Below are 57,671 nucleotides of genomic sequence, written 5' to 3'. Positions count from 1 at the left end.
CGCTGCAATGCCACCGCGGTAATGTTCTGCCGAAGACCACTGCCATCGGTGTCCGTGGCCACACCAAGCGCCTTTCGGGCATGTGCCGGCAGGTTTTCCCATAAAGCCTGGAAAAAATCTGCGCGGGGGCTGGCGGGCGACGTCGACACGACCGTTCCCTGCGCATCCACATCGCCGGGCCACCCGGGCAAGTGCGTCAAGGCATCGAGTACCAACCCGTCAGCGTCGTCGCCGCTGAACGAATCCAGATACAGCGCCTCGTACGCGCGGTTCAACCGCTGAACCGGCTGAAAGCGCCGTGCCTCTTCGGCGAGTCGCAACGGCACCTTGGCCGAGTCAAGTTGCGCCCATTCATTGATATCGGCATACCGTACCAACTCATCGGCGATGCTGGCTGACAATGGTGCAAAAGCCTTGCAAATGATTTCTCCGCGGACGCTTTCGCAGACATCAACGCGTCGATACAGCCGACTCATCAGCGCCGGCCGCTGGCCCGACGCAAGTGCACTAATACAGGCCAAAAGCGAGGTAACCTGCTCTGATGCTTTTCCCGCGGTCGAGCCCAGCAAATTCGACCGCTCATCCGCCTTGAGACCCGCCAGCAGTGACGTGTGAAACTCTCCCTGGTGCAGCGTATCCTTGCTGATTTCCAGGCGTCTGGATGCACTCTCAGCGCCATAACGCGCCACCTCTTGCGCCCCGACGTCGTTCACAATCACCGCCAGATCCGCAGGCCAGCGCGACGCCGTGGTCAGCAGGTACAACTGCAGATCAGCATCGGCTGAAGAAACCAGCGATGGCGTGCCGATCTGCTCCAGAAACTGCGAAACCTGCGCATCGGCGCGAAAGCGTCTGACGGTGTCGGCCAGCAATGCCATCGTCTCGCCACGCTGCACGAACGAATGGCGTAGCTGTGTTTCATCAATGCCGGTGCAGGCGATGACTTGCAGGACACGGGCATCGGGCAGCCCTTCTTCGCGATAACCGAGGCGGCGCAGGAGCGTGAGCGGGCTCCAGCCCTGCGCCAGTTCCGAATCGTGGCGCCATGCCCCTGCTCCATTGGTTTCGAGTAATGGGTGGTAGCGCGCAGATGGCGGCGTGCCATGCACCTCCCACAGCCCGGTGCCGGCGACCGGACGTACTACATAGGCATCCGCGCCCAGCGGCAGAAAACGCTCATCCCCCTGCCGGATCAAGCCCTGACTGTCCGGCGAAAGCCCCGCAAGAACCGGCTCCCATTGGCGATAGGCGGCCATGTCCGCACACCACAGCCGATGGCCGTCGCCTTCAATAGGCAGGCGTCGCAAACCCTGAACGAACGTTGATGAACGCAGGGTTTTGTAAACCTTGCCTGCGGCCACTCCACCGGCTGCGAATGCCGTCATGAGGATCAGGTTTTCCAGGGTATCGAACAGGCAATCCGTCGCGTGTTCCTGATCGCCATAAGCCCAGCTCTCCACACCTTCGTAGACCTCGCTGAGCAATTGCAGGCCGGCCACAGCAAACATCATTTCGCCAAGGACAGGGACAAAAGAGGCAAAGAACGCCAGCGTGTTCAAGCCGATGGACTTATAGGTATCCAGCCGCCCCAGGCGGGTCTTTTCATCTTCATCACCGGTCGGTACCACCAGCAACCGCGCTTCCGCGCGGAATCTTTTCGAGTGATGCCGAAACAGCGCCAGAAAGAGATCGTGCTTTGCATCGCCTTCCAGGGCGACGGCCGTCACCGGCAAGTAGAACGTGGCGAATGGAAACTGCGCGGTATTGGCGTTCAGCAGTCTTACATTCAGCCCCGTGATGAACGTCGAGCGCTCGCCAAGGAGGATGAAACGCATGAAAAAACTGCGCCATTTCACATCTCGCAAGCGCATGCTCAACTGGCGTTCGAACATCGGGAACGAGGCGTATTCTTTCAGCGGATGATCCGGGTCACCCGGTATGTAGACCACACAGCGCTCGTCATCATCGTCGGCACGTACGCCGACCGGCCCGATCAACATCGGTCCGCTCAACGTTACCCCGAGCATTTCGAGATTGTGATACCCCAACGTGTTAGTGCCCAGACTGATCGTGGACGCCGAATCCTTGACCGATTCGAGCATCGCGTAAACATCTGCACTGATATGTCCGCGAAGCAATGCGATATGCCGATCAACATCGAATTGATCCTTTGAACACGCCACTGCAGCGGTCTGCAAACTACCGATCTGAGTTTCACTGCCAAACAACGCTTCTACATGTTTCTGGTATTGCGCACCCAGATCGAGATCTCGACACAGTTTGGCGAACTGATGAGGTTCGAGTGGCAGTATCTGACTGCGCTGCCCTTTAACGCGAGGCGGAACATACAGAAACGAGTCATCGCTATAGTTGCCGGACTTTGTTTCTGACAGTTCGAAATTCTCGCAGGCTGCCGTCAACACGTCGCGCTTGATCGGCAGTACAAGTTTTTTGCGCAATCCCAACAGGCTGGACGTCGAGCGCACATGCTGGAAGAGCGCGCCCGCGACGTCAAACGGCTCTCCCAGTTTCTGTGACATCGCTTTAGCCAACAGGGGCGCACAGAAAGCTTGCGGAGAACTCAACGCCTGGGCCTGCTCACGCGCGAGGTGCCGGGACTTGTAGCTGGTTTTAAGGCTGGTGTAGAGGGCGTCGCGTACGGCATTCGACGATTCAAGCAACCAAGCGGGAATTTGTTCTTTGAACAACTCAAAAAAGACGCCTTGTTGGGCTGGCGTCATGTCAGGCGTTTTCAGTTTTGCATTTTCAACATCCATGTTTAACAACCTTAATCTGACTTGAGCACTCAGAATAAAGTTGAAATAAAACTCGATACAGCGCGATTAGTTGATGAACTCAAACAGAATTCATCAACAATCAAGAAGTTGAAAATACATATGTAGTGCACAGTTTTTCTGAAACACGCTCGCATGACGGTTGTCATGCGAGCGTCGGAGTATTTACCAGAAACGCTGTTGGGTCAGCCGACTCCACCAGCTCAGCAGCACGCGGTCGACCGAACCGCTGGCCGCCATGCCGATACGCTCCTGCAAGCTTTTGCGTTCGGCGTAGTGCAGGTGATAGACCTCAGCCTTTTTCGCCCGGTCTGCGAGGTATTCATCGCTGGTCTTGAGCTCATCGACCAGTTGTTTGTCCAGCGCCGCGACGCCGAGCCAGACTTCACCGGTGGCCACATCGTCAATCGCCAGTTGCGGGCGATAGCGCGCCACGAAGTTCTTGAACAGTTGATGGGTGATGTCCAGGTCTTCCTGAAACTTCTCGCGGCCCTTCTCGGTGTTTTCGCCAAACACGGTCAAGGTGCGCTTGTACTCGCCGGCGGTGAGGACCTCAAAATCGATGTCGTGCTTCTTGAGCAAGCGGTTGACGTTGGGCAGCTGCGCAACCACGCCGATCGAGCCGAGAATCGCGAACGGCGCACTGATGATCTTCTCGCCGATGCACGCCATCATGTAGCCGCCGCTGGCCGCAACCTTGTCGATGCACACGGTCAGCGGTACGCCGGCCTCGCGGATACGCGCCAGTTGCGAGGAAGCCAGACCATAGCTGTGAACCATGCCGCCACCGCTCTCCAAACGCAGGACCACTTCGTCTTTGGGGGTAGCGAGGGTCAGCAATGCGGTGATTTCGTGGCGCAGGCTTTCGGTCGCCGAAGCCTTGATGTCGCCGTCGAAATCCAGCACGAATACGCGCGATTTGGCTTCAGGCGGTTTCTTCTGCTTTTTCGCGCTTTTCTCGGACTTGGCCTCGCCTTTGCGCAAAGCCTTGAGCTGATCCTTGTCGAGCAGCGTCTGCTCCAGGCGCTCACGCAGGCCCTTGTAGAAATCATTGAGTTTGCTGACCTGCAACTGACCGGCCGATTTGCGCCGGCCCTTGCTGCGCAATGCGGCAAAACTGGCAAGCACCACCAGAATGGCGACTACCAGGGTGACGGTCTTGGCCAGAAAACTGGCGTATTCGGTGAAAAACTCCACAGAGACTCCTTAAACGATGCGCGGAGGCGGGACACGCGCGGGATGGCTCAAGCATACCCATGCGCCGGCTTGTCGACCAGCCGTGAAAACTCTGGCAACACCCCTGTAACGGGCATTTCAAACAAGCGTATGTTTTTTCATTGACAGCTACCCGTCATCCTCATAACCTCGCCACAACCTTCAACGTACCGGGATGACGCGGACGTGGGCAGCATCTACTTGATTCGACATGGCCAGGCCTCCTTTGGTGCAGACGACTATGACGTCCTCTCGCCGACCGGTGTGCGTCAGGCAGAAATCCTCGGTCAGCACCTTGCTGAACTGGGCATCAGCTTCGATCGCTGCCTCGCCGGTAACCTGCGTCGTCAGCAGCACACGGCCACCAGCGCACTGGCGCAATACGCCGCCAAAGGGCTGCCGGTGCCGACCCTGGAAACCGATTCGGCATTCAACGAATTCGATGCCGACGCGGTGATTCGAGCGCTGCTCCCGGACATGCTGGCGGACGAGCCTGAAGCCCTCGACATCTTGCGCAATGCCGCGCAGAACCGTGGCGAATTCCAACGGATTTTCGCCCTGATCATCGAGCGCTGGCTGGCCGGCACTTACGACACACCGGGGCTGGAAAGCTGGTTGAGTTTCGTCGAACGGGTTCAGGCCGGGCTGCACCGGATCCTGGAACAGGCTGGCGCCAAACAGAAAATCGCCGTGTTCACCTCCGGCGGCACCATCACCGCCCTGCTCCACCTCATTACGCAAATGCCCGCCAGACAGGCCTTTGAATTGAACTGGCAAATCGTCAACACCTCGCTCAACCATCTGAAGTTCCGCGGTCGCGAGGTGGCTTTGGCCTCCTTCAACAGTCATGCGCACCTGCAACTGTTGAAGGCTCCGGAACTCATCACTTTCCGCTGAGTCCGGTTAACTTGTGAACCTTGCTGTAATCAACCCCAATAAGGATCGAACCATGACCTCCGTAGCCGATGCCGTAAAAGCAATGCAAGCCAAGTTCAACCCAGCCGCTGCTGCCGGCCTGGATCTGGTCTTCGGTTTCAACATCACTGACGAAGACAAGCAGTACTCGCTGATCGTCAAGGACGGCACCTGCGATATCCAGGAAGGCGAGAACCCGGACGCCAACTGCACGCTGGTACTGGATAGCGAAACCCTCAAAGGTATCGTCAGCGGCGAAACCGACGGCATGCAGGCTTTCATGGGCGGCAAGCTGCGCGTTGAAGGCGACATGATGCTGTCGATGAAACTGTCCGAGCTGTTCCCGTCGTAATAGCGCGTTCAGTGACCCAAGAATCCCGCCTTCATGGCGGGATTTTTCATTCGAACGCTGAAATTTACTGCGCATGCCCGCTTTCACATTCAGTTGCCGTGCGCTCGGCCGCAATGGCCGGCAGCGTGTTGATGGCCAGCAGCCCGGCCAGACTCAAAGGTGATTTGACGGATGAAGATTGAATCATGAACAGCATCCCTGCGTATCAGGCCAATGCCATCTCCTTCAACAACCGGGTATCCAGGCCAAACCTTTCCTGGGAGACCATCTGGAACTGCCCCTCCGCCAGTTCACAACTCACCAGCAGATTCCACGAATGCCGGGTTGCCGCCGAGGGGATCAACACAAACGGATGCTTGGCCAAAAGAGCATCGGCAAACAACTGCTGATTGGGTGAAGGCCGTGCGGGGCTCAACCAGTATGGATTGGGCACCTCTTCCGGCTGCACAATTCTGACCTTGGCATCGCTGATGACTTCAAAGCACGTCAGTACATACGGCTCACTGTCGAGCGCATCAAAACTGTTATTGGCTGCCACCTCCAGAATGGCCGAAGACGGGTCGACAGAGGCGTAGACGACTCGCCGGCCAGGCGCATTCCATCGACCTCCATTCAGTTCTGAACCTATCCCGCTGTCCCACGTAGTCCCATAAACCTCGGGGTCCAGCCGCCAGGCATACCAGTGCTCGTCCCAAGGCAAGGGATTCATGGGTAAACCCCGGACATGATCTGCCACAGGTATTGTTCCACCATCTGGAAACCCAGTGGATGTCGGATAAATTCCAACGGCACGTGGCCGCTCAGATAAGGGCTGGGTTTCTGCATCCAGGCCTCCGCCCGCGATTGCCCTGCGAATGCCCGAGTGGCCATCTCGAGCACCAGCGCATATTGGTAGGCGACGACACTCTGTTGCGGGTCAAGCCGTACCGGTTTGCCTTCCTTCATGAGCCGGCGCACGGTTCTTACAGACTTGCCGGTGATGCGTTTGACCATGTCTTCGCGCAGATACAACTCGCAAGTTGAAAGCATGTTGACGACATCGCTCAGCTCAAAGCCCTCGTCAGTCAGGCGGATGATCAGCAGGGCATCGTCACCGATGTTCTGACCGTTCACGAGCAGATCGACAGGCTTGCCCGCGACCTTCTTCAGCCCCGTCAGCCGGGGCGCTTTTGGTGTGGGCATCGCGATATCCTCCATGGGGCATCTGGCGCGATCGTCGATCCAGAAGTTGCGCAGGGAATAAACAGAGGTTTCATGCTCGATGTGTGGGGTACGCATAACTGATCCTTGATCTGGGAGCCTGAGCGTTCAAGCCGCTCAGCGACTTCAATGTCAGGATCGATGCTATAGATCGCGCTTCCGACGACCAACCTGAAAAGGTCGTCGGAAATATCCCTCGCTTGCGGCAAAACCCTGCATTTTCCGTAGGACGTAAACGCAAGACATTCGGCTATCAGCCACCGAAGTGAGCACTCACATCCAGCCACCACTCCCGCCCCGTCCGGCTCTGATCAGGCGCGACTGTGCAATAGCCCCGCCGACATTTTCAGAAATAAAAAACCATCAAATGCAAACCTTTGAACATAAAGCGCTTCGTCGCCGCAGAAACAATGGCTGACAGAACGTTGACCTTGATCACTGGCGCGTGGCTCGTCACTGATTAATCTCGCGGCTCCATCGAAGGCCAGGGACGGCTCAGCGAGAGCCCACGGCCGAATCCACTCAAGGAAGAGCAATCATGCGAGCACTCAACATCATTCTGCTGTCGTCGGCATTCAACGGCCTGACCCAACGCGCCTGGCTGGAACTGCGCGAGGCCGGGCACTCGCCCAGCGTCGTGCTGTTTACCAATGAACAGGCCGTGTGCGAACAGATCGAACACAGCGGCGCGGATCTGGTGATCTGCCCGTTCCTCAAGGACCGCGTTCCGCAGGCGCTGTGGAGCAACACCGAGCGGCCGGTGGTGATCATCCATCCAGGTATCGTCGGTGATCGCGGCGCCAGTGCCCTCGACTGGGCGATTACCAACGAGCTGCCGAATTGGGGCGTCACCGCGTTGCAAGCGGTCGAGGAAATGGACGCCGGCCCGGTGTGGGCCACCTGCGAATTCAACCTGCCGTCGGGCCTGCGCAAATCCGAGCTGTACAACGGCCGGGTCAGTGACGCGGCGATTCGTTGCATACGCGAAGTGGTCGAGAAATTCGTCGAAGGCTTCGAGCCGGTAGCTCTGGACTATGCCGATGCCAAGGTGCGCGGGCGCTTGCAGCCGAACATGAAGCAGGCCGACCGCAGTTTCAGCTGGCACGATTGCGCGCGCTTTATCAAACGCTGCATCGATGCCGCCGACGGCCAGCCCGGGGTGTTGGCGAGCCTGGCCGGCGGTCAGTATTACGTGTACGACGCGCACCTGGATTCGCGCAGCGGCATGCCCGGCGAAATTCTTGCGGTGCATGACGATGCGGTGCTGGTCGCAGCCGGAGATCAAAGCCTGTGGATCGGTGCACTGCGGCGCAAACCGCAACCCGGCGAGGAGACCTTCAAGCAACCGGCGCGACACCTGTTGGCCGGGCAATTGGCCGATGTACCGGTGCTGGACTGGTCGATCGCCACGCAGCCGTTCAGTGACGAAGCCTATCAACCGATTCGCTACCGCGAATCCGGCATCGTCGGTGAGCTGACCTTCGAGTTCTACAACGGCGCCATGAGCACCGAGCAGTGCCAGCGCATGGTCACCGCGCTGCGCTGGGCGAAATCCCGTGATACCCGGGTGTTGTTGATCAAGGGCGGACGCGGCAGTTTTTCCAACGGCGTGCATTTGAATGTGATCCAGGCCGCGCAGGATCCCGGTGCCGAAGCCTGGGCCAATATTCAGGCGATCGACGATGTCTGCGCAGAACTGCTGACGGCCCGGCAACTGGTGGTCAGTGGCGTCACCGGCAATGCCGGCGCCGGTGGGGTGATGCTTGCGCTGGCGGCCGACATTGTCTTTGCCCGCGCCGATATCGTGCTCAATCCGCATTACAAGAGCATGGGGTTGTACGGCTCCGAATACTGGACCTACAGCCTGCCCCGCGCCGTCGGCCCGGCAATGGCCGAGCAATTGACCCAAGCCTGTCTGCCGGTGAGCGCGGTGCAGGCGTGGCAACTGGGCATGGTTCAGGAAATCGGCCCGCGCTGCCCGGACGAATTTGCCCTGTGGTTGCTGCAAAGGGCCAACGGCGTGGTGAGCGATCCGACCTATGCGGCGGTGCGCGAGCGCAAGGCGCGGGTGGATCAGGTGTTGATCCAGCAATGCCGCGAAACCGAACTTCAGGAGATGCAGGAAGACATGCTCTACAACCGTAATCAGTTTGCCGAGAAGTGCCGCAATTTTGTTTACAAGCGCAAGGTCTGTGGCACGCCGGCGCGGTTGATTGAAGAGTGGGCGCGGGTGCGTTTGACCGAGTTGGCCAGTTGATTTTGCGGTGACTGCTTTCCCCTCACCCTGGCCCTCTCCCAAGGGAGAGGGCCAGGGTGAGGTGTCTGGCGCCCTGCATCGACCTGAAAAATCGGGTCGATTATGGATTCAACGTTGATCGTTCAAGTCGGTGCATTACTTCAATATCCCCCAATCGGTCCCCTCTCCCTCTGGGAGAGGGTTAGGGTGAGGGGCTTTTGCCTTTACAATGCCCGACACCTCAAACACCGGCCCACCCATGGACATCGATCTCGCTCGCACCTTTCTGGAAATCGTCCGTCACGGCAGCCTCGCCGCGGCCGCGCAAAAGCTGTTTGTCACACAAACGGCGATCACCGCCCGGGTGCAGAAACTCGAAAGCCAGCTGGGCAGCACGCTGTTTGTGCGCAACCGCGCCGGGGCGAAACTGACGCCCAATGGCGAGGCTTTTGTGGTCTACGCCAATCAACTGGTGCAGACCTGGGAGGCCGCACGCCGCGACCTGCCACTGCCCGAGGGCTATCACAACGTGCTGCACATCGGTGGCGAAGTCAGCCTGTGCAACCCGTTGATGTTGAGTTGGGCGGCGGAACTGCGCGAGAAAATTCCCGGGCATGCTCTGCGCATGGAAATCCGCGACGGCGAAAACCTGCTGCGCCAGCTCGAACTCGGCGTGCTCGACGCCGCGCTGGTCTATCAACCGGAATACTGGCCGGGATTGCAGGTCGAGCAGGTGCTGGAAGAAAAACTGATTCTGGTGCGCGCCCCCGATCGTCCCGATCCCTACGTCTACATTGACTGGGGCCCGGACTTCCGCCGCCAGCATGACGCCGCCCTGCCGGAAAAAGCCAAAGCGGCGCTGAGTTTCAACCTCGGCCCACTGGCCCTGCAGTACATTCTCGAACACGGCGGCAGCGGCTATTTCCGCACCCGAGTCGTGCGCACTTACCTGGAAAGCGGCGCCCTGGAAGCGGTGACCAAAGCCCCGGAATTCGGCTATCCGACTTACCTCGTCTACTCACGCGATCGCGATTCGGCGACGCTGCAACAAGCCTTCCACCTGCTGCGCGAAGTGATCCGCACCGACGACGACTGGTCGCAACGCTGGAACCCGCTGAGCTGAAGCGGCGGCTTTACAGCCGATCATGGCGCATGTGACATCAAGGTCCGGCCTGCACAAACGGCCGGATCGACTAATCTGCCGGGTATAACAACAATACCCGCAGGTGACGCAGTGAGGCAGACCACCGAGATATTTCGCAGCCGCTACCGTGCGGCCATTCATCCGCTGTACAACCCGTGGTTGCACGGTGCTTTCGTGCTGCTGTTCGGCGTGCTGGCCATCGGCGGGTTCTGGAGCAGCGTGCAGCAAGTCAGTCTGGTGGAATGGCTGACGGTGCCGTTGACCCTGCTGTTGTTCAATTTCGGTGTGTACATGGTCCATCGCCATCTCGGCCACCACAAAAAGACCTTGGCGAAAATGTTCTACGCACGCCATGCCGGCGATCATCACAGTTTCTTCACCCCCGGCCACATGACATATGACAGCGCCCGCGACTGGCGAGTGATTCTGTTCCCCGCGTGGCTGATCGTGCTGCACACACTGCTGATCACCCTGCCGTTGTGGTGGCTGCTCGCGCAGATCAACGCCAACGTCGCCGGGCTGTTTGGCGGCTGCATGGTCCTCGGTTATCTGACTTACGAAATATTCCACGCCTGCGAACACCTGCCGCCGCACAACCCGCTGACCCGACTGCCGTGGATCCGCCAGATGCGCCGGTTGCACGAACTGCATCACCGTCGCGAACGCATGCAGGAACGTAATTTCAACATCGTTTTGCCGCTGATGGACTACCTGTTCGGCACCCTGTACTGGGAGCCGGAAACCACCCCTTTGAGCAATTCGACAATGCCCATGACCCGCCTGCAGCACCCGATCGATATCGCTGGTGAACCCATCGCCGTGCTGGCCTACGCCGCCAGTGTCAGTCGCTGGCCGGAGTGGCACCCGTCGTCGCTGAAAATCGACGGTGCGCAAGGCCCGTTGCATGCCGGCGCGCGCTTTGAAGAGGACATTCATGCCGGCGGGCGCGCAGGCCATTTGAGTTGGGAAGTCACCGAGTACCTGCCCGGCCGGCGCTGGTGTGCGCGGGCGCAGGGCGATCATGGTTTGTCGCTGCTGCTGACCTATGAATGCAGCGCCGCAGGCACCGGCACGCGGTTTGTGCGCACGCTGGATTATCGCTTCGACGGACTGGGCATGCGCATCGCCAACCGCTTGCTGCTGAAACGGCGCATCGAGCGCGAATCCGCTGCGTCGATGCTCGCACTGCGCGACATGGCCGCCCGCTACCTGGCCTCGGCGAGGGCCAGCGCGTGAAGCTGAGACATCTGCTGTTGCTGCTGGTCCTTATCGTCATCGGCTTTTTATTATTGATGCCCACCAACGTCGAACCCGTGGCCTGGACGCCACCGCCAGCGCCATCGCTGGAAGAAGGTCTCTACGCCGCGAACCAGAAACTCAAAGGCGCAGCGCAGGTCGGGCCGAGCGACATCGAAGGGCCGGAAGCCTTGCTGTTGGAAAGTGACTTTTTGATCACCGGGCTGCACGACGGTCGACTGATCCGCAGCAGCCTCGACGGCCAGCAGCGCAAAGTACTCGCCGACACCGGTGGCCGCCCGCTGGGCCTGGCCCGACATCCGAACGGCATGCTGGTGATCGCTGACGGGGTCAAGGGCTTGCTGTCCCTTGATGCGCAAGGTCAGTTGGTTCCCTTGACCACGGCGGCCAATGGTCTGGCGTTCGGCTTCACCGATGACGTGGCCATCGACAAGTCCGGGCATTACGCCTACTTCAGCGACGCTTCCAGCCGCTGGGGTTATGGCCATGACGGCGAGGCGATCATCGAGCACGGCGGCGACGGACGTCTGCTGCGCTATGACTTCCAGAGCGGTAAAACGAGTGTCCTGCTCGATAAGCTGGAGTTCGCCAACGGTGTGACCCTCGGCCCGGACGACGCCTATGTGCTGGTCAATGAAACCGGCGCCTACCGCATCAGTCGTTATTGGCTGACCGGGCCGAAAGCCGGCACTCACGACCTGTTCATCGACAATTTGCCGGGGCTGCCGGACAACCTCGCGTTCAATGGCAGCAATCGCTTTTGGGTAGCGTTGTATGCCCCGCGCAATGCACTACTCGACGGTACCGCCGGGCATCCGTTCGTGCGCAAGATGATCGTGCGGGCGTTGACGGTGCTGCCGAAACCGGTGGAGAAGCGCGGGTTTGTCCTGGGGCTGGATCTGCAGGGCAAGGTGATTGCCAATTTGCAGGACGCGAGCACTGGCAATTACTCGCCGATTACTACGGTGCGCGAGTATGGGCCGTGGTTGTATTTTGGCTCGTTGAAGGCGACGCATATGGCGCGGATGCCGTTGGATGCGGCGCTGAAGTGAATCTGCTGGATCTGTATCGAGCCTACTGACGCCATCGCTGGCAAGCCAGCTCCCACAGGTATCGCGTTGGACATGAAATTTGTGCACGACGAGTGACCCTTTGGGAGCTGGCTTGCCAGCGATGGCGGTCTGTCAGTTGCTGGATTTATCGAACTTGTCCGGATCTTCGTCTTCGGGAAGATCCTCGTCCGGCTCTTCAGGATTGACCGTGGTATGCGCCGGACTGTTCGGTTCGGGATGGGTGGGAACCGGGTCGAAAGCGCCCTGCTCTTCACTGGGGAATTTGGGATCGTTCATGTGGCACCTCGCAAAGAGTCGCTGATGGAGGACTCTGTACATTCGAGGTGCCGGTCGTGGCTGTCGTTCCCGCCAATCCGCAACCGCAGATCGGCGGATCATCGGAGAATCAGGACGGTGCCTGTAAATGGCTGACGATTTCGTCTTTGACCTTCAGACGCTTCTCTTTGAGCTTTTTCAATGCGTCGTCAGTGGGGGCATCTGAAGTGGCCGTTTCGGCTTTGACCACCTCTGCGTCGGCTTGGGAGTATTTGTTGATCAATGAATCCAGTCGTGGATCCTGGGTGCGTTTTTGCTGGATCTCTTCCTTCGTGCAACTCAAGTCCTGAAACAGGTCATGGGGAACCGGCATGGAACACCTCCGTCAGTTGATCGGCAGGGCCAGCACGACCGATTGCGCTGACCCGTTATCAGAATGGCCTCGGTTGCACGGTTCTGTCGACCACCTGTCAGACCAGCGGTGTCCGTTCGTCGCCCTGTCGCAAATGCGATCAAACCTTTGCTCGCCATGTTGCCTCCATTGCTTAACACCAACAAAAACTGCGTGGAGATACACGATGGACGGATTCAACCTGCGTCATCTGGTTCTGGCTGTCGCTTTGAGCAGCGGCATGGGCAGCGCTTTCGCTGCGACTGACAACGACTTCGTCGATAACGCTGCGGCTGGCGGGATTGCCGAGATCGAAACCAGTCGTCTGGCCCTGGAGAAAAGCCAATCGGCTGACATCAAGGCGTTCGCCAACATGATGATCACCGATCACGGCAAGGCCAATGACGAACTGGCGACGATTGCCAAGGCCAATGACATCGAAGTCCCGGATGAAACGACCCTGGTCAAACAGGCCAAAGAAAAAATCCTCGATATGCGCGATGAATCCTTCGACGCCGCTTACGCCAACAATGAGGTGAAGGCGCACGAAGAGACCATTGAGCTGTTCAAGAAACAGGCCAATACCGTGACCGATGACAAGGTCAAAGGCGCCCCCGAGTTGAAGGCGTTTGCGCAGAAAATGTTGCCGGCGCTGGAGAAACATCTGGCAGCGGCGAAAGAGCTGCAGGCCAAGCATCCGAGCAAGTAAAAAGCTTTACCCTCACCCCAGCCCTCTCCCGGAGGGAGAGGGAGCCGACCGAGGTGGATGTTTGAGTTACGCCGACCTGAAACTCCGGCTTCGAACTCAGGTTCTGGAGGGAAACTCCGGTTTTGAACTCAGGTTCTGCAGTGCAACTCCGGCTTCGAACTCGGGCTCTGGATTGCAACTCTTCGAACTCAGGTTCTGGAGTGAAACTAAGGTTTTGAATAGCCCCCGATCGGCTCCCTTTCCCCCTCGCCCCCTTGGGGGGAGAGGGCTGGGGTGAGGGGGATCGATCTCAGCCACACCACCAGACTCAAGCGAAAAAACAGGCCGCATCCATAAGATGCGGCCTTGTCATATCAACCGAAAATCAACCGCCATCCGTATCAATATCCGCATCCGTATCCTCGCCCGGCTTAGCCCGGTCCGGTTTTGGCTCAAAGCCCGGACTGAACTCGTTGTCGTTATCCGTATTCTGATTTTTTTGGTCCACGGCCGGGTCGGCGCTCTGGGCCTGCTCTTTATCGCCCTGCTGTTGTGTCGGCGCCGGTTGCCCCGGCACCTGCGGGTCGATCGCCGGATCATTGCGATTGATCGGTTCGCCAGATTGACTCTGTTCCTTCGTTTGCTCGTTCATGGCCACCTCGTTGGTCAAACACCCCCGACACACATCCGCCGGGGTGTTAACGATTCGAAGCCTGGCCCGCGCCAACGTTCAAAACTTCGCCGCCGCGCTTGAGGGTGCCAGTCGGAACACCGCAATTACCGACTCAACGCCCGAGCCAGAAACGGCGCGGTCTTGCTTTTCTTGCTCGCCGCAACCTTCTGCGGCGTGCCAGCCGCTACGATTCTGCCGCCCTGATCGCCCGCCCCCGGCCCGATGTCGATCACCCAGTCACTCTGCGCCACCACGCGCATTTCGTGCTCGACGACAATCACCGTATGCCCCGCCGTCACCAGCGTATCCAGTTGCTCCAGCAGCCGATCGACATCGCGCGGATGCAGCCCGGTGGTCGGTTCATCCAGCACATACAAGGTCGCGCCGCGCTGGTTGCGCTGCAACTCGGTGGCCAGTTTGATCCGCTGCGCTTCGCCGCCGGACAGCTCCGTGGCCGGTTGCCCGAGGCGCAGATAACCGAGGCCGATATCGCGCAGCACTTCCAGTGAACGGCGAATCCCCGGTTGCTCGGCAAACACGGTCACCGCTTCCTCGACGGTCAATTGCAGCACTTGGGCAATGCTCAGACCTTCCCAGAGAATGGCCAGGGTCTGCGGGTTGTACCGCGCACCATGGCAAGTCGGGCACGGCGCATAGACGCTGGGCATGAACAACAACTCGACGCTGACAAAGCCTTCGCCTTCGCACGTGGCGCAACGACCCTTGGCGACGTTGAAGGAAAACTGCCCGGCGTCGAAACCTGCGGCCCGTGCCGCGTCGGTGGCGGCGTAGAGCTTGCGCACGTTGTCGAACAACCCGGTGTAAGTCGCCAGATTGGAGCGTGGCGTGCGGCCGATGGGTTTCTGGTCGACCTGCACCAGTCGCTTGATCGACTCCAGCCCGGACGTGACCTGGCCGCTGCTGACCTGCGGCGCGTCATCTTCGAGGCTGAGTTCTTCCGGCTCGCTGTCCACCGGCGGACGCCCCAATTGCGCGCCGACCAGTTCCAGCAAGGCCTGACTGACCAGACTTGATTTGCCCGAGCCGGAAACGCCGGTCACCGAGGTGAAGCAGCCCAACGGAAATTCGGCGCTGAGGTTATTGAGGTTGTTGCGGGTGATGCCATCGAGTTTCAGCCACGCCGTCGGTTTGCGCGCCGTGCGTGTCTGGCGCTGCGCTTGGGCAAACAGATAGGCGCGAGTCTGCGACGCTGCGATCTCGGCCAGCCCGGCGGGTGGGCCGCTGTACAACACCTGACCACCCTGCTCGCCCGCCGCCGGGCCGACGTCGATCAGCCAGTCAGCGCGGCGCATGGTTTCCACGTCGTGTTCGACCACAAACAGCGTGTTGCCGTCAGCCTTCAAGCGCTGCAACGCCTCGAACAACGCCTCGCCATCGGCCGGATGCAAACCGGCGGAGGGTTCGTCGAGCACGTAGATCACCCCGAACAATTGCGACCCCAGTTGCGTCGCCAGGCGCAAGCGCTGCAGCTCACCGGACGACAGCGTCGGCGTGCTGCGCTCCAGCGCCAGATATCCGAGACCCAGATCGGTCAGGGTGCTGACCCGCTCCAGCAGATCCTCGGCAATGCGCTGCGCCGCCAGGCGTTTTTCCAGTGACAGGTTGGGCGTGTGCCGCACATCCGGCGCGCTGGCGTGGCCACTGGCGCCATGAGCGACGCGCTGCTGACGGGCCTCGCGGGTTTGCGCATGGCTCAAGGTCTCGCCGGTTTCTTCTGCGTGTTCGAGGTAGCTGGCCGCTGCCACCGGCCGCAGTACCTCGGCCACTTGCAGCAACGGCATCTGCGACAGCTCGCCGATGTCATACCCGGCAAATGTCACCGACAACGCTTCACGCTTCAGGCGTTTGCCATCGCACAGCGGACAAGGACTGCCGAGCATGAACTGCGAAACGCGTTTTTTCATCAGCGCACTTTGCGAATGGGTAAACGTGTGCAGGATGTAGCGCCTGGCGCCGGTGAAGGTGCCCTGATAACTCGGCTCCATCTTGCGCTTGAGCGCAACGCGGGTTTCCTCCGGGGTCAGCCCGGCGTACACCGGCACGGTCGGGGTTTCTTCGGTGAAGAGAATCCAGTCGCGCTGTTTTTTCGGCAGTTTTTTCCACGGGATGTCGACGTCGATGCCCATGGTCACAAGGATGTCGCGCAGGTTCTGCCCCTGCCACGCCAGCGGCCAGGACGCCACCGCGCGCTGGCGGATGGTCAGGTTCGGGTCCGGCACCATCAGCGCCTCGGTGACTTCATACACCCGCCCCAAGCCATGGCACTCCGGGCATGCGCCTTGCGGGGTGTTCGGCGAAAAGTCCTCGGCATACAACATCGGTTGCCCCGGCGGATAACTGCCGGCGCGGGAATAAAGCATGCGGATCAGGCTCGACAGCGTGGTCACGCTGCCCACCGACGAGCGCGTACTCGGCGTGCCGCGTTGCTGTTGCAGGGCCACGGCCGGCGGCAGGCCTTCGATGGAGTCGACATCCGGCACGCCGACCTGATCGATCAGCCGTCGCGCATACGGCGCCACCGATTCGAAGTAGCGGCGCTGGGCCTCGGCATACAAGGTCGAGAACGCCAGTGACGACTTGCCCGAGCCGGACACCCCGGTGAACACCACCAGCGCATCGCGGGGGATGTCGACATCGACGTTCTTCAGGTTGTGCTCACGGGCGCCGCGTACCCGGACCATGCCGGCGGGCGCTTTGGAATTACGCTTGGAAGTCATCGACCTGCCTTGGTAAAGGAATGTTCAGCGCTCAGTTGCCAAGCACCACCCGAATCATCTGCAACATGGCTTCCGGGCTGTACGGTTTGCCTAGCAAGTGGGTGTCGGGACTCAACTGGTGATTGCGCGAGATGATGTCGCGGGTGTGCCCGGAGGTGAACAGCACCGCCACCGGCGGCGTCTGCACCTTGGCCCAGGCGAACAGGTCGGAGCTTTTGATCAGCCCCGGCATGACCACATCGGTGAAGATCAGGTCCACCTCGACACCTTCAAGGAGCATTTGCATGGCCGCATCGCCATGGCCGGCGGTCAACACGCGATAGCCCTCTTCGCGCAACAACTCGACCGCCGAGGCGCGCACGGCCTCGTTGTCTTCGACCACCAGAATCGTCTCATGGCCGCCGCTCTGCTGCCGTTGCAGATTGGGTGATTCCTCAAGAATCGGCCGCAGGCTGCGCGGGAAATACAATTGCACTCGCGTACCGTCGCCCAGGGCGCTGGTGATCTCGACATGTCCGCCGCTCTGCTTGACGAAGCCGAACACCATGCTCAGGCCCAGCCCGGTGCCCTGACCATCGGCCTTGGTGGTGAAGAACGGCTCAAACACCTGCTCGAGAATCTCTTGTGGAATGCCGGCACCGGTGTCACTGACGGCGACGCGGACAAACTCGCCGGGGACGATGCCTTTACCGGCACAGAACTCGCGGTCGAGTCGCACGTTGGCAGCGCTGAGCGTAATGGTGCCCTCGCCCTTCATCGCATCACGGGCGTTGATCGCCAGGTTGAGAATGGCATTTTCCAACTGGTTGCGATCGACGTTGATGTGCCACGCTTGTTGCGGCAACTGCACGTCGATCTGAATGGTTTCACCCAGTGCTCGCTGCAGTAATTCGCCGACGCCTTCAAAGATCTGCCGCGGGTTGCATACCGCTGGCGACAACGGCTGACGTCGGGCAAACGCGAGCAGTTGCGAGGACAACTTGGCCCCGCGTTCGACCGCCGCCAGCGAAGCGCTGACCCGGCGTTGCACGTTGGCGTTGTTCGGTTCGTGACGCGCAAGCAGATGCAGATTGCCGGCGATCACTTGCAGCAGATTATTGAAGTCGTGAGCGACGCCGCCGGTGAGGCCACCAATCGCTTCGAGCTTCTGTGACTGGCGCAACTGTTCTTCAGCCGCCAGCCGTGCCTCGACCTCTTCGCCCACGCGCTGTTCGAGGTTGCGGGTGAACTTGAGCAGGGATTCTTCGGCAATCTTGCGTTCATGGATGTCAATCAAGACGCCGGGAAAGCGCAACGGCGCACCCTGTTCGTCGAACTCGCAGGCGCCACTGGCCAACACCCACGAATAACTGCCATCAATGCGCCGCACGCGATATTCGGCGTTATACGGTTCGCCGGTCTGCACCGAGTGGACGACCCGTTCCTGCACCCAGGCAGCATCGTCGGGGTGGATGCGCGAGTCGGCGATGTCTTGAGGCAAGTCGCTCAGGTCCTGATCCGGCGGATAGGAGAACGTGCGGGCGAATCGCTCGTCTGCCGACAACGTATTGTTTTTCACGTCCCAGACAAACGAGCCAAGCAAGGCCCCGGCATTCAGCGCCAGACGCACCCGTTCGTTGTCGGCGCGGTAAGCGCTTTCGGCTTCCTGGCGCCGGCGTTCGGAGTGCACGAATTCGGTGGTTTCCACCACCATCGCCATGACTCCGGCCGGTTGCCCTTCATCATTGGGCACCGGGCTGTAATACAAATCCATCCAGACGTCTTCGGGGACGCCATCGCGCAATAACACCAGTTCTTTATTGCGAAACGACAAGGTGCCACCCGCCAGGCAGGTATCGACCACGTGCCGGTTGAAATCGGCGACCTCCGGCCAGCCCAGCTCCACGGGCGATCCGAGCAGATACGGGTGGCGACCACCGGCAAACTTCGAATAGGCGTCGTTGTAGATCATGTACCCGGCGTAACCCCAGAGCATGACCATCGGCAGCGGCGATGCCAGCATCAGTTGCACCGCGCTGCACAGACTGGGCGGCCAGCTGTTGAGCGGACCGAGTTCGGTGTGGCTCCAGTCGAACGCGCTGATGCGTCCGGCCATTTCGCCTTTCCAGCCCTCACAACCATGGCTATCGGATAAAAACTGCATCGACTGACTCAGTGTCCTGTGGTGATTGCCCGATAAATCGCAACGCCATAACGACGCAACGCTCGTCTGTTTCGAGCGTCATCAGTCGTATTGGTTTCATATGAGGTATAGCCGATTTCATCCCTGCCCGGCGCCTAGACCCCGATCAGGTGCTTGAGTGGATGGTAGCCGGTTTTCATTTTGGCGGCAGCGTCGAGAATGGCCTTCTCGATGCCGTTGAGATGCGTGCAGGTCAGCTCGATGGCGGCGCTCTGATTGCCGGCCTCGATGTACTCGATCAGGCGCAGGTGTTCGTTGTCGCGGCAGACTTCATGGCTGTCGTCATCCAGCGCCGCAGCGTACAGCGAAGCGCGGGAGATCAGTTTCTGGAACCAGTCGAGCAGCACCGGATTATTGAGGCTGCGCGCCAGTTTGAGGTGGAACTCGCCGAGCAGATGGATCAGCCGTTCGTGATCGCCCGCCGCGTGGGCTTCGTCTTCCAGCAGCAGGTGTTCGCGCAAATCCTGCATCGCCGCGCTGTCCTTGCGCCGGCACAGTTCGGTAACGATGCCGATCTCGATCAGCCGGCGAGTTTCAAACAGCGAGCGCAGCTCTGCATTGCTCGGCAGCGACACCGATGCCCCTTTATTCGGCTCGGTGGTGACCAGCCCATCGGCCTCCAACTGCTTCAATGCCGCGCGTACCGACGTGCGACTGACATTGAATAACTCGGCCAGCGAGGCCTCGCCCAGTTTCATCCCCGGACGCAACGAACGCTTGCTGATCGCCTCGTAAACCCCTTGGTAGACGCGGTCGACCGTGGTTTCCGGTTTCTTTTCGGTCATTTGGGCACTCCTTTAACGTCGAGCAACTGAGTGTCACGCAGGATATAGCCTTCGGCTTCGAGATGCAGGGTCTTGATTGAGGTTGATTGCGGATCACCCATCGGGGCAGCGTCGCTCTACCCATCTGCTCGTTGCAAGCAGGGATACAGCGCCAAGGGGGCCTGCACTGGATCGCTCCCACGCTCTGCGTGGGAACGATCATTAGCGGGTTCAGTCTGTGCCGTACTTCGGCGAACGCGGGCCGTACAGCAGGCCTGCCGGATGCCCGGCCGAGAGCAGGCGATTGCTCGCCACACCGGCAATCGGGTAGCCGGCATCGGTGGCGCTGTTGATGACCTGCTTCACCGCCGCCGTGATCAGCATGCCGATCAGACCGCCACCGTTGTTGTTGCCGCCCTCTTCACTCGACGCCCGTGCCGAACCGGTCCACAGCGTGGTGCCGCTTTTCAGGTCGACCAGTTTCGCCGTCGCGGTCACCGCAGTCTCGCTGCTGATCACCATGTAACGCGTGCCGTACTCGGTCACGGTGATGTACAGCGCGGCGTCCGCACCGAAGATCTCCTTCAGTTTGTTCGGCGGTGCCTGATGGATGTCGTCCGGCGTGGTCATGCCGTTCTGGCGAAATGTCTCGTCAACCAGCGCAATCGGCAGCACGTAGTAACCGGCCTCGGCCAGCGGGAACGTTACCTGCGACAACAGGCTGTACGACGCCTTCACATCCGGCGAAGTGTTCAGCGGCGGCAGCACCAGAATGGTCTTCGGCCGCGCCTGTTTATAGGCCGAGTAGTCCACAGTTTTGGGTGCGACGCAGCCACCCAGCACGGTCAGAGCCAGACCGGCCGCGAGCAGTTTCAAGGTGCGCGCGATCATTTCGCGTCTCCGGTCTTGGCGTTTTTAAGCAGAAAATCCATGTACGTGCCGGACTCGGGGAACAGGGTTTTCTCGGTGTTGAACTGCTGCACCATCTGATCGTCCTTGCCCATGCTCAGGTAGAGCAAGCCAAGGTGCGCGTGATAGCCCGGCGGTACGGATTTGCCAGTGGAGCGGATTTTCTGCAGGTCACGTTCCAGCGCTTCGGCCTGGGCTTCTTTCGGCTCTTCGCCTTTGAAGTATTCGTAGACCTGGGGCTCGTAGCCTTCCCACTGGTACAGGGTTTGCGGGCCTGGGGCACAACCGGCCAGCAAGGCACTGGCGGCCAGCGTCAGCGCCATCAACGAGCGCGACAAATTCAGAGTCATGGGTGTTGCTCCTTGCAATGGGCGTCGATCAGTTGCCCGGTTTCCAGGCACCGGCATTCATGCCATCAACCAGACGATTGATCGCCTCGCGCATGGCCAGATCCAGTACTTTGCCGTTGAGGGTCGAGTCGTAGGCAGCGGTGCCGCCGAAGCCGATGATTTCGCGGTTGGACAAGGCGTATTCGCCGGCGCCCTGAGTCGAATACACCACTTCCGAGGTGCTGATGTTGACGATGTTCAGGTTGACCTTGGCGTAGGCCACCTGGGTCTTGCCACGGCCAAGAATGCCGAACAACTGATGATCGCCGGTCTCTTTGCGACCGAACTCGGTGACATCGCCGGTGACCACGTAATCAGCACCTTTCAGACGCTGGGCCTGGCCCTTGATCGCCGCTTCCTGCTGGATTTCGCCCATGTTGTCGCGATCCAGCACGCTGAAGCGGTTGGTCTGCTGCAAGTGGGTGATGAGGATGGTCTTGGCCTGACCGCCGAGACGGTCGACGCCGTCGGAGAAGATCCCGCGCATGTAGCTGGAGCGGTTGTCGAACTTGCCCACGGCCATCGGCACACGAACGCCGGTCCAGACTTGTGTGGCGCTTTCAACCTTGGCCACCGGCAGCGCGCGGGAGCTTTCGGTGGCGCAACCGGCGAGTGTGCCGGCAATCGTGCCAAGCACAGCAATCGCAACGCCTGAGACCAGCATCCGGGAGATCATTCTCACTGAGTATTCCTTTTGAAAAACGGGGGTGTCCCGGCACGGCAAAACGCCCGGGAGCTGAAAAGGGGCGGCATTATGACAAAGTGCCATCATTGAGCACAGGCTTTTTTTGACGCCAATGAATTGGCTTGGATTGGCCTTGCACAAATCCACTGTGGGAGCGAGCCTGCTCGCGAAAGCGGTATGTCAGACGAATCATCTCTGACTGATAGATTGCTTTCGCGAGCAGGCTCGCTCCCACAGGGGTTTTGTGTTCGGCCTGAGATCAGTGGAAATCGCGGCTCTGCACGCGGATGCCGTTGAGCAGCGGGCTGAGGTCGCTCAGGCGGCCGGCGATCAGGTGGCGCACTTCGCCTTCGCGCTCCCAGCGGCCGTCGACTTTCAGCAGTTGCGAGCCCACCAGCACTTGCCGCTGACGCTCGGCCAGATCCCGCCAGACCACCACGTTGACGTTGCCGAACTCGTCTTCCAGGGTGACGAAGGTCACGCCACTGGCGGTGCCCGGTCGTTGCCGTCCCGTCACCAGCCCGGCGACGCTCACCGGTCGGCCGTGTTCGACCTCAAGCAACTCCTGCGAACTGCGGCAGCGCCGGGCCTTGAGTTCAGCGCGCAACAGCGCCAGCGGATGCGGCCCCAATGTGGTGCCGACGGTGCTGTAATCGGCATGCAGATCCTCGCCAACACTGGGTTTGGGCAGCAGCACTTCCGGCTCTTCCTGACTCGGCAACCCGGCAAACAGGCCCAGCTGTTTCTGCACCCCGGCCACTTCCCAGCGCGCCCGATGCCGGTGTCCGGCCAAACCGCGCAACGCCCCGGAATCGGCCAGCAACGCCTGCGCCCGACTGTCGAGCGCCGCCCGCTCGCCCAGATCGGCGACATCGGCAAACGCCCCGCACGCCCGCGCCGCTTCGATGCGCCGGGCATCGTCCTCGCGAAAGCCCTTGATCATCCGCAGGCCCATGCGTATCGCCGGTTGCGCCGTCGTGGTGGTTTCCAGGCTGCAATCCCAGTCACTGGCGCGCACGTCGACCGGGCGGATCTGCAACTGATGCCGGCGCGCGTCCTGGAGAATCTGGTCCGGGCTGTAGAAGCCCATCGGCCAGCTATTGATCAACGCACAGGCGAACGCTGCCGGTTCGTGGCATTTGAGCCAGCAACTGGCGTAAGTCAGCAAGGCAAAACTGGCGGCGTGCGACTCGGGAAAACCGTAGCTGCCGAAGCCTTTGATCTGCTCGAAAATCTGCGCGGCAAACTCCGGCGTATAGCCGTTTTTCTTCATGCCGGCGGCCAGGCGCTCCTTGTGCGGCTCCAGTCCGCCGTGGCGTTTCCACGCGGCCATCGAGCGACGCAGCTGATCGGCCTCGCCAGGGCTGTAATCGGCGGCGACGATGGCGATCTGCATCACCTGCTCCTGAAACAGCGGCACACCGAGGGTTCTTTCCAGGACAACCTTGAGTTCTGGCGACGGGTAGGTTTCCTCTTCCTCTTTGTTTCGGCGGCGCAGATACGGATGGACCATCCCGCCCTGAATCGGCCCCGGGCGGACGATGGCCACCTCAATCACCAAGTCGTAGAACTTCGCCGGTTTCAGGCGCGGCAGCATCGACATCTGCGCCCGCGACTCGATCTGGAACACGCCGATGGTGTCGGCGCGGCTGATCATGTCGTAGGTCGGTTTGTCTTCGGCCGGAATCGTCGCCAGGCTCAGGTCCAGATTGCGATGGCGACGCAGCAGGTCGAAACAGCGACGGATGGCACTGAGCATGCCGAGGGCGAGGATATCCACCTTGAGCAGGCCGACCGCATCGAGGTCATCCTTGTCCCACTGAATGATCGTGCGCTCGGCCATGGCGGCGTTCTCCACCGGCACCAGCGTGTCCAGCGGCTGCTCGGAAATCACGAAACCGCCGGGGTGCTGCGACAGGTGCCGGGGGAAACCGATCAACTGCCCGGTCAGGCTCAGCACCCGGCGCAGCACCGGGCTGTCCGGGTCGAAACCGCCTTCGAGCAAACGCGCGACCGGCGGCGTTTCATCGCTCCAGTGACCGCAGCAATCGGCCAGTGCATTGATCTGATCCGGCGGCAGGCCCAAGGCCTTGGCCACGTCGCGCACCGCGCCGGCAGCGTGGTAGGTGCTGACCACCGCCGTCAGCGCCGCACGACCACGGCCATAACGGCGAAACACATATTGCAGGACTTCTTCGCGGCGTTCGTGCTCGAAATCGACGTCGATGTCCGGCGGTTCATTGCGTTCCCTGGACATGAAGCGTTCGAACAGCAGCGTGGTGCGATCCGGGTCGATTTCGGTGATGCCCAAGGCAAAACACACCGCCGAGTTGGCCGCCGAGCCACGGCCCTGGCACAGAATCTTCTGCTCGCGGGCGAAGCGCACCACGTCATGCACGGTGAGGAAGTAGCTTTCATAACCGAGTTCGGCGATCAGCTGCAGTTCATCGTCGATCTGCTTGAGCACTTTGGCTTGCGGCCCTTTTGGCCAGCGCCAGGCGATGCCTTGCTCAGCCAGATGGCGCAACCAGGAACTGGCGCTGTGCCCCTCAGGCACCAATTCTTTGGGGTATTGATAACGCAACTCGCCCAGATCGAAGGTGCAGCGCCGGGCCAGGCTCACAGACTCATCCAGCAAGGCCTGCGGATACAACTCGCGCAACACCTCGACACTGCGCAAATGCCGCTCACCATTGGGGTGCAAGCGTAATCCCGCCTCGGCCACCGGTACGTGATGACGGATCGCGGTCATGGTGTCCTGCAAGGCACGCCGGCCACGGGCGTGCATGTGCACATCGCCGCTGGCTACCGGCGGAATCTGCAACTCGGCGGCCAGACTCAACAACGCCGCCAGCCGCTGCTGATCGTCCTGGCCACGATGCAATTGCACCGCCAGCCACAATCGTTCGGCGAAGATCTGCTGCAGCCAACGGCCCTCTTCCACCTGATCAAGCGAGTCCGGCACCCACAACACCAGTAACCCCGGCAATGGCTCGGCGAAGTCCTCGCGCAGCACTTGATACTGGCCCTTCTGCGTGCGCCGTCGGGCGCGGGTGATCAGGCCACACAGCGCCTGATAGCCCGCCAGGTTCTCCACCAGCAGCACCAGTTTCGGGCCGTTTTCGATGCGTACTTCGCTGCCGATGACCAGCGGCAACTCCACCGATTTCGCCGCTTGCCAGGCCCGAACGATCCCGGCCAGCGTGCATTCATCGGTAATCGCCAGTGCCTGATAGCCGTGCTTTTTCGCCCGTTGAAACAGTTCCAGCGCACTGGACGCACCGCGCTGAAAACTGAAGTTCGACAGGCAGTGCAGTTCGGCATAACCGTCGTTCATGCAAACCAGCCCTGCAGCCACAGCGGACCGCCCTCACCCACCGCCCGATAAGCCCAGCCTTGCTGACCGGCGCGGTTCTGGATCAGGTAATAATCGCGGCGCACATCGTCACCGTCCCACCAGCCGGACTCGATGCGTTCCGGGCCCATGAGAATCCGCGCCGAACCTTCTGCCACGCTTTGCGGCTCGCCAAGCAACCAGCCTGGACGGTGCACATTCGGCAAGCCTGCGCAGCGTTGTTTGTCGACGCCGTGCTGCCACGCGCACTCCGGGCGATGATCGGCCTGAAAGCGCAGCCCCTGCACCGCGTCATCGCCCAAGCGCGCGCGCAGGCGTTCGCGCAACTGCTCCCACGGCAAGGTCTGCTGCGGACGGTCGTCGAACAGTTCCTGAAACTGCGGCACGAAGCTCGGCAGGTCCTCGGCGCGCAGCCGAAAGCCGCGCACCGGCGCCTCGACCTGCACTTGTTCCAAGCGGCCACGGGCCAGTTCGAAGAGCATCGCCGGATCACGTTCGGCGCTGAGCAGCCCGACCTTGATGATGCTGTCCGGCAGCCCGGCATGTTCCAGATGCAAGTCGAAACGCTGCACGCCGCTGTCGCGCCCGCAGAGGAATGCCGACAGATCGCCGGTCAAACGCCGTAGCGGGAACAGCAGCGCCTGATGGGATTGCACGTCGAAATTCAGTTCAATGCGCACGTCGAAACGATCCGGCGGCAAGTAAAACTCAAGCGCCAATGGCCGCGCACCGAACAGGGTATCGAGGTGTTTGAGCATCTGCGCCTCGAAACGTCGGGCCAGCGCCTGACGCGGCAGGCTTTGCACCTGACTGAGGTTGCGCAGGCCCATGCGTGATAATGCCGTGGCCACCGCTGGCTCCAGACCGACACGGTCGACCGGCAACTGACCGAGGTGATGCTGCAAGGCCTCGCCGTCCGGCACCACCAAGCCATCGTAAGCATTGGCCAGCACCCGCGCCGCCACCGGATTGGGGGCGGCAACGATGCGATGACGGAAGCCCAGATCGGTCAGTTCCTGACGCAGTCGTGCTTCGAACTGCGCCCACGAACCGAACAGGCCAAGGCTGGATTCGATTTCGAACACCACGGTGCGCGGGTAATGCACGCTGACCTGCGCGCTGAAACGGTAGGCCCACGCGGCAAGAAACTGCTGCCAGTGTTCGACCTCGGCGACCTCGTAATCAGCCGTGGCAAAGCCTTTGCTCATGGCTTGCGCAGCGGTCATCGACTGGCCGGGACGCAAACCGAGTTTGCGCGCCGCCGGGTTGACCGCTTGCAGCACCCGGCGCTGGGCCGGGCCGTTGAGCAGCACCAAAGGCTCATCGGGATCGGGACGCTGACGCAGCACGGCGTCGAGGGCCAATTGCGGAAACAGAATACACACCCAGCGCATGGCGACCTCAGTGCCCCACGGTAAAGGCAATCGGCGCCGCACGCGCCAAGCCGCCACGGCACTTGAGGACGCGCAACTGTGCAGGTTTGGCGTCGATGGCAATACGCAGCGCCGCCGGTGACGGGTTGATCGCTTCGCTCAACGGCCGCCAGGCAAACGCCAGGGTCTGACCGGTTTCCGCCGCCACCTGCAAACGGCGCAACGCACGATCATCAGCCTTGTGCGGCCAACACAGCACTGCGCCGCAACTGCCCGAACGCAAGCACTGTTCCGCCGCCCACAAGGCATCGCGTTCGCTGGCCTGGATCACCGACAACTGGCGCAGATCGACCCCGGCGTTTGCCCACGCCTGCGGATACGGCACGAATGGCGGCGCCACCAGCACGATGCGCTCGCCCGCCGCCGACAACCGCGCCAGCGTCGGCCAGACCAATTGCAGTTCGCCGACACCGGGGCCGGCCAGGAGGATTTCGCTCAACGCCGCTTCCGGCCAGCCACCGCTGGGCAGTGCCGCGTCCAGCGCGGCGTGACCGGTCGGTTGTGGACTGGCGGCCGGTGGCGCAGGCCGGCCCTTCCAGACCTGGCCGCCATTGAACAGCGTGTCCAACGCAACGACGGCGCCCATCAGCCTTGCCTCACCAGACCGCAGAACACCCCTTCGATGGCCAGGTCCTGATCGTCGCGCACGACAATCGGCTGGTACGCCGGGTTGCGCGGCAACAGCCGCACTTCATCGCCCAGCCGTTCGAAGCGTTTGATGGTGACTTCGCCGTCGAGCCGCGCCACGACGATCTGGCCGTTGAGCGCCTCGGGATTGCGCCGCACGCCGACCAGATCGCCGTCGAGAATGCCGTCCTCGATCATCGAATCGCCCTGCACCCGCAGCATGTAATCGGGCGTGCGGGAGAACAGCGCCGGGTCGAGCAGCAAGCGGCTATGGATGTCGGCATCGGCGCCAATCGGCGCACCGGCAGCGACGCGGCCGAGCACGGGAATGTCGAGCAGTTCCGGACGCGCCGGTTGCCCGAGCAGGCGAATGCCCCGGGCCTGATGCGGATTGACCTCGATAAACCCGGCTTCGGTGAGCGCGAGCACGTGCTTGCGCGCCACGCTGCGCGAGGCAAAACCAAAAGCCTCGCTGATTTCAGCGAGGCTTGGGGGCTGACCGTGTTCGGCGATTCGATCGCGGATAAACGTCAGGATGGCGGTACGGCGGGGAGTCAGGTTCGTCATGGAGTACATTTGTACTCCTGTAGGATTTTCCTGACAAGCGCCGCCAGTCGGCCTGGGCCGACGCAGGAGCTGCCGAAGGCTGCGATCTTTTGATTTTGTTTTTTAGATCAAACGATCGCAGCCTTCGGCAGCTCCTACAGGAATGGCGTGCAGACTTGTTACAGGATGTTTACGATTTTTTTACCAATGTTCTTCTACAGTTACCCGCGCAACCGCGTGGTTTTCCATTTATGTAGAGGAATGTTTGACATGGCTTTGGGCAACGGACTGCGTTTACCGTCCATCACTTCTACTCGACTGGTGCTGCTGTTTTCCCTGGCGTTGGTGGCGTTGTACAACCTGGCGACCTGGAAGGCGCTGGGCACGCTGATCACCTTGCAAGGCGCGCACAAACTGGCGTTTTTCGCCTCGTTCGGGCTGTTTTTGTGGGCGGCGATCACCCTGCTGCTGACTCTGGTGTCGTTCCGCTGGACGCTGAAACCGGCCCTCACCGTGGTCGCGCTGCTCTCGGCGTGCGCTGCGTATTTCATGAACGAATACGGCATCACCATCGACACGGTGATGATCCAGAACGTCTTCGAAACCAACCCCGCCGAAGCCACCGCGCTGTTCAACGATAAGCTACTGGCTTACGTGCTGCTGCTCGGTGTGTTGCCGGCGGCGTTGATCTGGCGTTGGCCGGTGAGTTATCGGCCGTTCTTTCGCGGTTTGCTCAACAAAGTGCTGGTGATCATCGCCTGCGTGCTGGTAATTGCCGCTTCAGTGGGCGCGTTCTATTCGACCTACGCGCCGATCTTTCGCGAAGAAGACAAGCTCACTCACTTCATCAACCCGACCAACTACATCTACGCGATCAGCAAGTACACCCAGCAACGCCTGGGCATCAAAAAGCAATTCGTGGTCCAGGCCATCGGCGAAGACGCGGTGATGAGCGCCAACGTTGCCAGCCGCGAAAAGAAATCGCTGATGGTGTTTGTGGTCGGTGAAACCGCCCGCGCCGATCACTTTTCGCTGAACGGTTATGAGCGCGAGACCAATCCGGAACTGAGCAGACTCGACATCCTCAATTTCACCCAAGTGCATTCCTGCGGCACATCGACAGCGGTCTCGGTGCCGTGCATGTTCTCGAAGTTCCGGCGTGAGGATTACAGCGACAAGAAAGGCAAAACCTACGAAGGCCTGCTCGACATCCTCCAGCGTGCCGGCGTGCAAGTGCTGTGGCTGGACAACAACAGCGACTGCAAAGGCACCTGCCTGCGCGTGCCCCATCGCGATATTTCCAGGCATCAGCCGGGGCCGTTCTGCGACGGCAACAACTGCCTCGACGAAGCGCTGTTGCAAGACCTGCAAAGCTACATCGACAGCCTCAAGGGCCACGCGATCATTGTCCTGCACGCCGACGGCAGTCACGGCCCGGAATACTACGAACGCTATCCAAAAGACATGGAGCGCTTCAAACCGATCTGCCACACCAATCAGTTGGGCAGTTGCAGCCGCGATGAACTGGTGAACGTGTACGACAACACGATTCTCTACACCGATCATTTCCTCGCCAAGGTCATCGAACTGCTCAAGCGCAATCAGGACTCACTGGACACCTCGATGGTGTATGTCTCCGACCACGGCGAATCGTTGGGCGAGAACGGTTTGTACCTGCACGCGGCGCCGTATGCGCTGGCACCTGAAGCGCAGACCCATGTGCCAATGGTGATGTGGTTCGGCAATGGCACGCTGGCCAGCGAAGGGATTGATCGAGGGTGTCTACAGGGCAAGACCGGGCAGGCAGATCTGAGCCATGACAACCTGTTCCACTCGGTGCTGGGGTTGTTTGAGGTGAAGACGTCGCTGTATCAACCGGGGCTGGATATTTTTCATGGCTGCCGGCCGGCGATGACGGCTGCGCAATAACCCGCAGACACTGCAAAACCCTGTGGGAACGGTGTACGCATGGAGGATCAGTGGCGTTTGAGGATTTGATCCATGACCCAGTCAGTCTTGAGCGCTTGCTCGGCGACGGCGGGATGTTGTGAATCACCACGAATATGCGCATTCATGCCCTGCACGTGATGCCACTGAATGTGCTCGTGATGGGGGATTTCCAGGCTGAGGTGCTCATCGGCATGCAACTGCACGGGATGCTCATCGAATACGGAAAAACTGATCCGTCCGAGGCTGCCAATGATCTCGACCCGATCCTCACGCCGATCCGCGACAAAACTCCAGCAGCCCATGCCCAGCGCCCCGGAGGCAAACCGCCAACTGGCGCTGACCGCATCTTCCGCTGCATATAAACCGGCCTGACGCGCAGTGAATCCGGCGACCTCGACAATGTCACCGAGCAAATACTGGAACAGGTCAAAGCCATGACTGGCCAGATCGGCAAAATAACCGCCACCGGCCACCGCCGGATCGGTGCGCCAATTGTCGCGACCGTCCAGATCCGCCGACGAAGGCGCTTTGGTCAGCGTCCAGCTCAAGTGCCGCACCTCGCCAATGCGCCCCTCCTCCAACCATTGCCGCACCTGTGCAAAACGCGGCAACGAACGGCGGTAGTAGGAAACGAACAAGTGCACACCAGCCTCGGCGAAGGCCTGCTGCATCTCGCGGCTTTGCCCGGCATTCAGTGCCATGGGTTTTTCCACGCAGCAATGCTTGCCGGCGGCGGCGACTTTCAGGCTGTAGGCGTGATGGCTGTCGGGTGGCGTGGCGATGTACACCGCGTCCACTTCGGGATCGTTGATCAGCGCATCGACGTCGGTGTAGACCCGCTCGATGCCGTGGCGGGCGGCGTAGTCGGTCACGGCTTCGAGGCGTCGGCCCATCACCGCCACCAGCGCCGAACCGGGTGCCTTGTAGAAGGCCGGGCCGCTCTTGCGCTCGGCGACGCTGCCACAACCGATCATGCCCCAGCGCACCACGTTCATGCTCAGTCCTCAGCCGATGCGCAAGGCGCGCAGATCGAGGTGGCCGTCCTTCAGCGGCGGGCACCAGTAGTAGCCGCCAGTGATTGGGCGGCTGATGCGATAGAGGCCATCGGGGATGCCGTCTTCCAGACCGCTCATGCGCCGCAGTTGCGCTTCGAAGGCATCCAGCGAGAAACCGAAGGCGAGGAACATCAAACCGGCGCGATCACCTTCGATCCACGGCATCGAGCGCCGCACGACGAACGCTTCCGGCGCAAAACTTTCCTGCGCGGTGCGTTTGACGTGGGCGGAGACCGGCGCATCGTCGATCTCTTCGTTGTCGCTGAGGCGACGGCCCATGATGTTGTCTTTGTCCTCGGCGGACAGTTTGTGGAAACCCTTGAGGTCGTGCTGCCACTGCTGGATCGCGGCGAAGCTGCCACCGACCATGCCGTCAGCGCCTGCACTTTGCAGGGCGGCGGCGATGGCGGCTTCGTCGTGCGGGTTTTCGGTGCCGTCTTCGTAGCCGGTCAGGTCGTGCCCGTCCTTGTGGCGGAAGGCTTCCTGCATCTCGACCAGACGCAGGGCCGGGGCCAGTGCGGCTTCGAGGGCGTGGCAACGGTTGAGCAGTTCACCACGGTCGACGCCGTGCAACCAGACCCACAGCGCGTGCTGGGTCGACGGGTTCTCGACGCCAACGCCGGTCAGTGCCGGGAAGCTGCGCAGGCCGTCAATCTGCACGTTGAGAGCCTTGACCAGGGATTCACCAAAACCGACGACTGCCGACTTGCCGTCCACCTGATTCAGCAGGTTGTCGAGCGCCTGCGGCAGGGCTTCAACCGACTCAAGGGCGAAAAACAGGTGACGTGCTTGCGCAGGAACGGGGGTGGCGAGAATGCCCGGCTGGTAGTAACTCATGTGAACTCCTTGGGAAAGTGCGCGGGAGTTTACCTGTGGCCGGAGGATTTGTGTGGGTTTGGATGGAAGTCAAAAGCCCCTCACCCTAGCCCTCTCCCGGAGGGAGAGGGAACTGATTGGGGGATGCTGTGGAGATACGCCGACTTGAAAGTGCTGTACCGAATCCATAATCGACAACATGACGAAAGACACTTCGGTCGGCCCCAATCTCTCAAGTCCATAATCGACGCGTCGATGTAACTCGCAAGACACCTCCGTCGGCTCCCTCTCCCTCCGGGAGAGGGCTGGGGTGAGGGTTAGCGTCATTGCGCCAGGCGCTAGGGCTCATTCCCGTCCAGCGCTTGAACGCCCGGCGAAAACTGCGTACATCGCTGTAGCCCACTTCCTCGGTAATCCGCTCGATCGGCATATCGGGATTCGCCAGCAAACTCATAGTCCGCGCCTGGCGAACCTGCTCCAGCAACGCCTCAAACGTCAGTGCATGCTCAGTCAAACGCCGACGCAAGGTGCGACTGCTCATGTTCAAATCCCCGGCAATTTTTTCAATGTGACTGCCGCTGCTCAGATCCCGGGCAATCGCCCGCTCCACAGCCTGAATCAGATCAAGTTTCTGATGCACCTGCGCCGCTTCCAGCTCCAGTAATGCAACGGCCTGACGCAGTGCCAGCGAATGATGATTGGGCAGGTTCACGTCCAGCCACTGTGCATCGATCAACATGCGATTGTGCAGGCAGCCGAAGCACACGTCCGGCCCCAGTAGGCGCTGGTATTCACTCAGGTAATCCGGTGCGGCATGCACAAATTCCACAGCGATCGCCTTGAACTCAGCCCCCACCAGCGCGCGGCCATACACCAGCAAACTGGCGAAAAACTCTTCGACCGCAAACACCTGCACGTCGGCAAACGGTAGGCGGCATTCGGCGTCGAGATGCACCTTCCCGCCGACCACATCGACGCTGGACACGACGATGCCGCCCGAGGTGTGCTGGTGCCGAATGCCCAGGGCGAAGGCATCGCGCAAGGTCTTGCACAGCGATAACACATGCCCGAGCAGGCCCAGCGTGCCAAGTACATTCTGCGCCCCGACCCACAGCCCCAAACCCTGATTGGGCAGCACTTTGAGTGCGCGCTGAATCATCGCCACGGCCTGACGATAGGAAATCCGCTGCGCCGGATCCTGCAGGTCTTCAAGGGTGAAGCCCAGCCCACGGCACAGGCTCTGGGGATCGATGCCCTTGTTCTGCACAACTTCGGCGAGGGTTTGCAGGAGGAACGGCGAGACCAGCGCCAGTTCGAAGGTCGGGTCTTGGACTTTTACGTTCATGGGGGCTGACATTCCGGATCACGCTTGATTGTTATTTTTGTAACCGGTTGTGTCGATGGAAGTTAGCACAAGGTTTACGGGCTGTCCGCAGATGCCCCCCTCGGTGTCCGCCAATACCCTGCCCCAACGTACGCCAAACGCTTATTTCTAGCGTACCGGCGCCCCATGCGACCGGTGCCAGTCCCGATCACAATAATAATGAGGACAGCTATGAGCCCGAACCGCGCGACATCCTTCTTGCCCCGCGCTCTTTTCATCGCCGGTTGCGCGCTGACATTGCCCGCCCTGGCCACCGAAGCCGGCGTCGACAACATTGGCACCGGCACCGACGGCTTCTTCATGCTGCCGCTGGAAGTCGACAGCCTTCCGCAGAACATGGTCGCGTTCAACCTCTACTACAACCATTACAAGGCGCGAAAGCTCAACATCAGCTCGTTCGGCGGCAAGGTGCCGAATGTCGAAATCGAGTCCACCGCGGTGATTCCGCGCATCGATTATCTAAGCCCGGTGCGGCTATTCGGCGGGCGTCTGGCCGGTTACATCGCCCAGCCGTGGCTGAAGCAGGAAGTTTCGGTGTTCGGCTTGAGCGACACCCGCGAAGGCATGGGCGATACCACCTTCGCGCCGATCATTCTGTGGGACATGGGCAAAAACCTGACCCTCGGCGCCGCCGTGGAAATCACCGTGCCCACCGGCGAATACAGCGTCGATCGACTGGCCAACACCAGCAACAATTTCTACACCTACAAGCCACTCTTCTCCTTCACCTGGCTGCCGACTGAACGCACCGAAGTCTCGATGAAGACCACTTACAGCTTCAACGAGAAGAACAAGGACACCGACTACAAGTCCGGGCAGATCTTCCACTTCGATTACTCGGCCAGCTACAAGATCACCGACGACCTGATGCTCGGCGTCAACGGCTACTTCCTCAAGCAAACCACCGACGACAAACAGTTTGGCCACACCGTGCAGTTCGCCGGGCAGGACGTCGATGACGGCGTGCGTGGCAAGGTCTTCGCGATTGGTCCGGCGCTGCACTTCACCTTCCTCAAGTACGCCAGTGCCGAGATTCGCTGGGCCAGGGAATTTGACGTGGAGAACCGGCCCGAAGGCGAAATGCTCTGGGCAAAAATCAGCATTCCTTACGCTTTTTGAAACCCATCCCAATCCAATGTGGGAGCGAGCCTGCTCGCTCCCACAGGGATTTCAGCGCGTTGGTGAATGATTGCTAAAAAAAAGGGCGACCAACCGGTCGCCCAAACGTACTACACGAGAGTCTTTTACAACGTCAGTTGCCCACGCTCCTCCTCGGTCAACTGCTGTTTCGCCTGTTCATCCAGCGCTCCGGCGCCCAGCACCTGCACCGGGCTGTTCGGGTTGTAACCCGGGGCCGGTGCACGGCTGGCGCCATCGCGGGACGGCGCAAGCTGTTCGTTGCCGAAACTCAACACCTGCACGGTGAACACCGAAGCCTGATTCTGTCGCGCCGCCGCCTGCTGCTGACGTGCAACATCCTCCGCCGCTTGCGTGGCCGACGATGCGGCCGAACTGGCCGAAGTAATCGCCCCGGTATTCACCGCCGACACCACCGGCACACCCGTCGCCTTGCCCTGCACCGAAATGTTCGCGGCGTTGACCACCGTCAGCGCGGCGATGTTGACGTTGCCCGACACACGAATCCCCGCCTCACCGGCATCGATGGTGCCCAGCGGCGCGATCAGGTCGATGTCGCCCGGTGCCACTTCGGCGATCGGGTTGAGCGTGGCGATACCGGCGCCGGTGCTCGGCACCGACGGCGACAAGGTCACGTTGCCCCAGGTGTCGTAGACGCGTTTCGGCGGGGTGTAGACCACAGTGGTTTTCGAGCCACGACCAGCGTTGATGTCGCCCTCGGCCGACCAGCCGAGAATCGAGCCGCCAAACGTAGTCATGATCCGGCTCTGGCCGAGCAAGATACTGCCCTGCGAATAGAGCTGAATGTTGCCCGAACCCTGAGTGATGATCCCCGCTGTCGACGGTGGCGCCGCGCCTTCGATGCCGAACACCTGACCGCCGCCCGGCGTAAGCATCTGGATGTCGCCGCCGAACAAGGTCTTGACCCCTGCCCCGCCGTACAGCGTGATGTCGCCGTCGTAACGGATCGGATTACCGGCCACATCAGTGATCGGGAACAACGCAGCGATGGCGTTGCGACCACGCAGATAACTGCCTTGGCGCGGACCGTCGACATCGTTGTATTCCAGGCCGCCGGCACGCAGTTCGGCGAAATACACCTGGCGGGCGAAGATCGCCTGCTCGGCACTCGGCAATGCGGCGTAAAACGCTTGCGCCTGTTCCGCGTTGCCGCTGAAGCCGTAGCCGAGGGTTAGCCAGCTCTGCAACTCGTCGAGGTAAGTCTTCACCACTTTGCCCGGTTGCGCGCTCAACGAGGTATCCGGATTGGCCAGATTTTGCGGATTGAGATAGCGAGCGACGAATCGTGAATAATCCGCGCCTTGTGCCCCCACCCCCGCCTGCAGCACCAGACTGGCGCCCGGGCGGTTATCCCCCGCGACCAACGAGCCCAGACTGGTGATACCGGCGCGGTCTTCCATCAGGATGTTGCGCCCGGCATTGATGTCCAGAGTGCCAGGGCCGGCGATATCGAAGCTGCTGTAGAGAATGTCGCGGCCGGCCGACACCCGTGATAGATCTCGCGGGTCGTTGTGAACGAACAGGTTGCCGGTCGAGGTGATGATGTCCCGACCGACGCCCATTTCGTCGGGCTGCACGGCTGTCGGTCGGCCCAGGTTGGTCCCGGATGCCACGATGTCGCGGCCGGCAATCATCCAGACAGGGCCGGCGGCTTCGTACCAGGTACGTTTGGACGTGGCGAAACTCAACGTCTCGCCACTGCGTATCCCTACCAGATCACCGGTCAAGGCATAGAACCGTGCCGGCCCCTGCACATCATTCAAACCGGAATAGCTGTCGGGGCCAAAGGCGAACAACGGATAACGCGAATTACCGTCCGGTTTGACGCCGTCACTGCCGTAGTTGCTATTGAGTGGCGTGTTGGGGTTATTGCTGGAAAAGGCGAGGAATGACGGCCTGAACGGCGTGGCGATGGCGAGCGGGCTGGCACCCGACTGATTGATCGCGTAGCCGCCGGCATAGATAGAGTCGCCAGCCAACAGTTCGAGTTGTCCGGATGTCGAAGGGGCCAGTAACAGTGAATAAGCAGTTGTTCGCGACAAGTCGCGCTCGCTGTACGCCGCCGATGGCCCGGCATAAATCGACCCCTGAGCAGCCACAGCCCGAAGTATCGACGGGTACACAAAACGTCCATCGGTGGGCGACGAATTGGCGCCGCTCACAGGGACAAGATTCGCATCGGCCTCGGCCAATTGAGTGCTCGGAGTGAGATTGCCCCCGGCGGAAAACAGATCGATGGCGGTGTGATCGGTCCATAGCGAGAAGCCGCTCAGGATGCCGCCAGTACGGATATTGCCGTTGTCATCAAGCAGGGGCGTGGCATTGAACAGGCCCACGCGACCGGGATCGCCCGCGCCGCCCAGCACCAGGTCACCACGGGTGCTGAGACTCATGCCCGAGTCGCCGGGAATCAGCACCAGACCACCGGAGGCGTTGCTGGTCGTCGAGGTGAACGGATCCAGCGGTCGGGTTTCGCGGACATCATGCAACCGGGAAAAGGCACCGTATTGCAGGTTGATGCCACCCAGTGCTCCTCCCGTCAATTGCGCCGCACCACGCAAATTGATCAGTGCGCCTTGCAGGTCATGTCTGGGCTGTCCGGTCCCGTTGTCTGCGGCCCGCGCTTGCAGCGATGGGTTGAGGGCGCCGCCGATGCGAATGTCCATATCGCCGCCGCCAGTCATCTGCACACTGCCATCGCTGGCGACCCGACCGGTGCTGCCCACGGCAACGATTAGCCCTTGGCTGCGCGGATAATTGCCAGCATCGCCCAACGGTCTGAGCATGCCGGCGTCGCCACCGGCACGCAGACTGATGTTACCGCCGCCCAGGGTGCCGAATCCGGTGAAGCCCATCAGGTACGGTTCGGTATTACCGTCAGGTGTCATCAACTGCGTCGCATAACTGCCGAAGTTGATCCACCAGGCCGTGGGCACATCCGGATTTCCCGTGCCTTGGCGCCACAGCCAGTTGCCCACTGCCACACTGGCCATCTGCTCGCGGAACCCGCCCGCTGTCGATTGGGCTTTCGTCCCGACCGAATCACCGGAGACCGAGCCACCGGCACTGATTGTCAGGTTCCCCCCCATCTGCGGATACCAGGCCTGATAAAGACTGTCGGCGCCACCACTGACCCACTTTTCATAATCAGCACCGGCGCTGCCCAACACCGAATTATTGTCCGAGAGATGCCCGCGTTTCTGGTTGTACAACGGGTCGACATTCGATGACTGTGTACCGGCGGTGTAGACGCCGAAAGGCGAGTCCATGCTCAGGTTGCCGGCAGCCATCAGATCGAGGTCGCCAGTACCGGTGCGCAGGACGCTGAACATCTGCGTATGGGCTTTGGCGGTGGTGCCGGGATTATTGGCGATACAGAGCTCCGGATAGAGCTCGCAAAGGACTTGATACTCCTCGGTGACCGGTTCGTAGTCAGGTCCCTGACCGTTCCCCGGTGCCCAGACCCAGCGTGCCATCGGTACACAGAGTCCCGGAACCTGGTCACATACCCCAAGTTGGTCATCGGGCACCGGATAATACGCCGGAAGGTCATAGGGATTATCCGCAGCCCAAACAAGTTGACCGGCGCTCTGTGTGATCGTCACACCGTAATGAGCGTCAGCCAGTCGCAAGTTGCCATCCGCTGTCACCGGTTTCACGGCACGGCTGTCGGCCGCCAGAAGATCGGCCCCGGCGACCGCGCGCATCGACCACGACGCACTATCCGACGGCAGCATGCTCGCCACAGCCCAGTTTTTACCTTGCTGCGTGCCGTTGAGCGGACGCAGTTCAATCACCGTCGTGCCTTCGGCGAGCTTCACATCGGTCATCGACGGAATCAGCGAACCGCGCAGCAAGGCCAGCTCGCCCTTTAACTTCACGCCGGAGAAGGTCGTCAGATCTGCATCGTAAACGCTTGGCAACGGCACGCCCTTGGGCCAGTTCATCGCTTGCAGGGCGGTGGCCTTGTTCAAGCGAATACCGGCACCCAGACGTGTTTCGGCAGGCAGCGTCACACTGTCGCTGAGCAGCGTGCCGGCGGCGTACAACAGGCTACCGTTCTGGTCGTGAATCGCCCCCGACAGCACGGTGCCCGCACTGAAGGTGTACGCCTCCCCCAGCACCGCCTGAGTCGGCAACAACGTGCCGCTGGCCAATACCGCCCCCTGGAGGGTCACGTCGTAATTGAGTGTGGCGCCTATCGGGAACTGCGTACCTTCGGCCAGCGACACACCGGTGCCCGGCACGATCAGGTCGCCACCGAACGGCTGCACACCGGCGATCAGTTTCCAGCCAGCGTCATCCTGGGTTTCTGGCGGCGGCGCGAAGCCGTCGTTGATGCTGCCGTAAATGTCGAGGTTGCCGCCGGCGCGGATCACCAGACTGCCAGCCTCCCCTGACCCGTAGATCGACGGATTAAGGCGCGTGTGTGGATTCAGGCTGGCGTAACGGTAACCGGACAAGTCCAGATCGCCCTCCACCACCAGGTCGCCATCAGCCGTCTTGCTGGCGATTTCCACCCCTGGGCGCAGATGGAAAGCGTCGGCGTAAGTGGCGTTGTTCAGCCCGGCAAGTTTGCGTTGCAGCAGATCGCTGTTGCCCAGCGCGGCGTTGATAAAGATGTTGCTGTCAGCGTGAATGCGCTCGAGCATGGCTTGATCGATGACTTGATACGGTCGGCCACTGACCGCCTGATCGACGCCATCGCGGGCATCGGTGTAGCGGCGTGTACCGTTGAGGCCAATGGAACGAGCACCCTGAATGGTCAACGCACCGCTGGCGTCGATGGCGATGTCATTGCTGCCCAGACGCGGCGCGTTGAGTTCAAGCGTGCCGCGCAGCATTCCATCGTTTTGTCCTGCAAGGAAACCGGGCAGCGAATCGGTGCCGTGACGCAGGTCGATCCGCGCGCCGGACGCCAGCGTGAGTACACCCTCACCGGAATTGAGTTCCACCGTGGCGCGGTTCGGCGCGTCGATGATCTTGCCGTAGCTGTCGACGCGCAGGACTCGACCATGAGCGTCGAGCACGCTGTTGCCAGCCAGCGCCAGACCGTTTTTCGCCGAAAGACGAATGTTGCCGACGCGCTCGCCACTGGCGTCGACCAAACCGGTCACTGTCAGGCTGCCGCTGTCCACCGAGACATAGATGTCACTGGCCTTGAGGCCATCGCCGATCACAAGATTGCCTTGCTTGAGCTGCAAGCTGCGGCTGCCGAACACTTGTCCGGCGTTCAGGCGCTGATTGAGCGCGGCAAATTGTTCCGAGGCATCACCGCCCAGGCGCTGAGCACGGATGTCCACGCCGCCGGCCTTGTACGGCACCAGCGTGCCGCCGGCATCGTAATAACCGCTGCTGCCGCCAAGGATTTCACCCTGCAAATCGACTGTCCCGGCCGCCTCGGCCAACGCAATGGCGCTGAGGTTACCGGCCTGATTGTTCTTCGCCGACAGATCAATCCGCGAGCCCGCCGCTTGACGGATATTGCCGTTGGCGCTGTACAGCGACACATCGCCGCCCCAGCTGTATTTGTTTACATCGTTGAACGGCAGCGTGCGCCCGGCCATGTCCAGCACGGCCGCACTGCCCAGGGTCAAATCGCCTTCGGACTTCACCGTCAGTTTGCCGCTGGCCAAGGCGATACGGCTGTCGAGCACGATGTTGCGCGCCTCAAGATTGAGTTCTGCACCCAACGCCTCCGCGACCCCGGAAGCGCCACCACCGCTGAGCGTCAGGTTATTGCCGGCCTTGAGCACATTCACCGACGCCGCTTCACCGGTGAGCAACGGCGTACGCAGATTCAGGTTACCGCCGCTGTAGCTGTAGCCCTTGAGCGGGTCGTACGCGCCCTGTTCCTGATACACCGCCAGGCTGCCTTTGTGGTTGGCGGTGATGCGCTCGCTGGCGGTGAGATCGACATTGGCAAAACCCAGCGCCAGACGATTGTTCTGATCCAGCCCGCTCGCTTGCGGCATCGGGCCGTAACCCAGTTCGATGCGCTGTGCCTGGATGTCCAGCGTACCGCTGCCCGTGCCGGCGCCACCGGTGATCACGCTGGCGGGGCTTTGTGTGGCGCCGTTCCAGATCAGGTTGGCGGTGCGGATGCTCGCCACATCGTTGGCATCGCCCAAGCCATAAATGGCCGGGGTGACGAGCACCAGATTCTGCAGCCTGCTTCGGCCGGTCTGCGGATCGAGGGTGTCGAGGCTCACGCTGCCGTAAAAATTGAAGGCGTCGCGGGTGGTCAGGCTCAGGGTTTCCAGCGCTGGGGCGCCATATTGGGTGTCGCCGCGCAGCAATCGGTCGAGCACGTTCTGGTTAAGGCTCAAACCAGCCGGTACACGACTGCCGGCCTGCGCCAGCGCGGCGGCGCTGCCAGCGTTGACCGAACCCACCGCCAGCGCCAGATGGCGTGTGCCGAAACGCACCGCTTCACCCAGTTCGAACTGATTGTCCGTCGCCGCCGTGATGCTACCGCTCGAATACAGCAGCGCCGGATCGTTGCAGGCTGACGTGACACATACACCAATCCGGATGCTGCCAGCGCCGCTGATGCCACTGGCCGCTGCCGGCGCCAGCACATTGGTCCAGCCGTTGGACACCACCAACAGGCTTGAGGCTTCCGGCTGGTAGAGGTAGCCGGACGTTGAATCGGAGGCCATATTGCCACGCCCCAGGGTGTTGATCCCGGCACCCGCTTCAAGCGTGATGCCACCGGTGGTCGAGGTGGTGCGCAACACGACTTCCGGCGCTGACAGGATGGCCCCTTCGCGCAGCGTGATGTTGTCGGAGGTTCCCACGAACTTGATGATGTTGCCGGTCGTGCTGTAAATCACCTCCGGCAGCGCGCCGAGCGTCAGGCGTCCGGCATTGAGGTTATTCAGCGTGTCGGCGTACACCGATACGCCACTGAAACCCTGCGTCGGCGCATGCACCGTACCGAGCACTTCGAACTCAGCGCCGGCATAACCACCGCGTACCGCCGCCGTGCCGATCAGGCCGCCTTCGGCGGCATCAAACAGCGCTCGCCCGGCGAACTGCAACGCGGTGTCTTGCTTGCCACCCGTGCTCAGGCGCAGATCGAGAACCTTGCCGTCCATTGGCGCCAACGCACGGGGCACGCCGCGCCGGGCGGCATCGCTGCGGATGAACTGGGTGAAGGTCGTTTCGTTGTACTGCGAGTAACGGCGCAACACGTCCGCCGACGTCAGGATCACCTGACTGGCCAGGCTGTCGCGCAGACCGGTGTTGGCAATCGACATCTGCCCGCTGCGGGTCCACGAACCATTGCGCAGCTGCAAAGCTGCCGTCGTCGCGCCCGGCGTCGCCTGGCCGTTGACCTCGACCCGGAACGCTCCCGGCAACAAGGCAAAGGTCGACGGCAGCAGCGTGTAAGTACCCGCCGCCAGCCCCGGCACGCCGGCACCGATTGTGACTTGCTGGCCGATGCGCGGATCGACCGCGCCGGCTTCGGCCAGCATCGGCGCGTAGCTGCCCTGATTGCCCGGGACGATGGCGTAGACCGGGTTGCTCGCCAGCCCCGGCAGACTGAAGGAGCCATCAGTGGCATTGCGCACCAGCGGGTTGAAGCGCGCATCAGTAGAGCCGCCGCGCCCGGAGATGAACCCGGCGCCGCGAAGATCGCCACCGCCGGACAGATCGATCAGCGCACCGTCCTGCACCTCGATGTATTGCCCACCGATTGCCACACCGTTTTTTTCGCCCGTGATGCCGTTCAACACCACCGATTTACCGTTGTAGAGATAGTCGATGCCGTCCGTGGTGCCACCGTATGGCATGACCAGCCCGGCGCCACTGACCGACGTGGTGCTGCCTGACAGCAGTCGCACCTCATGACTGGTGGTCAGCAAATCGTCGCCCAGAACAATCTTGCCCAGCGGGGCTCGCAACACACCGCCCTGCTCGATGTACGCAGCGGAAAAACCCAGATTGCCAAAGACCGAGTACGGCACCGCAGCGGGCGCCGCGCCGTGGCCGCTGATCCGCAGCGTATGGTCGGACACCGCAACGGCGCCCTGATAGCCAACGCGCACTTCAGCCTGGACATCACTGGCGGGATAGATTTGTGCAGCGCCCAGGTTCAAGTCACCCGGCGTCCACAGCCGGGTTTTCTCGGCGCCATCATTGGGCGCGAGGAAACGCAGATCGCCGCTGCTATCGAGGTTCACCAGACCAAATGCCCGTCGGCTATACGCAACCGCCGGCGCGCTGAGTTGCAGGATCGAACCCTGCGTACCGAACGACAGACCATTGCCCACGTCCAGCAGGTTCGCCGATGCATTGAAGGTCGCGTCTGACAGTTCAGTCGTCGGATTAAGGGTCATTCGCGGCCGTATCAGGCCGAAACCAGCGTGGTAAGTGCCCACGCCGGACAAGCGCAGGTACGGCGCGCTCAAATCGACGCGACTCGTGCTCTCGGAGGTTTGCGCCAGAGACAACGCCCCGGCGTACATCGTCAGGCTCTGGTTCATGTGCAGATTGACGTCGCCGTCAAACGACAGCAAACCGTTGCTCAACAGGCTCAGGTTATCGAAACCGCCCGCCATCAAGCTGTCTGCACTCAAGCGCGTCTGACCATAACGCAGGCCATCGGCGCCCTCGCCCGGCCGCAGATCCTGCGCGAGCGACTGGTCGCCCGCCCCCTGGCCAATGATCATCTCTCTCGGTGCGCGTACTGCATTGCTTGCCGAGTCAGCATACAGCGGCGTTTCCAGGGCGATGTCCAGACGACCGCCAGCTGCGCCGACACCGCCCGCCGCTGCACGCAAGTGGCCATCAAGGAACAGACCGTTGTAAGCACTCAGGCTGATGCGCCCGCCATCCGTCGCAACGCGGGTCAGGCCCTGGCCGGCGATATCGAGCATGGCTTCGGCGCCAGAGGCGTCCAGCCGGGCGCCCTGACGCACGATCACGTAGGCATCGGCGGCCGTCGCAGTGGCCAGTTTCGAATCGATTTCGCCGCCGATGATGATGCTGCCACCCTTGCCGACCTGACCGTAAGTTCGGCCCAACGCATCGATTGCCGTGTTGGCGCGCCCGGCGACATCGAGGACAGCCTGCTCACCGATCCAGATCGACCGGTCATGGGCGTTCGGATCGGCCACGATAATGGCGCTCGCCGGTTTGTTCGAACCGAACTGCTGCTGACGGATATCAATCGTGCCGCCCCAGGCATTGAGTTCACCTGCAACGGTGATCTGCCCGGCACCGCGCAGTTTGATGCTCTGCCCCGGATCGACGCTGATGCGCGAACCGCGACCCAGCGTCAACGTGCTGTTAGCGGCATCGATCAAACCGATCAGACTGGCCCCGCCCTGCAACGTCAGGCTGGCGCCAGCGCGCTGGGTCAGCAAGCCCTTGCTCGGGTTTTCCTGGAACAGCGACGGCGTCCACAACTCCAACGCCGTTTGCGGGTCGACACCACTGACCTGATTCGGCGCGGCATCAGCGAAACGGTACACCGGCATGTTCACATCAATCGCCGCACCTTCGGCAACGTCCAGACCGCTCAAGCCGATGAGGTTGTAAGCGGAAAAGCCCTTGTTGAACAGATCGCCAGACAGTTGCAGGGTGTTGTCTGCCAGCACCTTGTCGGTCTGACCGACGAGTATTTTGTTGGCCTGCACCGTCAGCGTGCCGCCGCCCGTGACACCGTAGCCACGCACATCGCCCGCAAGGTTCAGGTGGGTTTTACCGGGCGCCGAAATCGCACTGGATTCCAGCGTCAAGTCACCGCCCTTGCCGCCACGGGTCTTGCCGTTGGCCAGTACAGCGCCGCCGGAAGAAACATCGAGCAGGCTGCCCGCGCCAATGTCGATATCGCCACTGCTGCGGATCGACAGCAGACCGCCATTCAAATACGCGAGGCTGGCGCCATCGTCCGGGTTGGTGCGCAGGTTGCTCCACACGCCACGGGTATCGAGTCGGACACCGTCGGCCACTCTTACCTGCGTCGCCTTATCGACCTTCGCCGTGAGCCGAGTGTCGGCAGTGTCGCTGCTGAGGAACTGATTGAGCACGTTGCCCAGGCGCAGGCTACCGCCGCGCGCGGTCAGGTCGGCACCGATCTGCACGTCCGGGGAATACAAGGTGATGTCGCCACCGCTATCGACCGTCAGCGCACCGTCAACAACAACCTGATCTCTGGCCGCGACCTTGAGTGCACCGAGCCGAAAGCCATTGAGTTGATCGTTATCGAGAAACAACGTGCCCTTGCGCGCATCGGACACCGCACCGCTCAGGTCCAGATCACTGCCAGCGACTGGCCGCACGCCGCCAATCTGCACTTGGTCGAGCGTCGGATTGAGCGAGTACAACAAGCCACTCGCGGCGGCGACATAGGTCGGGTCATAACTGCCGACGATCAACTGCGCGCGGCGCGCCAGTGCGGTCTGACTCTGTTCATAGCCATCAAGCACCGGTTTCGCTGCCTGATTCTGCCGTTCGCCCTGATACACCTCGCCGATCATCTGCCCGTCGAGTACCGCATTGGCCGTGGCGATCACCAGTTGCCCGGCGTCGCGGCCGACGGTGTAACCCGACTCGAAGCGTGAACGCGGCGCGATCAGCGGATTGTAGAAATAGCTCGTCTGGCCCCAGCGTTCGCTGTTGTCCTCATAGCCTTTGTACAGCCCGGTGTAGAGCAGATCCCCCGGCGCACGGGACACTTCATACAACTTGCCGTCGGCGCCGCGCAGCCAGCTCTGGCGGATCTCGCCGCTCTGCACATCCAGCGTGCCGCCGGACAGATTGATCAACGACCCTTTTTCCGTGACCACGTCGTTGCCGGCAAAACTCACCGTGCCGCCCTGGGCCATCCACTCGCCAACGCTGTGGGCCTGCGTGCCGAGGTAACCGCCGACTTCGAGCAAACCGCCCGCCGTGTACCAGCGATCGGTGGCATAACCGTTGGTGCCTGCCGGCACGTAAACCAGCTCGCGCACATCGACCCAGATGTCATTGCTGTTGAGCGCGCCTTTCTCTCGGTTGACCGAGGCATCGCGCTGCTCGTTACCTTGCACGTTGATCTTGATGCTGTTGTTTTCCATCGCCACTTTGACGCCGAGGGCACCGGAAACGTCGATCATCGCGCCGTCACGCACCAGGCTGCGGCGTTGTGCACTGACCGCGACCTGGCCGCCAGTGGCCAGGGTGATCGAGCCGCTCTGGAACTCGACGGTGCCGCCGCTCTGCAGCTCGATGCGTGACTGGTCGCCACGGATCCGGTTGTTCGCGCTGACATTGGTCAGGCTCGCGTCGCGCTGGCTGTCGAGGGCGCTGAGATCACTGCTGTCGAGCATGATGGCCGTGGCGCTGCCCTGCCCCAGCGTGACGCTGCCGGTGCTGTCGGTGCTGGGGTTGGTCAGGTGAATCGTGCCGCGCGTAGCCACGGAAGTGCTGGCGAGCAACACACCGTTCTGCAGCACTTCATGGCCGGTCAGGGTGATGTCGCCGGTGGTGGACTGAATGAGACCATTGTTAGTGACTTTGCCCGCCACAGCGCCGACCTTGAAGCCCGGCGTGACCTCGTTGCCGAACGTCGTCGAAAAGGCATTACCCTCGGTGCCCGAACCTTTGCGGATGTAGAACCGGTCACCGGCGGCCAATACCGTTTGGCCCTTGGCGGTGTTGATGCTGCCGTCGTTCTGGACTTCGTTGCCGAGCAGCAACGCATAGCCGCCGGCATCGGTAGACGACGCCGGCTGGTGGGTTGCGATGGCAGCACCACGTTCCACCAATACCTTGCCGGCGGCATCGGTGAACGTTGGCTGCGTGCCGGTGCTGTCGAAATACAGGCCACGATCGCGGAACTGGATGTCGGTGATGTTGGCCGCCGCTGCCACCAGGTTGCGCACGTTGACCTGACTGCTGCCGCTGAAGACGATGCCGTTGCGGTTGATCAGCATCACCGTGCCGTCGCCCTTGATCTGGCCCTGAATCTGGCTGGCCCGCGCGCTCGGGTCATTGACCCGGTTGAGCACCGCCCAGTTCGACTGCTGGGCGAATTCAACCGAGGTGTTGCGCCCGACGTTGAAGGTTTCCCAGTTGAGGATCGCCTTGTCGGCGGTCTGCTCGATCTTCACCGTGGTCTTGCCGTCGGCCTGGGTCTGTTGCGGGCCTTTGGCGTTCTGCCAGCCCTGGGCGAGGCTGTTATCGACTTTCAAACCGCCCTCGCCCAGACCATCCGGCACAAACTGCACCGTGCCCAGCGCCGCTGCACGTCCGGCCGCCTGCGCCGCTTGTTGCGCGGCAATCGCCGCGACGGTGTTGTTCAAGGTCTGGATTGAACGCTGCAACTGTTGATTGGCCTTCTGCTGCTGGGCCAGTGGCGGCGTCATCCCCGGTAATCCGCCCACGCTCGGCCTTGCCGCCGCCGCTTGCTGCGCAGCGCCCTTGGCGGCAAACCAGCTCGAACTGAACGCCGTCTGCGCGTGCGCACTGCCCGCCACCAGACACAACGCCACCGCTTGCGCCAACGGCTTGAGCAGCCACAGCGTCGGCTCCATGGCTGCACGCTTGGAGAACGGAACGTGGGTACGACGACGGGACGGGCGAGCGAGCATCACTACGAGATCCTTTTTTGATTGCCACACATGGCCGCAGGCATACAAAAACCTGCTGTTACGACATAGGCAGTTGGCGAGGGGTGCGACCGAACGGATGTCACACAAACTTCATGTTCGGGGAGTAATTGGCGCAAAAAAAATGGCAGCCCCGAAGGGCTGCCATCCGTAACGCTGACTTGAACGACTGACTTACAAAGGACGACCGATAGCGTTGCAGACGCTGGCGTTGTTGATGTCCAGGTTGTTGCCCGAAGAGTTGGTGATGAAGTTGGCGGTGACAGCGGTTTTCCAGGCGTTAGGCACCGCGACGAATTTGTGAGCCTGAGTCGCGGTGTTGTTGCCCGGGTTGCTGTAGTGCTTGGTCAGGAAAGCTTTGACGTCGGCGGCCACGGCTGCATCCTTGTAGCACTGACCGAAGATGAAGTTGGTGTAGGCCGCCAGTTTGTAACCGGAAGCCGGGTTAGCCACCACTGGCGACCAGTTGGCAGGGTTGGCAGCCTGGGCTGGAGTCGAAGGAGCCGACACCGACGACAGGGCCAGAGTGACGTTCAGCGAAGTAGGCTGAACACCGTTGACGCGAGCAACGACAGCATTGCTGGTAGCGTCAACGCCGTCCGGACCGACATAACCGATCGAACCGTCAACCGCGTTTACGGTAGTGGCGACATCGGAAGTGTTGGCGACGCCGACCCAGTTCGACGGCAGCGCCGAACCGGCAGGCAGACGAGCGTTGGTGAAGGTGGAGCTGGTGGCGAACTGAGTCGGGCAGACCGAGTTCAAGTGACGGCTGAGGATTTCCGAAGTGCCGCTGGAAACGTTGCGATAAACAACGCGGATCGGCGTGGTGTCGGTCGTGCCGAGCAACTGGCCCCAAGTGGTTTTGGCACCGGAGAACGCATCGCACAGCTGAGCGCTGGTCAGGTTCAGAGCTGTCTGGCCGGCTTTTTTGTACGGGATGGCAACCGAAGTGGCCACCGAAGGCAGTTGGATCAGCGGGCCAAACGAAGCGCCGAAGTTGGTGTTGTAGGTGCTGATTTCCGAAGCGCTGAGGATCGAGTCGCTACCGGCGAAGTGCACAGTGCCGGTGGTGCTGAAGCCGGCCGGGTTGTTGGTCAGGAAGGCAGTTTTGCCACCGCCGCTACCGATGGCGGCGTAGGAGAAGTTGGCTGGCAGGATGCTGTCGGCAGAACCTTTGTACAGAGCGGCAGGCAGAGTTGCACCACCACCGGTAACGGCCATGGCTTGAGCGGAAGCCAGAGCGGCGACGGTCAGGGAAGCTGCGATCAGAGTGCGCTTGAACATGAAGAATCTCCTTTTCAACTAGGTTTGGGAACACAGGTTTTCGGGTGACTTGCATGACACTGGGAGGACTCACCGGGGCCCTCGCTAGCGTTGGCCTTGGTTAAGTCGCACTGAGAAATTCGCAGCTTCCGGTGACAGATAAAGGAAAAAACCTCGGGAGCTGCGCGGTGTTTCTGAAGGGATTTTCTCGGGTGTTTGTCGGATGCTGCGCAGCGTCTGGATCAGGGGTTTGGCTGAATCGGGCTGGAGGCGTTGGCGGGTGGTTGCAGATGACAGAAAGGAGAACCCGAGGATCGGGGAAACATGGCTCGGGTGATGGAGAATCTTTTGCAAAAACTTTGAATTATCTATTGGCCTGACTGGCCTCATCGCTGGCAAGCCAGCTCCCACAGGTTTTTGTGTTGTGTCGTAAATCGTATTAACAACACTGTTCCCTTTGGGAGCTGGCTTGCCAGCGATGAGGCCGGCCCAGTCACCATCAATATTTCAGAGACGCCACTACTGCACCAGTTGGTTGATCTCAATGATCGGCAACAACACCGCCATCACAATGACCAGCACCACCCCGCCCATCACCACAATCATCAGCGGCTCCAGCAACGCTGTCATGCCCATCGCCCGCCGTTCGATATCCCGCGACAACGTCTGCGCCGCGCGCTCAAGCATCGGAGGCAACGACCCGGTTTTTTCACCGCTGGCGATCAGGTGGATCAACACCGGTGGGAAGACGTTTTCTACGCGCAACGCAGCAGCGAGGTTGACGCCTTCGCGCACCTTGGCCGTGGCATCAGTGACGCTCAAACTCAAGCGGTCGTTGGACAAGGTCTGCCGCGCCGCTTCCAATGCACGCAACAACGGCACCCCGGCGCCACCGAGAATCGCCAGCGTCGAGGCAAACCGTGCGGTGTTCAGACCGAGGATGAAACGCCCGAACAACGGCAACTTCAGCACCCGGTGATGCCAACTCAAACGCGCAGCCGGATTGCGCAGATACAAGCGCCAACTCCAGAAGCTTGCGGCCATAATCCCTGCACACAGCCAGCCCCAACTGCGGATGAAATCACTCGCGTTGAGCATCGCCAGGGTCAGCCCCGGCAAGTCCTGCCGCGCCTGGGAAAACGCACTGACCACCTGCGGCACCACATAACTGAGCAAGAAAATCACGATACCGATCGACACCAGTCCAACCACACCCGGATAGATGAACGCGGTGAGAATCTTGCCGCGCAGGTTGTTGCGCTCCTCGATGTAGTCGGCCAACCGCTCCATGACCTGGGCCAGATCACCGGACTCCTCCCCGGCGGCAATCAGCGCCCGGTAAATCTCCGGAAAATCCCGTGGCCGCGCCGCCAGCGATTCGGCCAGACGCATGCCACTGCGCACATCGGCGCGCACGGCGCTGAGGGTGTGGGCGATGTGCTTTTTTTCGGCTTGCTCCACCGTGGCGCTCAGCGCGGCTTCCAACGGCAGACTGGCACCGAGCAGACTCGCCAATTGCCGCGTGGCCCACGCGAGGTCGTTGTCCGAGAGCTTGGCGCTGAACAGTCCACCGCCGCCGTGCTGGGCGACGTTGCTTTCCTTGTGCACCGACAGTGCGGTCAAACCGCGCCCGCGTAATGTTGTGAATGCGGCGCTTTGGCTGTCCGCCTCAAGGTGCCCGGACTCGATCTTGCCGCTGGCATCGGCAGCTTCAAAACGATAGCGGTTCATCAGGCGTCCCGGGTCACACGGAGGATTTCTTCAGGCGCGGTGGCGCCGCTGCGAATCCAGCGTTCACCGTCCTCACGCAGGCTGAACATGCCGGCTTTCGCGGCGGATGCGCGCAAGGCCTGCTCCCCTGCCCCTTGGTGAATCAGCGTGCGGATGTCGTCGTCGATGCAGAACAATTCGTGGATGCCGGTACGGCCGCTGTAGCCGGTTTGATTACACGCCGGGCAACCGACCGGGCGCCAAGTGCCGGGTGTCGCCGGGTCTTCCTGTTTGCACTGATTGCATAGGCGTCGCACCAGGCGTTGTGCGAGCACGCCGAGCATCGATGACGCGAGCAAAAACGGTTCGACGCCCATGTCGATCAAGCGGTTGACCGCCGACACCGCGTCGTTGGTGTGCAGCGTCGCCAGCACCAGGTGACCGGTCAACGATGCCTGCACGGCGATTTGTGCGGTTTCGAGATCGCGGATTTCTCCGATCATGATGATGTCCGGGTCTTGCCGCAGGATCGCCCGCAGCGCGAGGGCGAAGGTCATGTCGATCTTGGCGTTGACCTGAATCTGGCTGATCCCCGGCAAGTCGTATTCCACCGGGTCTTCCACTGTGAGGATGTTGCTGGTGCTCGCATCCAGCCGTGCCAGTGCCGCATAGAGGCTGGTGGTTTTGCCGCTGCCGGTGGGGCCGGTAACCAGGACAATGCCGTGGGGCTGGCGGATCAGGTGGTCGAGTTTGGCCAACACCTGCGCGTCCATGCCGAGGGTTTCCAGATGCAGGCGCCCGGCCTGTTTGTCGAGCAAGCGCATCACCACCCTTTCGCCATGCCCGGTCGGCACGGTGGAAACACGGATATCGATTGGTCGACCGGCCACGCGCAGGGCGATACGACCGTCCTGCGGCAAGCGTTTTTCGGCGATGTCGAGTTGCGCCATGATCTTGATCCGTGACACCAAAGCACCGTGCAACGCCTTGCGCGGCGAGACCACATCGCGCAACGTGCCGTCGACGCGGTAGCGCACCACCGAATGGGTTTCGAACGGTTCGATGTGAATGTCGCTGGCCTCGTCGCGCGCAGCCTGGGTCAGCAGCGCGTTGATCATGCGGATTACCGGCGCGCCGTCTTGGGTGTCGAGCAGGTCGGTGATTTCCGGCATGTCCTGCATCAGCCGGTCGAGGTCGACTTCGTTTTCCGCCGCACCGACCACCGCCGCCGCGCTGCCGGTGTCGGCATAGGCAGCGGCGAGCAAGCCGTCGAGTTCGTCATCGCGCACGCGCTGAATCGTCGTCACGCCGAACTGCCGCCGCGCCTCGCTGATCGACCAGCCGGGCGTTGACGGGCACACCGTCAGCACGCCATCGCACAACAGAATCCGCTGCGCCTTGGCCCAGGCGTAAGGCAGCGCACTCATTTCAAGCCCTCCCCAGTTCCTGTAGGAGCTGCCGAAGGCTGCGATCTTTTGATCTTTGGCCGTTTGGATCCTTCGAAGAGCAAGATCAAAAGATCGCAGCCTTCGGCAGCTCCTACATATCCGTTTTCCAGATCAAGGGGCGATGTCGGCGTCATTGGATGGGCACCGCTTTGATGGTTGCGCGTGGGCCGGAGCTCGGTAACACCGCCGGCACCCCTTGCGCCGCCGTCGGCAACTGCGGCGCCTGCATGTCCGGCATCGCCCAGCTGCGTTCCGGCTGCAAACCACCTTGGGCACGACGCATGAAGTCATAGCGATTGAGGGTGATGCTGCGCCCCGCTTCGCTGTCGCGGATGATGTACGGGCGCAGAAAGACCATCAGGTTGGTCTTGGTGATCGCCCGGCGTTCGTTGCGAAACAGCGCGCCGATCCCCGGCAAGCTGCCCAGCCACGGCACCGCGTCATTGCTCTGGCTGTAACCGTCCTGGAGCAAACCGCCGAGCACCATGATCTGCCCGTCATCGAGCAGGATGCTGGTGTCGATCGCCCGTTTATTGGTGACAATCCCCGCCGAATTGGCACTGGCCGAAGCCCGCTCATCAATGCTGCTGACTTCCTGATAGATATCGAGCTTGACCGTGCCGCCCTCGGAAATCTGCGGGCGCACATTGAGCTTCAAACCGACCTCTTCGCGGGTCACGGTCTGGAACGGGTTGTTGCTGGTGCCGCCACCGCCAGTCACGTAACTGCCGCTGACAAACGGAATGGTCTGGCCGACAAAAATACTCGCCGCTTCGTTGTCCAGCGTCAGCAGATTCGGCGTCGACAGCACGTTGGTACCGCCCTTGCTCTTCAACGCCCGGGCCAGCACTTTCAGGTCAAGAATCTTGCCGATCCCGGGAATGTCGACGGTGCCGTTGACGTAGCCCAGGTTCAAACCTTGCGGCAGCACATCGATGCTGGTCTTGCCGTTGGTATTGATCCCCGAACCGCCCAGATTCGCGCCACCGATCACGCCTTTGCCACCCAGATTGCCGGTCTGCCACTGCACACCGAATTCACTGGCATCGTCCTCGCCGACTTCGACGATCAGGCTCTCGATCACCACTTGCGCACGGCGCTGGTCGAGCAGATCGATCACCTCGCGCAGGTTGCGATACAGCGGCTCCGGTGCGGAAATCAGCAAGGTGTTGGTGGTGGCGTCAGCCTGAATGGTCACGCCACCGGCACTGAAGGCGACGTTCTGCTCGCTGTTTTGCGCACCGCCGCTGCCGGTTGCGCTGCCACTGCTGCCCTGGGCGTAACTGCCGCCCGTGCTGCCGCTGCTGTTAGTGGTCGACGTGCTGCCGCTGGTTTGCGTGCCGCTCTGGCCGTTCTGCCCAGCGCTGCCGCCAGTACTTGCACCCATGGCGCTGAGCACCGAACGCGCACTGTCGCTTGTGCCGCTGTCACTCTCGCCGGTGAGCAAACCGCGCAAGGCCTGCGCCAGTTTCGCCGCTTGCGCGTTGCGCAGATAAACCACATGCAGATTGCTCGGATTGCTCTGCGCATTGTCGAGTTTGTAGATCAGGTTGCGCGCCAGTTCCGTGCGCTCGGGGCTGCCGGCGCGAATAATGATGGTGTTGGAACGCGGGTCACCAATCACGGCGATTTTCTGCGTTGGATCATTGCCCGGTGCATCCAGAAGATCCGCCACCATCGGCGCAATGTCAGCGGCGATGCCGTTCTGGATCTGCACCACATCGGTGTCGATCGCACTCGGCGAATCAATGCTCGCAATCAACTGCGCAACGCGGGTCAGGTTCTCAGCGTAATCGGTGATGACGATGGTGTTATTGCCCGGATAGGCATTGATCGGATTGTTCGGCGAAACGATCGGCCGCAGCACCGGAATCAGGTTCACCGCGTTTTCGTATTGCAGACGAAATGTGCGCGTGAGCATGCCGTTGCCCGCCGGTTTGTCGGCGCTGTAAATCGGCCCGCCAAGCAACTTCGCATCCGCCTCCGGCACCACCTGCGCCACACCGCCAACATCGACCACGCTAAAACCCTGCATGCGCAACGCCGCCAGCAACATGTCGTAAGCCTGCCGCGCCGGCACCTGACCTTCCGAGACCAGCGTCAACGTGCCCTTCACCCGAGGGTCGACGAGAAACTGCTGCCCGGTGGAACGCGACAACGCCCGCACCACCGCTTGAATATCGGCGTCGACAAAATTCAGCGTCACCGGTTGATCGCCCAATGGGTTGCTCGGCAAGGCAATGCCCGACGCCGCCGCGCCGCTGCGCGCACTCTTGGTGATGTTGTGCAATTGCTTCGGCACAGGTCGCGCCTGCGCCTGCGCGCGCTCGCGGTCGAGCACCGCGTCGCCGCTGCGCTGTGTGTTGGCCAGCGGCCGGCCCAGTTCACTGTCGACCAGCAACGGCGGCTGATTCTGCGGCGTGCTGGTGTTGCTGCACGCGCTCAACGCCATCAGCAGCATCGGCAACGCCAGACGTGCCGGTTTGGATCCTGACCCCTTCATGAAGCTTCCTTAGCGCCCAGCGCCTGATCCATGCGAACGGTGCCTGACAAAGTGCCGGCGGTGACTTCGGTCGAGGGGTTGTCTGCGCGTTGCAAACGGGCCTCGACCACTTGCAGAGAAAGTTGTGCCGGGTTGATCAACAGCCAGTCGAGCACGGCGTCGGCCGGCGCCGCGTCGAAGGTCAACTGCCAGGCACCCTGTGCCTCCTGTAATTGGTAATGCCCAGCCAAACCACTGGCCTGCAGGGTCTGCTCCAGCGACTGCGCCAGGCTTTGCCCGTCCGGGCGCACGCTGACTTCGCGCAACAGCACTTCCAGCGCTTCAGTCTGGGCGCGCAGCTTTGGCGTTTCGGTTTGCCAATAGGTGATTTTCTTCAGCGGCGGCTGGATCAGCACAACCCACAGCAGCAGGCCGATCAGCGCTATGGCCATGCCAGCGACCATGCGTTTTTCGCGCAGTGCCAACGGCTGCCAACGCGCCTGCAGCTGAGCGCGAACGCGTTGCCACTTGGCGCGGTAAACCGCGAACGAAGCCTTATTCATCTTCTTCTGCTCCGCCGCTGTCATCGCTCTCGCTTGGGGTGGCCTCAGTGGCCGGACGCAAGGTCCAGCCCTCGTCGTCGGCAGTGACGCTGATGCCGGCCTGCGCCAACGTGCTTTGCCACTCCGCATCATTGCCGCCACGACGGGCATCGCTGAGCAGACTCAGTTGCAAGGCACCGTCGACAAACGTCAGCCGCTCGACACTGCCGGCCATCGACGGCATGCCGCTGCCGGCCTGCAACACCAGACGATTGAACGTCTGCGCCGGATCATCCGCCGCACCTTTCTGCCGTGCCGCCAATTGCTGACGGGCCTGTTGCAACGGGTTGAGGATCACCGGCAGCTCAGGGAAGGCCTGTTTTACCCGCAGGTTCATCTGGGTTTTCAGCTGCTGGCCCTGACTCGCCTCACGGGCGGCATACAGATTCAAACCAATGACCCAAACGGCCACGGCCAACGCTGAGAGGGCGATCGCCCTGCCCCAGCCGCGATGTTCGGTGTGTTGCTGTTGCACTGCGCCATGCAGTCCCCAACCCGGTAGCGGACCAGTCCAGCGCTGCGCATCCGCCATCGGCAGTTCAGCGCCCGACGGCGGTTGATCGCCGATCCAGTGCAACGTGCTGCCCGGCTCCCACACGACACTGCCGAGGCCGTCATCGAACAACGGCTGCACCCGCGCCGCTTGCACACTGTCGCGCAGCAACAAATGCCCGTCCTGCACGCACGCGACGGTGCCGGGCAACACCGGCAAACGGTACGGCGCCGGATAGAGACCGCGCAGGTTCAGCCCAGCGCTTTTCAGCAATTGGCCAAAACCCAACAACTGTTGCCGAGGCGCCCAAGCGATCTGCACTTGCCCGGCCTCGTCCCGCGAACTGTGCGCGATGTGCATCTCGCTGCTGTCACCCAGCATCAAGGCCTGCGCCGCACACTGCACCGCCGCGACAATCTTGTTCGCAGGCAACGGCGGTAAATCGAGACTCGCCAACAGGCTGTCAGCCGGGTGCAGAAAACACACCAGCGGCGGCAGTTTCGACTGTTGGCTCAACTGGCTCAGGCTGAGGCGTTCTTCCCGCGTGACCTGGCCCTGACGATCCAGCCAGGCGCAGTGCAATTCACTGTGCAGATCCAGTTCCGCCAAGGGCGGCAACGCCACTTTCAACTGGCTCATACACCCACCCGCGACCAGATCACTTGCGGCAAGCGGTCCTGGCTGCGATGCAGCAACGCCTCAAGACTGACCCGCCGCTGATCGCGCCGCGCCTGCCCGCGCAGGCGAAACCAGTCACTGGTGATGCCGACTTTGACGCTGGTCAGCTCCAGTTGCGGCATGCGCAAGCGGTTAACAAAATCGCCACGGTTGATAAACCAGCGCCCGGCATCGCGCTCGGCGATCAGCGCATTGGCACGCTCCAGCGACAGACCCGGCACATACGCGGCCAACACCGGCGCGGTGGCGGTGTTGCCGTTGAGCCAAGTGGTCGCCGGAATCACCGTCAGGTACGGCGCGAGTTTGCCCATCACCGCCTCACTCACGCCGTCGACACTGCGCAAATCATCGATGCTGCGCAGCATCGGCAACGTCGGGTTCTGCGGTTTGCGTGAAGCGTTGGGCGAGGTGGCGCGACCGCTGTCGAAACCACTTTTCGGCGCCTCGGCCATCTGCGCATTCAGCAGTCGCGGGTACGAAGCAATCACCCGCTGACTGATGCGCTGACTCAACCCGGCACTGACCCCGATCAACTCGCACAAGCGCTGAAACGCCGCCACCTGTGCCTCATCAACCCGCTCGTTGGCGACCAGATTGCGCAGGTTGAACTTGCCCTGCTCGTCCTCCAGTCGTCCTTCAAAACCTTGCGCGGAGAGCCGCTGCGCCCACGGCTGATCGAGCCGGGTCAACGGGTCGCGCTGACGTGCGTCCTTGAGCAACTGACGGCTGATCTCCAACCCACCCAGCACCAGCCAACGCCCCAGCACACGCTGCTGATCCGCCTCCAGCGCCCGGGTCGCCACGCTCTGGCGCGTCAACATGCCCGCCGCAATCACCGCCACCACGGCCGCAATCAACAACGCGCTGATAATCGCCATGCCCTGTTGCTTCGCCCCCTCAGGCGAGCGGCTGTTCATGGCCGGCCTTACAACTGCCAGGAACCGATATCGGCATTCACGCCGTCGCCGTCCGGCTGACCGTCGGCACCGAGGGAAAAGATGTCGATCTCGCCATTCGCGCCGGGGTTGAGGTACTGATAAGGACGACCCCACGGATCGTTCGGCAAACGCTCCAGATACGAGCGCCAATTGCTGTTCTTCGCATCAGCCGGCCGCTCCACCAACACCTTCAGCCCTTGGTTCATGCTCGGATAAGTGCCGTGGTCGAGGCGATACAACTTCAATGCCTGCATCAACCCACCAATATCCTGCTTCGCCGCCGTCGCCCGCGCCTGATCCGGCCGATCAAGCACCTTGGGCACCACCATCGCCGCGAGAATCCCCAGAATCACCACGACCACCATGATCTCGATCAGGGTAAAACCCTGCTGCCCACGCGGCGTGCGCATCGGTTGCTGAAGCGATTTGAAAGGTGCGATATCCATCTCGACATACCCTGGCTTGATTCGATTCGACGCGCAGTGTTGCAAGAAGATATGTCAGTGATGTTGAAAATCCTCGGGTGTTTTCGTCGTCAAGCCGTCAAGCACGCGGGTTAGCGTCGAGGGCTGGGTTTTGGCTTTGGGCGATGTATGCGTGCGCGTTCGCGGGAAGAAGGTTTCACGTTGATTGAAGTGCTGGTGGCGCTGGCGATTATTGCCGTGGCCATGTCGGCGGCTGTGCGAGTGGCGGGGTTGATGACGCAGAGTAGCGGGATTTTGCGGGATCGGTCGGTGGCGCTGATTGCGGCGCAGAGTCGGATGGCGGAGTTGCGGTTGGAAGGGAAGTTGCCGATGGGTATGAAAGCGCAGGAATGTGATCAGGGGCGGCTATTGCTGCGGTGTGAACAGGTAATCGCAGCGGCAGAGAATGGTCGATTGCTCAAGGTTGGGATTCAGGTGTTTGACCGCAACCAGGATGCGCCACCGTTGGCCAGGCTGGAGACTTTAATGTCCCGAACCGAAAGCCCCTCACCCTAGCCCTCTCCCAGAGGTAGAGGGGACCGATTGGGGGAAATTCGAGCGCTACACCGACTTGAACGTCTTTCATTGAATCCAAAATAGCCAAGCTCACAAAGCCAAATCGAAGGCCTTTCACAAAAGCCATAACCGCCAAGGTCTTTCACCAAAACCATAATCACCAAAATCTTCCAGGTCGACGTACCCCGCAAGACAACTCGGTCGACCCCCTCTCCCTCCGGGAGAGGGCTGGGGTGAGGGCCGCTTGTACTCACGCAGCCCCCAGAATCACCAAAACCATAATCACC

General features: G+C 61.4%; 40 protein-coding genes (1 of these 40 running past the window's edge). 10 read left to right on the top strand and 30 right to left on the bottom strand.

The features are described 5' to 3' along the window. Both QZR14_RS00200 and sohB read right to left on the bottom strand, forming a co-directional pair. Positions 1-2,777, bottom strand: the 5' portion of a protein-coding gene (locus tag QZR14_RS00200; RefSeq protein WP_311995541.1) for a dermonecrotic toxin domain-containing protein. Its footprint begins 1,993 nt before the window's first position; only the first 2,777 of its 4,770 coding nucleotides appear in the window; it begins with the start codon at positions 2,775-2,777; its stop codon lies beyond the left edge, outside the window. Positions 2,778-2,960: 183 nt separating this feature from the next. Next, positions 2,961-3,992 carry a protease SohB gene (sohB, locus tag QZR14_RS00195; RefSeq protein WP_250605362.1) on the bottom strand — a complete coding sequence of 344 codons (1,032 nt, stop codon included), beginning with the start codon at positions 3,990-3,992 and terminating at the stop codon, positions 2,961-2,963. A 204-nt stretch (positions 3,993-4,196) separates the two neighbouring features. On the opposite strand from sohB, the gene QZR14_RS00190 reads away from it, so the two are divergent. Both QZR14_RS00190 and QZR14_RS00185 read left to right on the top strand, forming a co-directional pair. Beyond that, positions 4,197-4,907, top strand: coding sequence for a histidine phosphatase family protein (locus QZR14_RS00190; RefSeq protein ID WP_250605363.1), 711 nt, complete (start codon positions 4,197-4,199; stop codon positions 4,905-4,907). A gap of 52 nt (positions 4,908-4,959) precedes the next feature. Continuing rightward, positions 4,960-5,277, top strand: coding sequence for an SCP2 sterol-binding domain-containing protein (locus tag QZR14_RS00185; protein ID WP_007912567.1), 318 nt, complete (start codon positions 4,960-4,962; stop codon positions 5,275-5,277). A gap of 64 nt (positions 5,278-5,341) precedes the next feature. Here the strand turns inward: QZR14_RS00185 and QZR14_RS00180 are convergent, their stop codons facing one another. The 3 genes from QZR14_RS00180 to QZR14_RS00170 are packed head-to-tail and all read right to left on the bottom strand — an operon-like array spanning position 5,342 to position 6,459. Further along, on the bottom strand, positions 5,342-5,464 hold the full coding sequence (locus QZR14_RS00180; RefSeq protein ID WP_311995540.1) for a hypothetical protein: 123 nt from the start codon (positions 5,462-5,464) through the stop codon (positions 5,342-5,344). A gap of 18 nt (positions 5,465-5,482) precedes the next feature. Beyond that, a complete protein-coding gene (locus QZR14_RS00175) occupies positions 5,483-5,986 on the bottom strand; it encodes an RES family NAD+ phosphorylase (RefSeq protein ID WP_311995539.1) in 504 nt (167 codons plus the stop codon). Further along, complete coding sequence (locus QZR14_RS00170) at positions 5,983-6,459, bottom strand: MbcA/ParS/Xre antitoxin family protein (RefSeq protein ID WP_250605478.1); 477 nt, start codon at positions 6,457-6,459, stop codon at positions 5,983-5,985. Before QZR14_RS00170 ends, QZR14_RS00175 begins: the two co-directional genes overlap by 4 nt. Positions 6,460-7,015: 556 nt before the next feature. On the opposite strand from QZR14_RS00170, the gene QZR14_RS00165 reads away from it, so the two are divergent. The 4 genes from QZR14_RS00165 to QZR14_RS00150 all read left to right on the top strand — a co-directional run bounded on the left by QZR14_RS00165 (position 7,016) and on the right by QZR14_RS00150 (position 12,166). After that, positions 7,016-8,734 carry a hydrogenase maturation protein gene (locus tag QZR14_RS00165; protein WP_311995538.1) on the top strand — a complete coding sequence of 573 codons (1,719 nt, stop codon included), beginning with the start codon at positions 7,016-7,018 and terminating at the stop codon, positions 8,732-8,734. Positions 8,735-8,972: 238 nt separating this feature from the next. Beyond that, complete coding sequence (locus QZR14_RS00160; RefSeq protein WP_007912548.1) at positions 8,973-9,836, top strand: LysR family transcriptional regulator; 864 nt, start codon at positions 8,973-8,975, stop codon at positions 9,834-9,836. A 111-nt stretch (positions 9,837-9,947) separates the two neighbouring features. Continuing rightward, on the top strand, positions 9,948-11,093 hold the full coding sequence (locus QZR14_RS00155) for a sterol desaturase/SRPBCC family protein (RefSeq protein ID WP_311995537.1): 1,146 nt from the start codon (positions 9,948-9,950) through the stop codon (positions 11,091-11,093). Then, the gene (locus tag QZR14_RS00150; RefSeq protein WP_311995536.1) at positions 11,090-12,166 is read left to right on the top strand and encodes an SMP-30/gluconolactonase/LRE family protein; all 1,077 of its coding nucleotides are present in this window, start codon (positions 11,090-11,092) and stop codon (positions 12,164-12,166) included. Before QZR14_RS00155 ends, QZR14_RS00150 begins: the two co-directional genes overlap by 4 nt. A gap of 132 nt (positions 12,167-12,298) precedes the next feature. On the opposite strand, the gene QZR14_RS00145 is transcribed toward QZR14_RS00150, so the two are convergent. Together QZR14_RS00145 and QZR14_RS00140 are read right to left on the bottom strand one after the other, a co-directional pair. Beyond that, complete coding sequence (locus tag QZR14_RS00145) at positions 12,299-12,463, bottom strand: hypothetical protein (protein ID WP_250605367.1); 165 nt, start codon at positions 12,461-12,463, stop codon at positions 12,299-12,301. Positions 12,464-12,572: 109 nt separating this feature from the next. Beyond that, the gene (locus QZR14_RS00140) at positions 12,573-12,815 is read right to left on the bottom strand and encodes a DUF465 domain-containing protein (protein ID WP_038368920.1); all 243 of its coding nucleotides are present in this window, start codon (positions 12,813-12,815) and stop codon (positions 12,573-12,575) included. A 205-nt stretch (positions 12,816-13,020) separates the two neighbouring features. On the opposite strand from QZR14_RS00140, the gene QZR14_RS00135 reads away from it, so the two are divergent. Further along, positions 13,021-13,542: a DUF4142 domain-containing protein gene (locus QZR14_RS00135; protein ID WP_311995535.1), complete on the top strand. Its 522-nt coding sequence runs from the start codon at positions 13,021-13,023 to the stop codon at positions 13,540-13,542. Positions 13,543-13,906: 364 nt separating this feature from the next. On the opposite strand, the gene QZR14_RS00130 is transcribed toward QZR14_RS00135, so the two are convergent. The 11 genes from QZR14_RS00130 to lexA all read right to left on the bottom strand — a co-directional run bounded on the left by QZR14_RS00130 (position 13,907) and on the right by lexA (position 27,852). Next, positions 13,907-14,173: a hypothetical protein gene (locus tag QZR14_RS00130; protein ID WP_250605368.1), complete on the bottom strand. Its 267-nt coding sequence runs from the start codon at positions 14,171-14,173 to the stop codon at positions 13,907-13,909. Between the two features lie 125 nt (positions 14,174-14,298). Continuing rightward, positions 14,299-16,932 (bottom strand): excinuclease ABC subunit UvrA, encoded by a 2,634-nt coding sequence (locus QZR14_RS00125; RefSeq protein WP_250605369.1) that lies wholly within the window; start codon positions 16,930-16,932, stop codon positions 14,299-14,301. A gap of 31 nt (positions 16,933-16,963) precedes the next feature. Continuing rightward, positions 16,964-19,075 carry an ATP-binding protein gene (locus QZR14_RS00120; RefSeq protein ID WP_311995534.1) on the bottom strand — a complete coding sequence of 704 codons (2,112 nt, stop codon included), beginning with the start codon at positions 19,073-19,075 and terminating at the stop codon, positions 16,964-16,966. 134 nt (positions 19,076-19,209) lie between these two features. After that, positions 19,210-19,899: a GntR family transcriptional regulator gene (locus QZR14_RS00115; RefSeq protein WP_250605371.1), complete on the bottom strand. Its 690-nt coding sequence runs from the start codon at positions 19,897-19,899 to the stop codon at positions 19,210-19,212. Between the two features lie 210 nt (positions 19,900-20,109). Then, the gene (locus QZR14_RS00110) at positions 20,110-20,769 is read right to left on the bottom strand and encodes a DUF799 domain-containing protein (protein ID WP_311995533.1); all 660 of its coding nucleotides are present in this window, start codon (positions 20,767-20,769) and stop codon (positions 20,110-20,112) included. Further along, positions 20,766-21,137, bottom strand: a complete 372-nt coding sequence (locus tag QZR14_RS00105; protein ID WP_250605373.1) for a DUF4810 domain-containing protein — start codon at positions 21,135-21,137, stop codon at positions 20,766-20,768. Before QZR14_RS00105 ends, QZR14_RS00110 begins: the two co-directional genes overlap by 4 nt. 28 nt (positions 21,138-21,165) lie before the next feature. Continuing rightward, entirely contained in the window at positions 21,166-21,852 is a 687-nt protein-coding gene (locus tag QZR14_RS00100; protein WP_161986630.1) for a CsgG/HfaB family protein, read from the bottom strand. A gap of 268 nt (positions 21,853-22,120) precedes the next feature. Beyond that, the gene (locus tag QZR14_RS00095) at positions 22,121-25,198 is read right to left on the bottom strand and encodes an error-prone DNA polymerase (protein ID WP_250605374.1); all 3,078 of its coding nucleotides are present in this window, start codon (positions 25,196-25,198) and stop codon (positions 22,121-22,123) included. Beyond that, on the bottom strand, positions 25,195-26,610 hold the full coding sequence (locus QZR14_RS00090; protein WP_311995532.1) for a Y-family DNA polymerase: 1,416 nt from the start codon (positions 26,608-26,610) through the stop codon (positions 25,195-25,197). Before QZR14_RS00090 ends, QZR14_RS00095 begins: the two co-directional genes overlap by 4 nt. Positions 26,611-26,617: 7 nt before the next feature. Further along, entirely contained in the window at positions 26,618-27,235 is a 618-nt protein-coding gene (gene imuA, locus QZR14_RS00085) for a translesion DNA synthesis-associated protein ImuA (RefSeq protein ID WP_250605376.1), read from the bottom strand. Further along, positions 27,235-27,852: a transcriptional repressor LexA gene (lexA, locus tag QZR14_RS00080; RefSeq protein ID WP_201225320.1), complete on the bottom strand. Its 618-nt coding sequence runs from the start codon at positions 27,850-27,852 to the stop codon at positions 27,235-27,237. Before lexA ends, imuA begins: the two co-directional genes overlap by 1 nt. Positions 27,853-28,092: 240 nt before the next feature. Here lexA and QZR14_RS00075 point away from each other — a divergent pair, with 240 nt between their 5' ends. Then, complete coding sequence (locus QZR14_RS00075; RefSeq protein WP_311995531.1) at positions 28,093-29,751, top strand: phosphoethanolamine transferase; 1,659 nt, start codon at positions 28,093-28,095, stop codon at positions 29,749-29,751. Positions 29,752-29,798: 47 nt separating this feature from the next. On the opposite strand, the gene QZR14_RS00070 is transcribed toward QZR14_RS00075, so the two are convergent. The 3 genes from QZR14_RS00070 to QZR14_RS00060 all read right to left on the bottom strand — a co-directional run bounded on the left by QZR14_RS00070 (position 29,799) and on the right by QZR14_RS00060 (position 32,988). Further along, entirely contained in the window at positions 29,799-30,767 is a 969-nt protein-coding gene (locus QZR14_RS00070; protein WP_311995530.1) for a Gfo/Idh/MocA family protein, read from the bottom strand. 9 nt (positions 30,768-30,776) lie between these two features. After that, positions 30,777-31,664 carry a Dyp-type peroxidase gene (locus QZR14_RS00065; RefSeq protein WP_250605379.1) on the bottom strand — a complete coding sequence of 296 codons (888 nt, stop codon included), beginning with the start codon at positions 31,662-31,664 and terminating at the stop codon, positions 30,777-30,779. 211 nt (positions 31,665-31,875) lie between these two features. Further along, positions 31,876-32,988 carry an AraC family transcriptional regulator gene (locus QZR14_RS00060; protein ID WP_311995528.1) on the bottom strand — a complete coding sequence of 371 codons (1,113 nt, stop codon included), beginning with the start codon at positions 32,986-32,988 and terminating at the stop codon, positions 31,876-31,878. Positions 32,989-33,198: 210 nt separating this feature from the next. Between QZR14_RS00060 and QZR14_RS00055 the strand changes: the two genes are divergently transcribed. Then, on the top strand, positions 33,199-34,146 hold the full coding sequence (locus QZR14_RS00055; protein ID WP_311995527.1) for a SphA family protein: 948 nt from the start codon (positions 33,199-33,201) through the stop codon (positions 34,144-34,146). A gap of 125 nt (positions 34,147-34,271) precedes the next feature. Here the strand turns inward: QZR14_RS00055 and QZR14_RS00050 are convergent, their stop codons facing one another. From QZR14_RS00050 to gspG, 9 genes are all read right to left on the bottom strand, one after another. Beyond that, positions 34,272-46,769 (bottom strand): filamentous haemagglutinin family protein, encoded by a 12,498-nt coding sequence (locus QZR14_RS00050; RefSeq protein WP_311995526.1) that lies wholly within the window; start codon positions 46,767-46,769, stop codon positions 34,272-34,274. Between the two features lie 192 nt (positions 46,770-46,961). Beyond that, entirely contained in the window at positions 46,962-48,074 is a 1,113-nt protein-coding gene (locus QZR14_RS00045; RefSeq protein ID WP_250605383.1) for a substrate-binding domain-containing protein, read from the bottom strand. A gap of 498 nt (positions 48,075-48,572) precedes the next feature. Further along, the gene (gene gspF, locus QZR14_RS00040) at positions 48,573-49,784 is read right to left on the bottom strand and encodes a type II secretion system inner membrane protein GspF (protein ID WP_311995525.1); all 1,212 of its coding nucleotides are present in this window, start codon (positions 49,782-49,784) and stop codon (positions 48,573-48,575) included. Further along, entirely contained in the window at positions 49,784-51,190 is a 1,407-nt protein-coding gene (gene gspE / locus QZR14_RS00035; protein WP_311995524.1) for a type II secretion system ATPase GspE, read from the bottom strand. Before gspE ends, gspF begins: the two co-directional genes overlap by 1 nt. 151 nt (positions 51,191-51,341) lie before the next feature. Next, entirely contained in the window at positions 51,342-53,714 is a 2,373-nt protein-coding gene (gspD, locus tag QZR14_RS00030; protein ID WP_250605385.1) for a type II secretion system secretin GspD, read from the bottom strand. Further along, positions 53,711-54,256, bottom strand: a complete 546-nt coding sequence (gspM, locus tag QZR14_RS00025) for a type II secretion system protein GspM (RefSeq protein WP_311995523.1) — start codon at positions 54,254-54,256, stop codon at positions 53,711-53,713. Before gspM ends, gspD begins: the two co-directional genes overlap by 4 nt. Further along, positions 54,249-55,427: a type II secretion system protein GspL gene (gene gspL / locus QZR14_RS00020; RefSeq protein ID WP_311995522.1), complete on the bottom strand. Its 1,179-nt coding sequence runs from the start codon at positions 55,425-55,427 to the stop codon at positions 54,249-54,251. Before gspL ends, gspM begins: the two co-directional genes overlap by 8 nt. Then, the gene (gene gspK, locus QZR14_RS00015; RefSeq protein ID WP_311995521.1) at positions 55,424-56,383 is read right to left on the bottom strand and encodes a type II secretion system minor pseudopilin GspK; all 960 of its coding nucleotides are present in this window, start codon (positions 56,381-56,383) and stop codon (positions 55,424-55,426) included. Before gspK ends, gspL begins: the two co-directional genes overlap by 4 nt. Before the next feature lie 8 nt (positions 56,384-56,391). Next, positions 56,392-56,850, bottom strand: coding sequence for a type II secretion system major pseudopilin GspG (gene gspG / locus QZR14_RS00010; RefSeq protein ID WP_038368790.1), 459 nt, complete (start codon positions 56,848-56,850; stop codon positions 56,392-56,394). 147 nt (positions 56,851-56,997) lie between these two features. Here gspG and gspI point away from each other — a divergent pair, with 147 nt between their 5' ends. Continuing rightward, positions 56,998-57,384, top strand: a complete 387-nt coding sequence (gene gspI, locus QZR14_RS00005) for a type II secretion system minor pseudopilin GspI (protein ID WP_311995520.1) — start codon at positions 56,998-57,000, stop codon at positions 57,382-57,384. The last annotated feature ends 287 nt before the right edge of the window (positions 57,385-57,671 follow it).

Source organism: Pseudomonas sp. rhizo66 (assembly GCF_031931925.1).
Lineage (GTDB): Bacteria > Pseudomonadota > Gammaproteobacteria > Pseudomonadales > Pseudomonadaceae > Aquipseudomonas.
The sequence above is the reverse complement of the archived record's forward strand: the minus strand, read 5'-3'. Positions and strand labels throughout refer to the sequence as shown.

Bases quoted from the DNA above. Each gene is read 5' to 3' on its own strand.
- QZR14_RS00185 (WP_007912567.1), top strand. From the start codon at position 4,960: ATGACCTCCGTAGCCGATGCCGTAAAAGCAATGCAAGCCAAGTTCAAC.
- QZR14_RS00180 (WP_311995540.1), bottom strand. From the start codon at position 5,464: ATGATTCAATCTTCATCCGTCAAATCACCTTTGAGTCTGGCCGGGCTG.
- QZR14_RS00175 (WP_311995539.1), bottom strand. From the start codon at position 5,986: ATGAATCCCTTGCCTTGGGACGAGCACTGGTATGCCTGGCGGCTGGAC.
- QZR14_RS00170 (WP_250605478.1), bottom strand. From the start codon at position 6,459: ATGCCCACACCAAAAGCGCCCCGGCTGACGGGGCTGAAGAAGGTCGCG.
- QZR14_RS00165 (WP_311995538.1), top strand. From the start codon at position 7,016: ATGCGAGCACTCAACATCATTCTGCTGTCGTCGGCATTCAACGGCCTG.
- QZR14_RS00160 (WP_007912548.1), top strand. From the start codon at position 8,973: ATGGACATCGATCTCGCTCGCACCTTTCTGGAAATCGTCCGTCACGGC.
- QZR14_RS00145 (WP_250605367.1), bottom strand. From the start codon at position 12,463: ATGAACGATCCCAAATTCCCCAGTGAAGAGCAGGGCGCTTTCGACCCG.
- QZR14_RS00140 (WP_038368920.1), bottom strand. From the start codon at position 12,815: ATGCCGGTTCCCCATGACCTGTTTCAGGACTTGAGTTGCACGAAGGAA.
- QZR14_RS00135 (WP_311995535.1), top strand. From the start codon at position 13,021: ATGGACGGATTCAACCTGCGTCATCTGGTTCTGGCTGTCGCTTTGAGC.
- QZR14_RS00130 (WP_250605368.1), bottom strand. From the start codon at position 14,173: ATGAACGAGCAAACGAAGGAACAGAGTCAATCTGGCGAACCGATCAAT.
- QZR14_RS00125 (WP_250605369.1), bottom strand. From the start codon at position 16,932: ATGACTTCCAAGCGTAATTCCAAAGCGCCCGCCGGCATGGTCCGGGTA.
- QZR14_RS00120 (WP_311995534.1), bottom strand. From the start codon at position 19,075: ATGCAGTTTTTATCCGATAGCCATGGTTGTGAGGGCTGGAAAGGCGAA.
- QZR14_RS00115 (WP_250605371.1), bottom strand. From the start codon at position 19,899: ATGACCGAAAAGAAACCGGAAACCACGGTCGACCGCGTCTACCAAGGG.
- QZR14_RS00110 (WP_311995533.1), bottom strand. From the start codon at position 20,769: ATGATCGCGCGCACCTTGAAACTGCTCGCGGCCGGTCTGGCTCTGACC.
- QZR14_RS00105 (WP_250605373.1), bottom strand. From the start codon at position 21,137: ATGACTCTGAATTTGTCGCGCTCGTTGATGGCGCTGACGCTGGCCGCC.
- QZR14_RS00100 (WP_161986630.1), bottom strand. From the start codon at position 21,852: ATGATCTCCCGGATGCTGGTCTCAGGCGTTGCGATTGCTGTGCTTGGC.
- QZR14_RS00095 (WP_250605374.1), bottom strand. From the start codon at position 25,198: ATGAACGACGGTTATGCCGAACTGCACTGCCTGTCGAACTTCAGTTTT.
- QZR14_RS00090 (WP_311995532.1), bottom strand. From the start codon at position 26,610: ATGCGCTGGGTGTGTATTCTGTTTCCGCAATTGGCCCTCGACGCCGTG.
- imuA (WP_250605376.1), bottom strand. From the start codon at position 27,235: ATGGGCGCCGTCGTTGCGTTGGACACGCTGTTCAATGGCGGCCAGGTC.
- lexA (WP_201225320.1), bottom strand. From the start codon at position 27,852: ATGTACTCCATGACGAACCTGACTCCCCGCCGTACCGCCATCCTGACG.
- QZR14_RS00075 (WP_311995531.1), top strand. From the start codon at position 28,093: ATGGCTTTGGGCAACGGACTGCGTTTACCGTCCATCACTTCTACTCGA.
- QZR14_RS00070 (WP_311995530.1), bottom strand. From the start codon at position 30,767: ATGAACGTGGTGCGCTGGGGCATGATCGGTTGTGGCAGCGTCGCCGAG.
- QZR14_RS00065 (WP_250605379.1), bottom strand. From the start codon at position 31,664: ATGAGTTACTACCAGCCGGGCATTCTCGCCACCCCCGTTCCTGCGCAA.
- QZR14_RS00060 (WP_311995528.1), bottom strand. From the start codon at position 32,988: ATGAACGTAAAAGTCCAAGACCCGACCTTCGAACTGGCGCTGGTCTCG.
- QZR14_RS00055 (WP_311995527.1), top strand. From the start codon at position 33,199: ATGAGCCCGAACCGCGCGACATCCTTCTTGCCCCGCGCTCTTTTCATC.
- QZR14_RS00050 (WP_311995526.1), bottom strand. From the start codon at position 46,769: ATGCTCGCTCGCCCGTCCCGTCGTCGTACCCACGTTCCGTTCTCCAAG.
- QZR14_RS00045 (WP_250605383.1), bottom strand. From the start codon at position 48,074: ATGTTCAAGCGCACTCTGATCGCAGCTTCCCTGACCGTCGCCGCTCTG.
- gspF (WP_311995525.1), bottom strand. From the start codon at position 49,784: ATGAACCGCTATCGTTTTGAAGCTGCCGATGCCAGCGGCAAGATCGAG.
- gspE (WP_311995524.1), bottom strand. From the start codon at position 51,190: ATGAGTGCGCTGCCTTACGCCTGGGCCAAGGCGCAGCGGATTCTGTTG.
- gspD (WP_250605385.1), bottom strand. From the start codon at position 53,714: ATGAAGGGGTCAGGATCCAAACCGGCACGTCTGGCGTTGCCGATGCTG.
- gspM (WP_311995523.1), bottom strand. From the start codon at position 54,256: ATGAATAAGGCTTCGTTCGCGGTTTACCGCGCCAAGTGGCAACGCGTT.
- gspL (WP_311995522.1), bottom strand. From the start codon at position 55,427: ATGAGCCAGTTGAAAGTGGCGTTGCCGCCCTTGGCGGAACTGGATCTG.
- gspK (WP_311995521.1), bottom strand. From the start codon at position 56,383: ATGAACAGCCGCTCGCCTGAGGGGGCGAAGCAACAGGGCATGGCGATT.
- gspG (WP_038368790.1), bottom strand. From the start codon at position 56,850: ATGGATATCGCACCTTTCAAATCGCTTCAGCAACCGATGCGCACGCCG.
- gspI (WP_311995520.1), top strand. From the start codon at position 56,998: ATGCGTGCGCGTTCGCGGGAAGAAGGTTTCACGTTGATTGAAGTGCTG.